Source organism: Streptococcus oralis (genome assembly GCF_001578705.1).
GTDB classification, from domain to species: Bacteria; Bacillota; Bacilli; order Lactobacillales; family Streptococcaceae; genus Streptococcus; species Streptococcus oralis_J.
Window position 1 is genome coordinate 54590 of record NZ_KQ969039.1, and the last position, 57671, is coordinate 112260.

General features: G+C 39.2%; 54 protein-coding genes and 1 pseudogene (1 of these 55 cut by a window edge). 5 read left to right on the forward strand and 50 right to left on the reverse strand.

The genetic code is table 11. The features are described 5' to 3' along the window. Positions 1-44: 44 nt before the first annotated feature. From SORDD05_RS08340 to hisS, 9 genes are all read right to left on the reverse strand, one after another. Positions 45-986 (reverse strand): YitT family protein, encoded by a 942-nt coding sequence (locus tag SORDD05_RS08340; RefSeq protein WP_061418929.1) that lies wholly within the window; start codon positions 984-986, stop codon positions 45-47. Then, positions 964-2727 (reverse strand): aspartate--tRNA ligase, encoded by a 1764-nt coding sequence (gene aspS, locus SORDD05_RS08345; protein ID WP_061418932.1) that lies wholly within the window; start codon positions 2725-2727, stop codon positions 964-966. Before aspS ends, SORDD05_RS08340 begins: the two co-directional genes overlap by 23 nt. A 151-nt stretch (positions 2728-2878) precedes the next feature. After that, positions 2879-3097: a hypothetical protein gene (locus SORDD05_RS08350; protein WP_038804236.1), complete on the reverse strand. Its 219-nt coding sequence runs from the start codon at positions 3095-3097 to the stop codon at positions 2879-2881. 17 nt (positions 3098-3114) lie between these two features. Then, the gene (locus SORDD05_RS08355; RefSeq protein WP_061418935.1) at positions 3115-3756 is read right to left on the reverse strand and encodes a CPBP family intramembrane glutamic endopeptidase; all 642 of its coding nucleotides are present in this window, start codon (positions 3754-3756) and stop codon (positions 3115-3117) included. Between the two features lie 9 nt (positions 3757-3765). Beyond that, entirely contained in the window at positions 3766-4500 is a 735-nt protein-coding gene (locus SORDD05_RS08360) for a DUF3169 family protein (protein ID WP_061418938.1), read from the reverse strand. An 11-nt stretch (positions 4501-4511) separates the two neighbouring features. After that, the gene (locus tag SORDD05_RS08365) at positions 4512-4700 is read right to left on the reverse strand and encodes a hypothetical protein (RefSeq protein WP_061418941.1); all 189 of its coding nucleotides are present in this window, start codon (positions 4698-4700) and stop codon (positions 4512-4514) included. Beyond that, entirely contained in the window at positions 4697-4906 is a 210-nt protein-coding gene (locus tag SORDD05_RS08370) for a helix-turn-helix transcriptional regulator (RefSeq protein ID WP_061418944.1), read from the reverse strand. Before SORDD05_RS08370 ends, SORDD05_RS08365 begins: the two co-directional genes overlap by 4 nt. Before the next feature lie 9 nt (positions 4907-4915). Next, complete coding sequence (locus tag SORDD05_RS08375) at positions 4916-5383, reverse strand: hypothetical protein (protein ID WP_081109479.1); 468 nt, start codon at positions 5381-5383, stop codon at positions 4916-4918. Next, positions 5383-6663: a histidine--tRNA ligase gene (gene hisS / locus SORDD05_RS08380; RefSeq protein WP_061418950.1), complete on the reverse strand. Its 1281-nt coding sequence runs from the start codon at positions 6661-6663 to the stop codon at positions 5383-5385. The genes SORDD05_RS08375 and hisS overlap by 1 nt, the downstream gene beginning before the upstream one ends. A gap of 167 nt (positions 6664-6830) precedes the next feature. Between hisS and SORDD05_RS08385 the strand changes: the two genes are divergently transcribed. Continuing rightward, the gene (locus tag SORDD05_RS08385; RefSeq protein WP_001204052.1) at positions 6831-7172 is read left to right on the forward strand and encodes a metal-sulfur cluster assembly factor; all 342 of its coding nucleotides are present in this window, start codon (positions 6831-6833) and stop codon (positions 7170-7172) included. Positions 7173-7232: 60 nt separating this feature from the next. Here SORDD05_RS08385 and ilvD read toward each other — a convergent pair whose 3' ends face one another. After that, complete coding sequence (gene ilvD, locus SORDD05_RS08390) at positions 7233-8936, reverse strand: dihydroxy-acid dehydratase (RefSeq protein WP_061418953.1); 1704 nt, start codon at positions 8934-8936, stop codon at positions 7233-7235. Between the two features lie 221 nt (positions 8937-9157). On the opposite strand from ilvD, the gene rpmF reads away from it, so the two are divergent. The 3 genes from rpmF to SORDD05_RS08405 all read left to right on the forward strand — a co-directional run bounded on the left by rpmF (position 9158) and on the right by SORDD05_RS08405 (position 10102). Continuing rightward, positions 9158-9340, forward strand: a complete 183-nt coding sequence (gene rpmF, locus SORDD05_RS08395) for a 50S ribosomal protein L32 (RefSeq protein ID WP_000290417.1) — start codon at positions 9158-9160, stop codon at positions 9338-9340. A 15-nt stretch (positions 9341-9355) separates the two neighbouring features. Then, positions 9356-9505 (forward strand): 50S ribosomal protein L33, encoded by a 150-nt coding sequence (gene rpmG / locus SORDD05_RS08400; protein ID WP_001265622.1) that lies wholly within the window; start codon positions 9356-9358, stop codon positions 9503-9505. A 78-nt stretch (positions 9506-9583) separates the two neighbouring features. Further along, positions 9584-10102, forward strand: a complete 519-nt coding sequence (locus tag SORDD05_RS08405; protein WP_061418956.1) for an HXXEE domain-containing protein — start codon at positions 9584-9586, stop codon at positions 10100-10102. 132 nt (positions 10103-10234) lie between these two features. On the opposite strand, the gene rpsD is transcribed toward SORDD05_RS08405, so the two are convergent. From rpsD to SORDD05_RS08600, 39 genes are all read right to left on the reverse strand, one after another. Beyond that, a complete protein-coding gene (gene rpsD, locus SORDD05_RS08410; protein WP_000092756.1) occupies positions 10235-10846 on the reverse strand; it encodes a 30S ribosomal protein S4 in 612 nt (203 codons plus the stop codon). Between the two features lie 454 nt (positions 10847-11300). After that, positions 11301-12668, reverse strand: a complete 1368-nt coding sequence (locus SORDD05_RS08415; protein ID WP_061418959.1) for an ISLre2 family transposase — start codon at positions 12666-12668, stop codon at positions 11301-11303. A 144-nt stretch (positions 12669-12812) separates the two neighbouring features. Continuing rightward, positions 12813-13040: a hypothetical protein gene (locus tag SORDD05_RS08420; protein ID WP_061418962.1), complete on the reverse strand. Its 228-nt coding sequence runs from the start codon at positions 13038-13040 to the stop codon at positions 12813-12815. Between the two features lie 52 nt (positions 13041-13092). Continuing rightward, positions 13093-13899: a ParA family protein gene (locus SORDD05_RS08425; RefSeq protein ID WP_033680408.1), complete on the reverse strand. Its 807-nt coding sequence runs from the start codon at positions 13897-13899 to the stop codon at positions 13093-13095. A 90-nt stretch (positions 13900-13989) separates the two neighbouring features. Further along, on the reverse strand, positions 13990-15666 hold the full coding sequence (locus SORDD05_RS08430; protein WP_061418965.1) for a helical hairpin domain-containing protein: 1677 nt from the start codon (positions 15664-15666) through the stop codon (positions 13990-13992). Then, positions 15657-16025, reverse strand: coding sequence for a plasmid mobilization protein (locus SORDD05_RS08435; protein ID WP_061418968.1), 369 nt, complete (start codon positions 16023-16025; stop codon positions 15657-15659). Before SORDD05_RS08435 ends, SORDD05_RS08430 begins: the two co-directional genes overlap by 10 nt. Before the next feature lie 219 nt (positions 16026-16244). Beyond that, a complete protein-coding gene (locus SORDD05_RS08440; protein ID WP_061418971.1) occupies positions 16245-16553 on the reverse strand; it encodes a hypothetical protein in 309 nt (102 codons plus the stop codon). 48 nt (positions 16554-16601) lie between these two features. Then, on the reverse strand, positions 16602-21206 hold the full coding sequence (locus SORDD05_RS08445; protein ID WP_061418974.1) for a PBECR4 domain-containing protein: 4605 nt from the start codon (positions 21204-21206) through the stop codon (positions 16602-16604). Between the two features lie 11 nt (positions 21207-21217). Next, positions 21218-22567 (reverse strand): hypothetical protein, encoded by a 1350-nt coding sequence (locus SORDD05_RS08450; RefSeq protein ID WP_061418977.1) that lies wholly within the window; start codon positions 22565-22567, stop codon positions 21218-21220. A gap of 12 nt (positions 22568-22579) precedes the next feature. Further along, the gene (locus SORDD05_RS08455; RefSeq protein WP_061418980.1) at positions 22580-24415 is read right to left on the reverse strand and encodes a VirD4-like conjugal transfer protein, CD1115 family; all 1836 of its coding nucleotides are present in this window, start codon (positions 24413-24415) and stop codon (positions 22580-22582) included. Beyond that, on the reverse strand, positions 24412-24960 hold the full coding sequence (locus tag SORDD05_RS08460) for a DUF3801 domain-containing protein (RefSeq protein WP_061418983.1): 549 nt from the start codon (positions 24958-24960) through the stop codon (positions 24412-24414). The genes SORDD05_RS08455 and SORDD05_RS08460 overlap by 4 nt, the downstream gene beginning before the upstream one ends. 1 nt (position 24961) lies before the next feature. Next, positions 24962-25864 carry a hypothetical protein gene (locus SORDD05_RS08465; RefSeq protein WP_061418986.1) on the reverse strand — a complete coding sequence of 301 codons (903 nt, stop codon included), beginning with the start codon at positions 25862-25864 and terminating at the stop codon, positions 24962-24964. After that, positions 25857-26096 carry a hypothetical protein gene (locus SORDD05_RS08470; RefSeq protein WP_061418989.1) on the reverse strand — a complete coding sequence of 80 codons (240 nt, stop codon included), beginning with the start codon at positions 26094-26096 and terminating at the stop codon, positions 25857-25859. Before SORDD05_RS08470 ends, SORDD05_RS08465 begins: the two co-directional genes overlap by 8 nt. Before the next feature lie 10 nt (positions 26097-26106). Then, complete coding sequence (locus SORDD05_RS08475) at positions 26107-26763, reverse strand: hypothetical protein (protein ID WP_231077330.1); 657 nt, start codon at positions 26761-26763, stop codon at positions 26107-26109. 36 nt (positions 26764-26799) lie between these two features. After that, a complete protein-coding gene (locus SORDD05_RS08480) occupies positions 26800-29568 on the reverse strand; it encodes a phage tail tip lysozyme (protein WP_061418995.1) in 2769 nt (922 codons plus the stop codon). A 10-nt stretch (positions 29569-29578) separates the two neighbouring features. Next, complete coding sequence (locus tag SORDD05_RS08485) at positions 29579-31942, reverse strand: VirB4-like conjugal transfer ATPase, CD1110 family (protein WP_061418998.1); 2364 nt, start codon at positions 31940-31942, stop codon at positions 29579-29581. Then, entirely contained in the window at positions 31884-32258 is a 375-nt protein-coding gene (locus SORDD05_RS08490; RefSeq protein ID WP_061419001.1) for a hypothetical protein, read from the reverse strand. The genes SORDD05_RS08485 and SORDD05_RS08490 overlap by 59 nt, the downstream gene beginning before the upstream one ends. Positions 32259-32314: 56 nt before the next feature. Further along, positions 32315-33064 carry a hypothetical protein gene (locus SORDD05_RS08495; protein WP_061419009.1) on the reverse strand — a complete coding sequence of 250 codons (750 nt, stop codon included), beginning with the start codon at positions 33062-33064 and terminating at the stop codon, positions 32315-32317. A gap of 9 nt (positions 33065-33073) precedes the next feature. Continuing rightward, positions 33074-33301 (reverse strand): hypothetical protein, encoded by a 228-nt coding sequence (locus SORDD05_RS08500; RefSeq protein ID WP_000402890.1) that lies wholly within the window; start codon positions 33299-33301, stop codon positions 33074-33076. 82 nt (positions 33302-33383) lie between these two features. Next, entirely contained in the window at positions 33384-33803 is a 420-nt protein-coding gene (locus tag SORDD05_RS08505; RefSeq protein WP_061419012.1) for a hypothetical protein, read from the reverse strand. A 71-nt stretch (positions 33804-33874) separates the two neighbouring features. Further along, positions 33875-37876 carry an SspB-related isopeptide-forming adhesin gene (locus SORDD05_RS08510; protein ID WP_061419015.1) on the reverse strand — a complete coding sequence of 1334 codons (4002 nt, stop codon included), beginning with the start codon at positions 37874-37876 and terminating at the stop codon, positions 33875-33877. A gap of 16 nt (positions 37877-37892) precedes the next feature. Continuing rightward, the gene (locus tag SORDD05_RS08515; RefSeq protein ID WP_061419018.1) at positions 37893-40121 is read right to left on the reverse strand and encodes a MucBP domain-containing protein; all 2229 of its coding nucleotides are present in this window, start codon (positions 40119-40121) and stop codon (positions 37893-37895) included. A gap of 135 nt (positions 40122-40256) precedes the next feature. Next, on the reverse strand, positions 40257-42854 hold the full coding sequence (locus SORDD05_RS08520; RefSeq protein ID WP_061419021.1) for an SEC10/PgrA surface exclusion domain-containing protein: 2598 nt from the start codon (positions 42852-42854) through the stop codon (positions 40257-40259). A 253-nt stretch (positions 42855-43107) separates the two neighbouring features. Continuing rightward, positions 43108-43425 (reverse strand): hypothetical protein, encoded by a 318-nt coding sequence (locus SORDD05_RS08525; RefSeq protein WP_061419024.1) that lies wholly within the window; start codon positions 43423-43425, stop codon positions 43108-43110. 438 nt (positions 43426-43863) lie between these two features. Further along, positions 43864-44130 carry a hypothetical protein gene (locus tag SORDD05_RS08530; protein WP_061419027.1) on the reverse strand — a complete coding sequence of 89 codons (267 nt, stop codon included), beginning with the start codon at positions 44128-44130 and terminating at the stop codon, positions 43864-43866. 4 nt (positions 44131-44134) lie between these two features. Next, complete coding sequence (locus SORDD05_RS10165) at positions 44135-44302, reverse strand: hypothetical protein (protein ID WP_164496991.1); 168 nt, start codon at positions 44300-44302, stop codon at positions 44135-44137. After that, positions 44296-45438 carry a replication initiator protein A gene (locus tag SORDD05_RS08535; RefSeq protein WP_061419030.1) on the reverse strand — a complete coding sequence of 381 codons (1143 nt, stop codon included), beginning with the start codon at positions 45436-45438 and terminating at the stop codon, positions 44296-44298. The genes SORDD05_RS10165 and SORDD05_RS08535 overlap by 7 nt, the downstream gene beginning before the upstream one ends. Next, positions 45438-45620: a hypothetical protein gene (locus SORDD05_RS08540; protein ID WP_061419033.1), complete on the reverse strand. Its 183-nt coding sequence runs from the start codon at positions 45618-45620 to the stop codon at positions 45438-45440. Before SORDD05_RS08540 ends, SORDD05_RS08535 begins: the two co-directional genes overlap by 1 nt. A 34-nt stretch (positions 45621-45654) precedes the next feature. Beyond that, positions 45655-46326, reverse strand: a complete 672-nt coding sequence (locus SORDD05_RS08545) for a DUF2786 domain-containing protein (protein WP_061419181.1) — start codon at positions 46324-46326, stop codon at positions 45655-45657. A gap of 1 nt (position 46327) precedes the next feature. After that, positions 46328-46789, reverse strand: a complete 462-nt coding sequence (locus SORDD05_RS08550; RefSeq protein ID WP_081102480.1) for a hypothetical protein — start codon at positions 46787-46789, stop codon at positions 46328-46330. A 148-nt stretch (positions 46790-46937) separates the two neighbouring features. Further along, positions 46938-47972, reverse strand: a complete 1035-nt coding sequence (locus tag SORDD05_RS08555; RefSeq protein WP_000769389.1) for a sensor histidine kinase — start codon at positions 47970-47972, stop codon at positions 46938-46940. Beyond that, positions 47969-48667, reverse strand: coding sequence for a response regulator transcription factor (locus tag SORDD05_RS08560; protein WP_049506218.1), 699 nt, complete (start codon positions 48665-48667; stop codon positions 47969-47971). Before SORDD05_RS08560 ends, SORDD05_RS08555 begins: the two co-directional genes overlap by 4 nt. An 80-nt stretch (positions 48668-48747) precedes the next feature. Beyond that, on the reverse strand, positions 48748-50835 hold the full coding sequence (locus tag SORDD05_RS08565) for an SSURE domain-containing protein (RefSeq protein WP_061419036.1): 2088 nt from the start codon (positions 50833-50835) through the stop codon (positions 48748-48750). Between the two features lie 155 nt (positions 50836-50990). Next, entirely contained in the window at positions 50991-51656 is a 666-nt protein-coding gene (locus SORDD05_RS08570; protein ID WP_001283884.1) for a potassium channel family protein, read from the reverse strand. 13 nt (positions 51657-51669) lie between these two features. Next, entirely contained in the window at positions 51670-53049 is a 1380-nt protein-coding gene (locus SORDD05_RS08575) for a TrkH family potassium uptake protein (RefSeq protein ID WP_061419039.1), read from the reverse strand. 33 nt (positions 53050-53082) lie between these two features. Further along, entirely contained in the window at positions 53083-53847 is a 765-nt protein-coding gene (locus SORDD05_RS08580; RefSeq protein ID WP_061419042.1) for a nucleoside phosphorylase, read from the reverse strand. Positions 53848-54119: 272 nt separating this feature from the next. Beyond that, on the reverse strand, positions 54120-54743 hold the full coding sequence (locus SORDD05_RS08590; protein WP_061419048.1) for a TetR/AcrR family transcriptional regulator: 624 nt from the start codon (positions 54741-54743) through the stop codon (positions 54120-54122). Positions 54744-54782: 39 nt separating this feature from the next. Beyond that, positions 54783-55865 carry an ABC transporter permease gene (locus SORDD05_RS08595; RefSeq protein WP_061419050.1) on the reverse strand — a complete coding sequence of 361 codons (1083 nt, stop codon included), beginning with the start codon at positions 55863-55865 and terminating at the stop codon, positions 54783-54785. A gap of 1 nt (position 55866) precedes the next feature. Next, positions 55867-56583, reverse strand: a complete 717-nt coding sequence (locus SORDD05_RS08600) for an ABC transporter ATP-binding protein (protein WP_061419053.1) — start codon at positions 56581-56583, stop codon at positions 55867-55869. A gap of 229 nt (positions 56584-56812) precedes the next feature. Between SORDD05_RS08600 and SORDD05_RS10380 the strand changes: the two are divergent. Next, positions 56813-56947: pseudogene (locus SORDD05_RS10380) on the forward strand (low temperature requirement protein A); the annotation flags it as partial. 60 nt (positions 56948-57007) lie between these two features. Here the strand turns inward: SORDD05_RS10380 and SORDD05_RS08605 are convergent. Further along, a protein-coding gene (locus SORDD05_RS08605) for a carbohydrate-binding domain-containing protein (RefSeq protein WP_061419056.1) crosses the window boundary here: on the reverse strand, positions 57008-57671 show its 3' portion. Its footprint extends 572 nt past the window's final position; only the last 664 of its 1236 coding nucleotides appear in the window; its start codon lies off the right edge, out of view; the stop codon is at positions 57008-57010.

Consider the following 57671-nt stretch of genomic DNA (forward strand, 5'->3'; position numbering starts at 1 on the left):
ATCTAACTTTTTGGGGTCAGTACACAGAGCTGGTTTTTGCATGTCTAATTGTCCGTTTCTACGAATCGTCCTAGGATGTGGACATTTTCAGATACAGAGACAAAGGCTGTCGGATCAACCTGTTTCATGATGTGTTTAAAATCATTAAACTCTGCTCGTGTGATAACAGTAATCAAGACTGCTTTTCTCTCATGATTATAGGTTCCTTCTGCATCGTGGATCATGGTTGCTCCGCGGTGCAATTTTTTATGGATTTTTTCAATTACCTTGTCTGGATGATTGGTCACAATCATAGCCTGCATGCGTTTTTGCTTGGTAAAGACCGCATCTGTCACACGACTGGATACAAAAATAGTAATCATGGAGTAGAGGGCGTATTTCCAACCAAAGGTCAAACCTGCTATCAGCATGATGGTTCCATTTACCAGGAAAGAAATACTACCGACATTCTTCCCCGTTTTCTTGCGAATGGTCAGACTGACGATATCTGTACCTCCGCTAGAAATATTGTTACGGAGCGCAAAACCAATCCCCAAGCCCATGACAACACCCCCAAAGAGAGCATTGATAATGGGATCCTCTGTCAGCGTCACAACGGGCACAAACTGGATAAAGAGGGAACTCATGGATACCGTGATAAAGGTAAAGACCGTAAACTTATGTCCAATCTGATACCAAGCCAAAATCATCAACGGAAAATTGATGGCATAAAAGGTCAGCGATATCGGAATGTAAAAACCAAACCAGTGATGACTCAAGGCAGAGATAATCTGTGCCAGACCCGTCGCACCACTCGAATAAACGTGTCCTGGTTGAAAAAAGAAATTGACCGCTACTGCTGACAAAAAGCCATAAACCAGAGAAGCCGAGATTTTCTCATCATATTTTTCCCGAGAGATACTTTGTAAAACTCGTAAGATTTTTATCTGATAAGCAAAGCGGCGCAGATAATAGCGCCACCGCTTAGTTCGTTTCGCTTGTTTCATCTTGTTCTACTTGTAGACTGAGTTCTTCTAGTTGTTTGAGAGCGACTGTTGATGGGGCTTGTGTCATTGGATCCGTCGCCTTGTTGTTCTTAGGAAAAGCAATGACTTCACGGATGTTTTCTTCTCCTGCTAAGAGCATGACAAAGCGGTCAAGTCCGATAGCCAAACCTCCGTGTGGTGGGAATCCATAGTCCATGGCTTCCAGAAGGAATCCAAACTGATCATTAGCTTCCTCAGCTGAGAAACCAAGCGCCTTGAACATGCGTTCTTGAAGGTCTTTTTGGTTGATACGAAGGCTACCACCACCAAGCTCATAACCGTTCAAGACGATATCGTAAGCAATGGCACGAACTTTAGCCAAATCACCTTCTAATTCGTGAGCTGTTTCTTCCTGTGGAAGGGTAAATGGATGGTGGGCGCTCATGTAGCGGCCTTCTTCTTCAGACCATTCAAACATTGGCCAGTCAACTACCCAAAGGAAGTTGAATTTATCGTTATCAATCAAGCCAAGCTCTTTAGCAATACGTCCACGAAGAGCACCAAGGGTTGCATTAGCCACTTCAAGCGTATCTGCCACAAAGAGAACCAAGTCCTTGTCTTCAAGAGCAAGCGCTGCTGTCAATTCTGCTTGGATACCAGTCAAGAACTTGGCAACTGGTCCGTTTAATTCTCCATCCACAACCTTGACCCAAGTAAGACCTTTGGCCCCGTACTGCTTGGCTACTTCGGTCATCTTGTCGATGTCTTTACGTGAGTAGTTATCCGCAGCGCCTTTGACCACAATGGCTTTAACGGCAGCTGCTTCTGAGAAGACTTTGAAATCAACACCCTTGACAACTTCTGTCAAGTCCTGAAGCAACATGTCAAAACGGGTATCAGGTTTGTCAGAACCATAAAGAGCCATCGCATCATCGTACTTCATACGAGGAAATGGAAGCGTTACTTCGATGCCTTTGGTTTCTTTCATCACGCGCGCAATCAATCCTTCTGTGATATCTTGGATCTCTTGCTCCGTAAGGAAAGACGTTTCCAAGTCGACCTGGGTGAACTCAGGCTGACGATCCCCACGCAAGTCCTCGTCACGGAAGCATTTAACGATTTGGTAATAGCGGTCAAATCCAGCATTCATCAAGAGCTGTTTCGTGATTTGTGGACTTTGAGGAAGCGCGTAGAAATGCCCTTTATTGACACGAGATGGTACCAAATAGTCACGCGCCCCTTCTGGCGTTGACTTAGAAAGGAATGGCGTCTCCACATCGATAAATTCCAACTCATCCAAGTAGTTGCGGATAGAGTGGGTCACCTTAGCACGAAGCTTAAGGTTTTCTAGCATTTCTGGACGACGAAGGTCAAGGTAACGGTAACGCAAACGTGTATCGTCATTGGCCTCAATCCCATCTTTAATCTCAAAAGGTGTTGTTTTAGCTGTATTAAGCACCGTCAAAGCTGTCACGTTCAACTCAACCGCACCAGTCGGCAACTTATCATTGGCTTGTTCACGCGCAACGACTTGTCCAGTCACCTCGATGACAAATTCGCTACGAAGGCTTTCAGCTGTTACCATGACTTCTGCAGATACTTTTTCAGGGTTGATAACCAACTGCATGATCCCTTCACGGTCACGAAGGTCGATGAAGATCAAACCACCAAGGTCACGACGACGGCCAACCCATCCTTTCAAGGTCATTTCTTGTCCGATGTGTTCCTCACGAACACGACCAGCATACATACTACGTTTCATGTTTTCTCTCCTCTTTTATTCTGTTACTATTTTACCATAAAAGCGCAGGCTCTTCATGAAAATCAGCAGAAAAGTTTGATTGTCCTTAGAAATCAAAACGAACAGACAAAAAATCCGATGAAAACGTCATCGGATTCTCTGATTATGATTCTTAACCTTTTTTACGCTTTTCAGCAATCTCAGCTGCCTTTTTAGGTAGAACAATCTCCGTCGCATAAGCTGTCGCAAAACGTAAGATTCCTGCAATAGGCGCAAAGACAACTGCTAGATAGTTGTAAAAGAAGTCGCCTTTAAAGGCATAGGCAAGTGCCCCGATGATAAAGAAGAGAACGACCGCCTGTATCACTGCTAATAAAATTACTCGTTTCATGTGACCTCCTGACTCTATTATAGCATGAGTATCATCAAAAAGCCGATTAAATTATTCAAAGCGTGTAAAGAAATGCTATAAAGAAGACCTTTTCGGTTCACATAAGCCAGTCCCAAACTCAATCCCAGACTGGCATAAACTAAAAACTGTTGCAAAGTTCCTGGAAAATGAATCAAGGCAAAAAGCACACTTGATACGAGGAGAAACAGAGCTGTCTGTTTGCTGTTGTTCTGTTTAGGAAAGAGATAGCGCGCTAACATCCCTCTAAAAATGAGTTCTTCTGTCAGAGGAGCAAAGACCACCACCATAAAGAAACCAAAGACAGGCTGAGCCAATGTCAATTGTGATACAGTCTGTTGATTAGCCGACGGATCATCTGGCAAAAAGAACTGGGCTGTAATCGCCACTAGCAAAACCAGAGTAGGCAACCAGATATAACGATTAAAAGCAGTCGTCTGGATGCTAACCTTTTCTGTCTGATACCACTTGTAAACTCCATAAACATAGGCTCCTGACAGGGCGATATAAAGTGGCAAGACTCCATAGATCGAAGCCCCTAGTCCAAGAGCTGACAGTGCCATACTCTGAACTAGACCATAACCAAAGAAAAAGGATAGAACAGCTAGAAGAAACCAGCCAAGATTTTTAAGTATTTTCATAAAGATCTCCTATTTGAAATAACGTTTCACCATAGGTAACTGCATCACATTGATATAAACATGGATAGCTCCGACAAGAAAGAAGGCTAGTAGCTGAATCTCTCCTGTCAATAAAGAAAAGAGATCAATCAGAAAGTAGAGACCTGGCAAGACATAGTTATTTAATTGGAATAAAATCCGAAAACTCTGTTCCAAATTAGCCTTGCGCTCCCCTTCATCGTAAGAATTGAAATAGTCTAAGGCGTCCTTTGGTGTAGAGAAAAATGCCAAATCAAACTGACGAACAATCGCAATGGTCTTATAAAGATATTTTTGAACATTGAAAACCAACACTAATAGCAAAAAAGAAAGAGATAAGGTTAGAAAGCTTCCATTTAGTATAATCACTTCACTTCCTGCAATGAAGAGAGCCAATAAAATTGCTACGTTTGCAATATTAAAAGCAATGGTTCCAAACTCGAGATTCCGATACATTTGCACATAATAGGTTTTATTCAGATCATCATCCATTTCCTCTTGATACAAGGAGTGAAATTTTCTGCTTTTCTTTAAGAAATTGAAAGTCAAAAGAATGCTAATGAAACCTATCAGTAAACAAATAGCTGATATCCATGGCACCAAGACTTTTACATCTAAAATAATTTCATGGGATTCGGCACGTGCCTTAAACATCCCTACAAACACGCCCAAGAAAGCTCCCAAGACAACAGACATTAAAAATAACAATCCACGTTTCTTTTTCATATTCATTCCCCTTATTCACTTGCTAGATTTTTTGATTTCTTTTCAATCCATTCAATTACTGGTATGAGGGCAAAATAGGCCCAAATAAATTGGTCACTTTGATAGGGATTAAACCAGCCTAAGTCTATTCCAATCAATAGAAACACGCTGACTACTAGAGCTATGGCAACTACATAATAGATCACTTTATACTTGTTCATTCCTCATCCTCCTCTATACGAAATACCGACTCGACTGGTTCATTGAATATCTGTGAAATCTTCAGAGCTATTACTACTGACGGGGTGTACTCATCCCGTTCTAGCAAACTGATGGTTTGTCTGGACACGCCAGCTAGCTTGGCCAGTTCCGTTTGATTCAAACCATCGCGAGCCCGAAGCTCTTTTAGACGGTTTTTTAGTTGCATGCTACACACCTACTCTCCGTCAAATTCAACGGCTTGGATATCCTCAATGCGTTGCAACTTGAATTTTTCTTTCCCCTTTTTATCAACGCTACGTAGTTTGACCCATTCCTCGTCAACATCCACAACTTCCCAGTTATCTGGTCCAATATACACTCCCGTTATAATTGGTTTCTTTCCAATCATTTCTTGCAATAATCTCGACATATCTATATCTCCTTTCTCTTTTCTTTCGATTACCTTTAACCTCTTCTCTAACCGCTTGATTTTTTTAGATTGACTACTATAAATCAAGACGAGAAAAGGTAAAAAAATCCATACCCACATGTGATTCCCTCCTATTTCTTTATTTCTTAACTTACTTACATTGTAACACATCTTTTTCTTTTTGACAATTATATTTGTCAAAAAGCTTATGATTTTTGTCATTTTGCAAAAGAAAAAGGTCAGGAGTAGGTTCCTGACCGGTTTATCTGTTATTAAAACCCTAGTTTTTCAAAGACTTCTGAGAAGTTTTGGCTGATTGTATCAAGCGTAACTTCCACCTCTTCTCGAGTTTGGTTGTTCTTGACTGTCACTTGTCCGCTTTCGACTTCACTCTCTCCTAGGGTGATAAGGGTCTTAGCCGCAAAGACATCGGCTGACTTGAACTGAGCTTTGAGTTTACGGTTGAGGTAATCACGCTCTGCTTTGAAACCTTGTTGGCGAAGGGCTTGTACCAACTCTAAAGCTTTGATATTGGCTCCTTCACCCAAGACTGCGATATAGACATCTAGAGCGTTTTCGATAGGGAGGGTCACCCCTTGCTTTTCAAGGATGAGAAGCAGGCGTTCTACACCAAGTCCAAAACCAAATCCAGCAGTTTCTGGGCCTCCAAAGTAAACAACCAAGCCATCGTAGCGACCACCCGCACAGACCGTCAAGTCATTGCCCTCAATTTCTGTGATAAATTCAAAAATCGTGTGGTTGTAATAGTCCAAACCACGCACCATATTGGTATCGATGATGTAGTCTACTCCGAGAGTTTCAAGCATCTGCCGAACAGCATCAAAGTGAGCTTGGCTTTCTTCATCAAGGAAGTCCAAGATAGACGGTGCATTCTCTACTGCCACCTTGTCTTCTTTTTCCTTAGAGTCCAAGACACGGAGAGGATTTTCCTCCAAGCGACGTTGGCTATCCTTAGACAAGGTTTCCTTGAGCGGTGTCAAATAGTCGATCAAGGCTTGGCGATAGGCTACACGGCTCTCAGGATTGCCAAGAGTGTTGAGGTGCAATTTCACACCTTGGATACCGATTTCTTTCAAGAAATGGGCTGCCATCGCGATAGTTTCTACATCGGTAGCTGGATTGCTAGAACCAAAGCACTCAACACCAATCTGGTGGAACTGGCGCAAACGCCCTGCTTGCGGACGCTCATAACGAAACATTGGACCCATGTAGTAGAACTTACTTGGCTTTTGCACTTCTGGGGCGAAGAGTTTATTTTCCACATAGGAACGGACAACGGGTGCTGTTCCTTCTGGACGGAGAGTGATGTGACGGTCACCCTTGTCATAGAAATCATACATTTCCTTGGTTACGATATCAGTCGTGTCTCCGACAGAACGGCTGATGACCTCGTAATGCTCAAAAATAGGCGTGCGCACTTCTGCATAGTTATAGCGCTTGAAAATCTCACGCGCAAATCCTTCAACGTACTGCCACTTGGCAGACTCAGCGGGTAAAATATCCTGCGTTCCTTTTGGTTTTTGTAATTTCATAGGGAATCCTCTTTAAACTTAATAGTCTTATTTTACCATAAATAGAGGGATTAAAACAGTGAGAGTAGGAATTCTCAAGAGAGTCTTTTCAGAAAATTCATCAAAAACTTGCCAAATTGTCAGAATTATGAGAAAATAGAGGATATTTATCAGGTGGAGGGACTGTTATGAGAGACGATATCAAAATCAATGACCGCGCTTTGGCCTTACAAGACCAAATTATCGAAAAACTAGAGAAGGTTTTTGATACAGATGTGGAATTGGATGTGTACAATCTGGGCTTGATTTATGAAATTAATCTGGATGAAACAGGTCTCTGCAAGATTGTCATGACCTTCACCGATACTGCCTGTGATTGCGCCGAAAGCTTGCCTATCGAAATCGTCGCAGGACTGAAACAAATCGAGGGTATCGAAGATGTCAAGGTTGAAGTTACCTGGTCGCCTGCTTGGAAAATCACACGAATCAGTCGCTACGGCCGTATTGCCCTTGGACTGCCACCTCGTTAAGCAGGCAAATCACTTTTGAAGATAAAAAGAAGCAAGCCGAAGATGGCTTGCTTTTTGAGTTTATTTTTTACCTGACTTGTCCATATTCCAGAAGTCTGTCACAGCTCCGCGTGAAGCAGATGATACGATATGGGCATATTTACCGAGGACACCACGGCTGTAGAGTGGTGGCAAGGTTGTTTCTGCCTTGCGTTTTTCAAGTTCTTCTTCCGATACGGCCATGGAAATTTCTTTAGTATCTTGATCAACTGTAACGATATCGCCTGTACGGAGGTAGGCAATCGGTCCACCATCCTGAGCTTCAGGGGCGATATGTCCAACAACCAGACCATAAGTACCACCAGAGAAGCGTCCGTCTGTCAAGAGGGCAACCTTGTCTCCTTGACCTTTACCAACGATCATGGATGAAAGTGAGAGCATCTCAGGCATACCAGGACCTCCCTTAGGTCCCACGAAACGAACAACGACAACATCGCCATCAACGATTTCATCTGTCAAGACAGCCTTGATAGCATCTTCTTCTGAGTCAAAGACCTTAGCCGGTCCAACGTGACGACGAACTTTAACACCTGATACCTTGGCAACTGCTCCATCAGGGGCAAGATTCCCGTTCAAGATAATCAATGGACCATCTGCACGTTTTGGATTTTCCAGTGGCATGATAACTTTTTGACCTGGTGTGAGGTCTGCAAAATCAGCCAAGTTTTCAGCAACGGTCTTACCAGTACATGTGATACGGTCTCCGTGAAGGAAGCCATTCGCTAAGAGATATTTCATAACCGCAGGGACACCACCGACTTCGTAGAGGTCTTGGAAGACATACTGACCAGATGGTTTCAAATCAGCCAAGTGAGGCACACGCTCTTGGATCGTATTGAAGTCCTCAAGTGACAAGTCAACATTAGCCGCATGGGCAATGGCAAGCAAGTGAAGAGTGGCATTGGTTGACCCACCGAGAGCCATGGTTACAGTGATGGCATCTTCAAAAGCTTCACGAGTCAAGATATCTGATGGTTTGAGACCAAGTTCCAGCATCTTAACAACAGCACGTCCTGCTGCTTCGATATCTTCTTTCTTGTCAGCTGATTCAGCTGGGTGAGATGAAGATCCTGGCAAACTCATACCGAGAACTTCGATAGCAGTCGCCATGGTATTAGCTGTATACATACCACCACAGCCACCAGGGCCAGGGCAAGCATTACATTCGAGACGCTTCACGTCCTCAGCTGTCATGTCACCGTGGTTCCATTTTCCGATACCCTCAAAGACAGAAACCAAGTCAATGTCTTTGCCATCAAGATTACCCGGTGCAATAGTCCCACCATAGGCGAAAATAGCTGGGATATTCATGTTGGCAATGGCAATCATGGAACCAGGCATGTTCTTGTCACAGCCACCGATAGCGACGAAGGCATCAACATTGTGACCACCCATAGCTGCCTCGATTGAGTCCGCGATGATATCACGAGATGTTAGGGAGAAACGCATACCAGGCGTTCCCATAGCAATCCCGTCCGCTACCGTGATGGTTCCAAACTGAACAGGCCAAGCACCTGCCGATTTGACACCTTCTTTGGCCAATTTCCCAAAATCATGCAAATGAATGTTACATGGGGTATTTTCCGCCCAAGTTGAAATCACTCCTACAATCGGTGTCTCAAAGTCCTTATCTGTCATACCAGTCGCACGAAGCATAGCACGGTTTGGTGATTTTACCATACTGTCATAAATGCTACTGCGGTGACGTTTATCTAATTCAGTCATCTTATCCCTCCCGTTTCAGTTTTTACTATTATAGCACAATTTCCGCATGAAGAACAGAATAAAATTCTTGAATTTTCAGAAAATTTCGATTAATAGCCTTCTAATTTTTTCATCTTTTTTTGTCAAGTAACTTTACTTTACAAAAAAAATGTGTTATCCTAGTATGGTTGATGAAAATCAGTAGATTGAATCGAATTTAAATACCTAAAGGAGAAATCAAAATGGCAGTACCTGCACGTCGCACTTCAAAAGCGAAGAAAAACAAACGTCGTACACACTACAAAGTAACAGCTCCATCTGTAAACTTTGACGAAACTACTGGAGATTACTCACGTTCTCACCGTGTATCACTTAAAGGATACTACAAAGGACGTAAAATCGCTAAAGCTGCATCAGCTGAATAATAGAAGGGAGATACCATGCGCGTAAATATTACACTTGAACACAAAGAATCTGGTGAACGCTTGTACCTTACTTCTAAAAACAAACGTAACACTCCAGACCGTCTTCAATTGAAGAAATACTCACCAAAACTTCGCAAACACGTTGTGTTTACAGAAGTTAAGTAAGCATACCTAACTCAAAACGCCTTACTGGGCGTTTTTTGCTTTATTGGCTGGCAGTCTATAGCTTTTGAGGAGAGATTTATGGCATTTTATCTTTGGATGTTTCCTCTACTTTTTGTCTTTCACGATATGGAAGAAATTATCGGTCTTGTCCCTTGGATTCATCTCAACGAAACCTTACTGACCCAAAAGGCTCCAACTATTCTCAAGATCCACAAAGAAATGACAACAGAGGGATTTGCCCTTGCCGCTTTTGAAGAATTTTTCCTTGTCTTATCCATCACTTTATTAGCGTATTTTACTCAATCTAGAGTTCTCAAATTAGTTTGGTTAGGAGGATTTGTAGCCTTTGCACTTCATCTCTTGCTCCATATCGGACAATCAATCCTTCTTCACAAGTATAGCCCTGCTCTGATTACTTCTATCCTCTGTTTTCCTGTCAGTGCTTATTTGATTACAGACATCGTGCATTTGTGGCAGGTTTCGACTAGCGAATTTTTCCTATTTTCACTAGTTGGCTCAGGCATCGTCGTCATCAATCTCCTCTTTGCTCTCTGGCTCGGGAAAAAATATTCCGTCTGGCTCATCCATTACCATTAACAAAAGTTCCTTGCAATTTCAATTTGCAGGGAACTTTTTTATCCTCCTTCACAGTTAAGAAGTGTTCTATAGTTTTTAAAGACAAAGCAAAAAGCCCACTGTTGTAGGCTTTCTGTAAGATATTTCTTAAAATTAAAGCATTTTGTTGTAGAATTCAACGACAAGTGCTTCGTTGATTTCTGGGTTGATTTCGTCGCGTTCTGGCAAGCGAGTCAATGAACCTTCCAATTTTTCAGCGTCGAATGATACGAATGCTGGACGTCCAAGAGTAGCTTCTACTGCTTCAAGGATTGCTGGAACTTTCAATGATTTTTCACGAACTGAGATCACTTGACCTGGAGTTACGCGATATGATGGGATATCAACGCGTTTTCCGTCAACAAGGATGTGACCGTGGTTTACGAATTGACGAGCTTGACGACGAGTAGTCGCAAGACCAAGACGGTAAACAACGTTATCCAAACGACGTTCCAAAAGAAGCATAAAGTTGAAACCTAGGATTCCGCCTTTGATTTTTGTAGCTTGTACGAACAAGTTACGGAATTGTTTTTCACCTACACCGTAAGTGAAACGAAGTTTTTGTTTTTCAGCCAATTGCAAACCGTATTCTGATAATTTAGAACGGTTGTTTGGTCCGTGTTGTCCTGGTACGTAGTTACGACGTGCCAATTCTTTACCTGTACCTGTAAGTGAAAGGCCAAGGCGACGAGCTTGTTTCCAAGATGGTCCTGTATAACGTGACATGTGTATGTCCTCCTGATATAAATAATATTTCGGTGGAAATAGTCACTTAGAAAGCCCTGATTCGTGCAGATGCCCTTCGCCTAAACAGCCAAGGTTACTTGTCATAAGACACCTGTTGACGAGCTTCATGCTTTCCTGCTGCTATTTCACACAAAGGCTATTGTACCATGAAAAGCTAGATTTGTAAAGAGATTTTACGGTTTTGTTTGTGTCTATTCTTTTGAGGTAGTAAAAAAATACATCAAAAACGGAAATATCAAAACAAGGCTAAACAATTTTACTTGCTCAGCCTTGACATCTACTAAAATTTCTGATAGTATTAATCTTACTGATAAACAAGCACCAATTGTTTATCTTTATGAGAGGTACGTTGCTGCGTGCCTCTTTTTAATTATAAGAATATTATACACTATTTCTTCCTGTAAGTCAAGAGTTTAAACCGTTTTGAAGCATACTATCTATTTATTTTTTTCCCTACAAAACGTTGTTTATCTCTCTGCTTTCGCCCCTTCCAAGAAGCATTTACAATCGTTCCTAAACTCCTTGGAGCTTGATTAATCTTTTTTCGTACTTTTGCACTGCTCATTCCTCCTGAGTGGTATTTTTCATATTCATTTCTCCAATTACCAAAAAATAAATCTCGGAGTTCTTGATTGTAAGACAGCAAAATAAGATGGGACATCGCATCGGCATGGTTTAATGACCAATACATCCCTCTATTTTTCATCCGATAACTTATTTTGCGATGCTGACTTTCCATGATTCCTAAACTTGCTGTATCTAGATTCCTCTGTTCAGGTGGCTGCGTATATTTAAAATTTCCAAGAATTCTATTCTTAAAAACCGTAAAGGTATCAATCTTTTTTTCGTTCCGATTAAGCAGGACTAATGATTCTAGAGTATCAATAGCTGTTTTCAATTTCTGCTTGCAATGGCTATCTATAGCTTTCATAAATTGATCTAGTAGCTCTTCTGAATACGGCTTGACCAACTTTTTTATTTCTTTGTTTAGATGGTATCTATCCCAAAAATGTTGATGATGCTTAATTCCTAGATCATTTGATATCTCTTTAAATAAATGTGGAGTATATCCATGACCCATATCTGAATTTGTCACAAGTAGAGTATCTGATGTAATTTTAAAGTGATTATAAATATAATCTACTACTTTTTTCCTTGCTATTCGATTATTGGATGACACAATTTCCACCTTATTTTTTAAAATTTTCCTCTTTCCGTACTCCTCCGTTCCAGTATGGATGACAAAATGAGATAATTCTTTATTCTGTTGTTCTTTTTCACGTCCACTGACCTTTATCCAGACACCGTCCCCTTCAAGATAAATAACAGGAGCCTCAATTTTTTTGACAGGTACTTCATCGCTATAGAAACGATAATTTTCTTTTTCATTTAACAATTGACTTGCTAGTTTAATCGCTTTTAACACCGTGTCTTTAGTAATATAAACCTGGTACATCAGTTCAATAACTTCCACTACTTTCCGATACGGTAACATTGTAGCTAGTTTAGTGATTTGATACAGCAGTTCTTTGGAATAGGCAATACGTTTCTCCAAACCTAACTTCTCATCTACTGGAATCCTACATTTCCCATTCTTATACCAGCGCCTTCTTGAAAAAGTTACCTGGCCAAACGTAAAAGTAACGGTTCTCTCAGCATAGTTTACAAATTTGTAGCCTCTAGCTCTCATTGTGGGAGCAATATAGTTGTCATAGTCACTTACAAATTTATGAAATCCTTGTAGATTTTTCTCTTTAAATTTCTCTACAAATTCTCTTTCATCAATAATTTTTGTATCCAAATTAAAAACACTCCCAACTAAAATCATAATAAAAAAGTATAAAGATTTTAGTTCAAGAGTTCAAATGTTTTTTGTCAGCAAAGATAAAAGCCTTCCCTTATTATTGGGAAGGTTTTTTGATCATAATTATAATTATATTTATAATTATATCGATAAACTTTCGATAAGTTTATCAAGGTAATCTGATGCAGATTTTGCGCCGGCTGCTTTAGCAATTTTATCTAATTTTTGGCGATTGCTTGGTTTCAAAGTAAACTGGAATTGCTTTTTGCGTTCAAAGCTTTCAAAGTTGGCTACATCTGAAATCTGCTCAGGTTGATGAGTTGCTTCGATAATCTGTGAAATCTCTTTTTCTTTTGGTGTGAATGCCATAACAATCTCCTTCTAATTATATTTATAATTGTATTTGTGTTTATAAATATAATTATATTGTATCATAAATTTTTGAAAAAGTCTGCTCCAGCTCAGTGAAAAACTTTTTGTGTTTTTGATAAAGCTCTGGATTTTCCTCCATATCTGCAATAGAGATTTTATCAATCGTGGAATGATTGAACAACTCTTTTGCTGGTACAATCCCTAGAAGGTTATCTGTTCCCTTTTCTTTTGCTTCAAGTCCCAAGGCTTCCAGTAATTCTCTTGATGAACCATAGTTTGGTCGGATCATATTTGCTAAGAAATATAACTCAGCAGTAATGTATGATTCTCTGGTACGATAGTCGATCACATCCTTTCTGAATGCTTCTAACCGAGTTGATAAATTGAATTTAGCATTATAACCAAACTCCGAAGGAGTCAAGGGACTAATAATAGCGTGACTGACCGCAACAGCATTTTTAGTAGCTGTCGCAAAGTCTGGCCTACAATCAATCAAGATATAGTCAAACTGATCCAACTTCTTTTTTTCGTAGTTATCCTCTAGCCAAAGATAAAGTAACATATTTTTCTTATCGCTGTTCTCCAGATCTCGTTCCACCGTATCAAGCTGAACTGAACCTGGAATTAGACTGATATTTTCCTTGACTTGCTTAATATCCACATCGCCACCTTTAAAAGCATTAGCAATTGTATTCTTGCTCTCATAAATATTATAACACTGAGTCAAATTACACTGATGGTCTAAGTCTATAAAGAGAACCTTATGACCTTTCTTAGCCAACCATTCCCCATAATTAAAAGTTAAAGTCGTTTTCCCAACACCACCTTTTATAGCGGCAAATGTGATAATCTTCATTCTATTTCTCCATCCATTTTTCTATATTTCTATTATACCATTATAATTATATTTGTCAATATGTTTATAATTATATTTATAATTATTTTTTTACAATGAAGTTTCTCTATCCTTACGCTGCTCCACATTTTTCTCAATGTCTTGATGTAACTTATAATCTTTTGTAATTGCTTCTACTCGTTGATACAAAGCCTGGCGCTCAAAGGTCGCCTCTTTAACAAGTTTATCAATCTCAGCTTTACGAGTGCTAGGATCTACCCTCAAGTCTTTCAGCATAGAAACAGCTAGTTTCACTTCCTGAGGATCGCTTGATTCCAATGCAAGAAATGCAGACTGAATTTTATTAAGCTCACCCAAACGTTGATCTAGTTTATCAAGCAAGTTATCTACTTCTTCCAGTTCCTCTTCAAAACGATTTAACAATTCATCAAATTGCTGTCCTTCTGTCACTCCATGAGCAGATAGATAATTATATTCACGAACAAGCTGATCCAAACTGGAGATTTTCGGATTTTTCCGGACAATCATTTCTCCGTTATCATACGACAACTGAGAAGCGACTGTTTCTCCCTTCATGTACCGATTCTTATCAGCGTGTTCAGGATTAACAAAATAGTATAAGTCATTCTTTCTGATAAAAATTTCATAAGAGCCATCTTCTGCTTTTTCAATCTGATGAGCTGGAATAAGAATGGTTCCCTTATTTCTAATCCCAAATTCCATTTCAAGATAGATTCCATTTTTTGTTTCTTCCATCACCTGCCATTCTTCAACTGTGATTCTCATTTCAAAATCATCTTCTCGTTCTGCTACCATTTTTTCATATTCGGATTTAATTTCATTGACAGAAAAAGTCACCTCGTTAGCAACCACTCTCTCAGAAATTTTCTCTAAAGAATAATTTCCTTTTTTGGACAGTGTACGATCCCTAACATTTCTTGTTTGTTCCTGATCAGTTAAACGATATTTTATTTCCTTTCCTGAAGTATCAACTACAAGATTTAATACTTGAGCCTTCGATTTGAAATCTTCTAATGAGGTTGAATGTTTTAAAAGGAAATCTAAACGAGATTTAATCTCATAGCGAAAAGAATTTTTTTTGCGATAGGCATGATAGGTTTTTCGATTAGTCCATAATCGCTCTTTAAGAATTTTAGCTCCAGCTAAATCCGCATACTTATCTGAAATATTCTCTAAACTTTTTTTCGTTCCTTTCTGCCAGCGAAATTTATTTAAGGTTACAGAATTAGTAGAATTGAAAATGATGTGGTTATGAATGTGCCCCTTATCCATGTGTGTTGCAATGACAAATTCATGTTGACCACCAGTCAATTCTAAAATTGTTTTACGACCAATCTCATGAATTTCTTGTGGAGTCAAGTCATCTTCAGGCGAAAATGATTGGATGATATGATGAGCCAAAACTCGATTCGGATTTTGAATATCCGATAATTCCTTTGTTCCTGCTCGCTGAGCTGCATTCTTTTTGGTCAAAAGAAATTCTTCTGTCGCCGTGCTAGCATCTGTAATTCCATAAGTAGATACAAGTTGCTTGACTACTCGGCCATCTTTAACCACTGCTGGAAATTCTAGCTGTTCATCTTGTCCTAAGAAACTCGTTTTAGATGGATTCTCGATATAGCGTAAAGCATTATTTAAACTTTTTGTATCAGTCAGCTCGACCGTCTTTGCTTCATCCTCAATATATTTTGTAGAGCGACCCAAAGAAGCCACTCCTTTTATCTGCAACACTTTTGTTACAACCATCGCTCTTGTTCCTTTGTTTGATTCTCCTGTTTTTGGATAAATTGATTGACGGTATCTTTCAGATGTTTTTGCAATTCAAGAATCTGACTCAATTCATTGAGACTAGCTTGATTATCTTCGTTTACCTTTTTTGCAACCTGATTAATATTAACCCCTATCCGATTTATTTCTTTACGCAGTTCTCTCAATTCTTCAAAATTTAAGATTTTGACCTCGCCCATAATCAACATAATTCGGGCAAAGGCATTAAAATTTGTCATTCCAGATTCTGCAACTTTAGTTGAAATAAACCGTGCCTCTTCTTCCGTCAAACGAATTTTTTTCTGAATCATTCGTTTTCGTTTTTCTATTTTTTCCAAAAATCATCACCTTTATTCTAGTATTTTTTGACTGAGGGGCTAAGCCCCTTTTCTTCTGGCAAGCATAGCACTTGGGTACCCAAACGCTGTTTTTAAAAAGGTCAAAGATAGTCAGGGTACTACACCTGACTATTCTTGACTTTTTAAATTTTTGGGGAAATCCCCAATCCCCTAATCCCTGCAAGCAGGAATTTATTTATTTCGAGGAGAAAAGTTTGATTAAACTTTTAACGTTTCCAACAGAAAATCCATCCCATCAATCAACTTCATTTTTAAGATTTCATCTCTAAGTTGCTCAAATCTTTCGTCATTCATTTCCTCGATTTCTTTCAGTGCAACTGGATACATTTCTACTTCTTCTAGTTCATAGGTTGTTTTAATTCGCATATCTCTACGAAGAATGTAGAGACATTCTTTGCGTGAAATATGCTGGTTAACTTCATTCACTTTTGGCGAATCTGTAGCCTCATCCTCAAAAAATATCTCCATCAAAATATCAAAAGTTTCTTGTCTTAGATTTTCAATCATCTTCTGTTTCTCCTTTTTTGTTTTTCTTCCGACGAGTTAGTGCCTCCATTATTGAGGGTTGCTCAGGGACTTTTTTTCTTCCACCTGCATTACAGCCTCCGCCTTTTGACTACCTAACTGCTCAGATTTTTCTTTTGCCTGTTTCAGTTTATCTGCAAACTTATCTTTCGTTACAGTTTTATTTTTCACCAGTTCTAACTTAGCATCCATCCGATCAATCAAACTTTTTGCTTCCTTCTGAACAATCTGCAGTTGTTCAACCATATCTTCAAATCCATTTTTATCCTTCGCCCAGATAGCTAAATATCCAAAACTGTAACTACTAGTATCAAAACCAAAATGATTAGCTACGACATAGGCTACACTTTCAGCTTGTAATTCTTGCTTACGATATTGGTCGTCCCCATATTGTGCATTAGTTCCTCTGTGTAAATCTGAGTGAGCCATTTCATGAAAAATTGTTTTTAGAATATGTTCTTGTCCCTTTAATCCCTTTGAAATGACTATTCGATTTTCATTTGGAGAGTAATAACCATTTGCGCCCTCTCTTTTAATTTCTTCAAAATTGATAGAAACCTGATTATCCATCGAAACTGCTTTAGCTGCTCGATATAAATCTTCATAATCTTTGACAGAACCAGTCAATTCATTAATTGCTTTTGGTAATTCTTTTCCTTCTGTTTGAGAAACATCAAAGACATTCCCTAACTTGAATCGAGTAACTGTGACTTCCTTCTCTTCCATTTCATTCTCTGATGGAGAAAAACTCAACTCGTTTTGATTAGCAGAAATTTTAGTTTTCACTTGATACGGAACCCAAATTTTCAGAGCCTTAGAATCCTTTTTGACTGTTCTTTCAAAATCCGTTTTCCATTTATTAAAACTTGCAACATGGGAGACATTGGGATTCTGCATCTTCAGCAAATGAATATTGTTAAGTGAGTAATTGTGAAACTTACTCATCGTATCCAAGAACGATCTAAACTGTTCTGAGTCCAAATAGTTCTTCATTCCCTCTTTCAAGTGTTCAGCTAATGCTTTTGTATCTTTATTTGCGACCAGCTGGGAAATGGTTTGTTCTGAACTTTTAGTAGCAACTGCTTCGGTAATAATAGCCCCTGCAGCCACTTCAACATCTGCCCTTCTTTCTCGATCTTCCTGCTTTTTATGAAGGTTAGAAGCAGCATTGTATGGATCTGTTCCTTGCAACATCTCATCGGAGTTTGAAATGCCATCACCATCCAAATCACGATCCCTCTCATCTTTTCGGTTATACTGATAAATTTTTTCGTATGGATTATCTAGTGTATTTTGCGAATTCTTGACTTGTTTTTTTTCAAATTCATCTCGAATATTTTCGATGGTTTGTTCAACTTTTTCTGATAAATCTTTAATTTCTTTCTGCCATTTTTCTACAAGAGCTATTTGTTCTTGAGGCGAATCTCTAACTCCAAACTTCTCAAACCAAGCAGATAAATTTTCAACCTCAACACTATCCATTCCATCAAAAGAAATAAATCCTAGACGACTATCATGACTACTATCCGAAAAACCAATCGGGCTGTTTTCTAACACTCCATAAGGTACTTGGGATAAAAGTTGATCGGCATAAGGAGTATCTTCCAAAGCGTAACTGAACTGAGAAATATCTAGTTCACTTGCCAATCTCTCCAGATGATACTGATTGAATAATACCCTATCTATCTTCATTAGACCTGGATGCTCTCTCATCTCTCGTGTACCAAGCCGTTCTTTATGAGCGATTGGATTAATCTCCTCACCTATATTGTAACGGATACCATCCTGAATCAATTCACCGTCAGGACTGTATAAAGCAAATTGAACCTTTGTAATAGGTGTATAGGAAGCACCTTCTACTTGGTTAATTTGATTACTTACACTCGCATGATGTTTGTCGTAATAGATATTATTCTGCTTATATAGCTCTGTTGCAAAAGACTGATAATCAATCAACTCGGTTTCGCTAAAAGGTAAAATTGGCCCACCATCATGCTTTTCTGCCCATTGAAGGCGGATATTGTAGGTCGTCTTTTCTTTTGAGAGTTCTTCATACTGCTTATTTTTTAAGACAGATAACATTTTCTTGCCGCCATCTTGAACATATTCCTCATTGATTGAGAGTTGCTCAATGTTTCCATCTCTTTCTCTATAAACACCGAGAATGATCTTTTCATCCAACGATTTAACATTAGTTGCAAGCTCTCCCTTGAGTTTCATAAGAGATGCTGGAATTTTTTCATCTCCAATATCTTTAAACAGTAGTAAGAAATCTTCATCTTTTGCCTTAATAGCTTCACTCATATTGAGATTGTGAAGTTTTTCAACACTTCTCAAATCATCTAAAACAAAAGATTGTGGATCTAAAATATCCCGTAACATAGGAAGAACCTGCAATTTATTCTTAATTGCGTCACTAATCAATATACCGTCATAATGTCCCTGACCATTTGCAATATCATCTAGGAAATCTGCCGCTCCCTTTCCCTCTTCAAAAGGTCTGATCCCTGAAAGATGGATAAAATTATCCTTTTGAAAATTCACCTGAAGTACATTCTCCTCTCCATGATCCGTATAAACAAAGCTGATCTTACTATCAGCCACTTCATTTAAATACCAGAACGCTGTACTTTGGATAGACGGCGCATATTGATTTAAGCGTCTTAAATCCGCTGGTGTAATCGGATGATAATTCGCTATTCTCCGTTGCACTTTATCATAATTTGTGCTAAACTGTAAGTAAGGATAGGATGATGTCGGGTGACTGGTAACAGTTTGCTCAAAGGTACTTGTTTCAAGTACAGGTGAGGTACTGCCTTCAGCTTTAGGCTGTAAAGAACCCGTGCCGCCACTGGTCCTATCATTCATTTGCTCCTGAGAACTCTCAGGAGCTTTTTCTGTGCTCTGATTTTCTTCCAGCGCTCCATAAGCATCTCCACCAGGAGCGGAAGGCTTTTTAAAAATTACCGTTTTATCTCCATCAATGACCATCTGTTTTTTAGGTTCCACTGAAAAGCTAATATTATGCCAGTTCTTCTTCAGCCATTCTGCATCTTCTGGGGATAAATTACTAGTATCTATGTTCAATTCAGAACTCTGATCATCTTCTAGAACTACTTCATCTTGCTTTTTTTGTTTGGACAGTAACTTGTTTACCACCTCTTTTTCCTCCTCCGTTTTAGGGAGATATTGAGATGATTGTTCAAATTTTCCTTCTTCTGTCAGTTCTAGAGCTACAAAACGTAGCCCTTTTACAAAGTAGATATTTGGATGTTTAACCCATTGTTTGACCTCTCCAGAATCAATTATAGCTTGTGTTTCCGGTTGAATAAGGACTCTATCAGCTTGTTTATGACTGTTTACTAAATCATCTTCATGATCACTACTATTCCCATACAATTCTGACATAGTATTTTCTCTTCCTCTCTCTTGATTAATAATTGTTTGATATTCTTGACGGACTTCTTCCCTTGTCAATTGCCTATCTGACACAAAAGCTTTTACATTATCTGCAGTTAGCTCTTGCGCTTTTGTAAGAGCTATTTCCTTCTCAAAAAAGCCCTGGTAATGCCAGGACTTTTCATCTGCTGTGTAAACGTGCGCCAGCTCCGTAGGAGCTTCATTCCCCCTCTTCAGGAAATCATTCCAATCTTCCTTTTCCTGGTTAAGCTGAACGATAGGCGGAATCGCAATCTGGACTGGAATCCCCTTCTCCTGCAATCGAGTGATAAAATTCTGCCCTGCAGCATCATTATCTACCGCTAAGGTAATCATATCTTGATTCTGACCATCTTTAAAATAATTTGTTGTTCTAGCAACAGTTTCTAGTGCTTTTCCAGCCTTCTGATCCACTTGATAGGATTTACTATTCATCTCGGCATATAATTCCATAAATCTTCGACTAATGATACCATCTTTAAGCCCATCCATAGCTACTAAGCGGACATCCTGAAGCCTATCTTTATGAAGCTCATAGTAGCTTATTAGATCGATTGGAGCTTCCGCAAATACCAAACGTTTAGGGGTGCCAATATCAATTGAAAATCCTAATTGTCCGTCTGAATTTCTCATAATTTGTTTTAAGCGACCACGTTCTGGATAGTGCACTCGATTCTCTACTATCCCCTGGAGACTAGCGCCAGCTAAAAAGCCCGTGTTGTCTTTATATTTAAAGACAATCACAGGCTCGAAATAGTCTCCTTTTTTTCGGGTTGCCTCCGCCATACTCCCCTGGCTAATAAAGAAATTAATCGTATCATCTGAAAGGCCTCTCTGAGCCTTCAAATAGCTTCTAGAGGCGCTAAAATCCTGATTCTCATATCTTTCCAAATTATAGTGAAATGGCTCTTTTGGAGCCATCTGAGCTTCTGAATTAACTTGTTTAAATTCTCCAGTTTCCAAAAAATGCATCGCTTCTTTGTAAGAAACTCCTTTTATGGATTGAACTAACTGAATGACATCCCCAAATTCAGTTCTTGAATTCCAGTGAAATTCATTTTTCCTTGTATCGATTACAAATGAATCGTGCTCTGTCCAGGTATAACTATAGCTTCCTGTACGCTTTAACTCTATGCCTAGTTGCTCTGCAACAGAAATAATAGATAATCTTTTGGCTTCCTCTTTGCTTAATGCCATCTGTTACCTCCCTACAATGAAAATTCTGGCCCTTCTTTTTCTGCTACTATATCTTGTGTATGTTCTTTCTCAAGTTCTTCGGCTACTACAAAACGGTTTAAATCAGGAAAATAGAGTTGGGCTTGTTCTAGCTTATCATGAACTAACAAGTTCTCGTCGATATGATAGACGGCTTCCTGATGGCCATTAAATCCTTTCTCTAGATCAATATCATCGAAGCGGATAACAACCAACTCTGTCAAACTTCCCTTATACCAAGCTCCAATCTCGTTTTCAAGATAAAACTGAACGGATTCTTTATCTTCCGTCTTTGTATCCCGTAAATAAGCTAATTCCCAGCTTTCACCCTGAGAATATCCAGTGACTTCTTGAACGATTAACTCCTGATTATTCGTTCCTAAAATCTGGTTAATATCTCCTAAACGTGGTACTAGAATTTCCTGAGCTAGTGAGACGGCTTCTGTACGATAGTTGAAAAACTCATATTGTTCTCTATCTTCTACATAGTTCCTAACGAAATCTGAATAATGAGGGAAACGCTCCTGAAAACTAGGTGAAATCATCCCATAAATATAAGCTTGTTTTAATGTTTCAAACTGAGCTATTTGATAATATGAAGGATCAAGCTTGCCCTCTTGATTTAACAGTTCCTTGATATTTTCTGGAAGTTGAATGGGTTCTGAATCTGGCCAAGTTTTCTTAGAATAGTTGATTACTTCTTCGTAGAGAATCATATCAATCTCTGGATTCTTCATTTCAAGCAAAGTATCTACAATTTGAGCATATTCTGAAAGATTGGAACGATAATCAGTAATCAAGCCATCTTTACGAACCTCCCATTCCTCAACCTGAGCATTTTCTGGAGTTCGTAGTAACAATACCTCCTCAGCTTCCAGATCAACTCCAATGACCTGATCGCCATTCGGTAGCTGATCCATCTCCAATTCCTGGATCTTAGCATCTAATTGATTATTAACCTGAAGCAAGTCTTGTTTCAAGTGAAATAATTCTTCTGCATTGGCCTTTAATTCCTCAAAGTACTCTCTGGAGATCTTCACTGGTCGAACCAATAAATCTTTCTCTCGTTGCTCTCGAGGATATGAAAATAAGTAGGGGGCAACTTCTTTGAAATCTTGATAATTCATCCATTTTATAGATTCTGTAACAATCATATTCTGGACATCGATGACATCTGTATGAGGAGTAATCCAGCCAGCTAAAGCTAACTCTTTTACTGCTTCAGACAGAGGGTAAGAAGGGATATGTTCTAAAATCCCTTCAAAATAACCAATCCCTCGAGCAGTTTCTTCCTCAACTTCACGCTTCATTCGTTTAAATTGTTTTTGTGGTAATGTATTCATTCTTTATCCTTTCTAACTCACTCTGAGAGGAACTTCCTCAACTTCCTTAATCCCAATATGAATAACATTTTCTTCCCCAATCTGGTTTTTCCACTCATCAATATCGCTTAGATATCGCTTGTAACGATACCAGTTTTCATCGTTCGGGCCATTACTTAAGAGGTAGGCTCTTGGATGAGTGTCCAGGTTAAATTTTTGATCTCGGAAAACATTTTGTTTGGATAGGAAGAGTAGGGCTTCTGTTGTTCCAATCGTGGCCACCTCATGCGGTGTCAACAGTTCTCGACCAATTTTGGAGTTCTGCTTAGAACTGCTGGCATTTCTTCCTCTGCTCTCACTATAATTCTGATCATTCAAAGTTTGCTTCCCTGATCGCTCAGATAGGTACTTAAGCGTGTCTAAGTCATTAGAACCTAAATAAAGAATAGCACCACAGTTATTAATAATCGTCTTCGTATTTTCTTTACCGTATAATACTTCGATCTGACTTTGAGATTGTACCATCATCTTGATAGAAATCTCTCGAGAACGAATAACTGAGATAATTGGTGGTAAATTAGGAATCTTCCCAATCTGACCAAACTCATCCGCCCACACCTGTAGATGCAATAAATCTTCCTTGGTCTTTGTTGGATGCTCACCTAATATAACTGCATCTGCAGTTTTTATTAGCACATCAAAAATGGTACTAAAAAGAAGGGCAGATAAGAACTGGTAAGCTGGATCCACTTCTGGAATATGAATAAAAACGGCTGTTTTCTCAATATTCCATTTTTCAATCTCAAGTGTATCCTTTTCAATAATCTTTCTTAGTTGCTCATGATCAAATACTGAGAAGGTTGTTGCAAAGATAGCATAAACAGAAGCCCGTGTTTGACCATCAAAGTTTTTATTGAATAGATCCCACTGCCTACTAGCATAATTCCCTGGGCTTCTTCTCTCCAGGTCTTCAAACATCAATTCAACAGGACTCTCCGCTTCTGGATGATTCCGTCTCAATTCTCGAATCATATCTGTAACCTGCCCTAAATTAGGTAGATAGTGATCAAGCTGACCATCAAAATAGAGATAACCAATTAGAGAACGCATCAAGAGTTTATTGGCTGCTGGCCAAAAAGGATCTCCCTCATGGCCATTTTTATTAAGAGATTCCGTGATCGCTTCAGCTACCCGGTCTATATCCATTTCATTATGAATATATTTAAAAACGTTGAAGCCATCTGAATTTAAAAATGTAATCAGATCAAAAATCTTCATCTTGTAACCTTTTTCTACAAGTGATTTCCCTGTCTCATGAATCAAAATCCCTTTAGTATCTGTGGTCACAAAACTAGAGTTTCCTTGTAAAATATTTGGTTTTACAGCACTACGTGTCTTTGAATCCCCTGTACCACCATACACCAAAATATTTTTATTAATCTGATTTTCAAAGCTCAATCGGTTATTAAACAGTCCCATCTGGCTATTTTGAGTGAAAATCATATTCTTTTCAGGATCTTCATCTCGGAATCTCATCAACTCTTCTTTCGTTGCAAAGCGAGCTGATCCATGTTCCTCTCCATACCTGTACGTACCTGTATCCGTTACTCTCAAATACAGCAAAAAAGCAATCAGAAATCCACTCATACCAATCAATAAAGAAGTTGGTGTGAATTGAAAATCAAACCAAGATTTATCGCTCAAATGGTCGCTCATCCAGTTAAGCTTTCCAAGTCCAAATACATCCGTTACTGAATCGGTATCTGGTGCTAATAGCCACAGTTTAAAGAGCCAATGAAAGAGATAAAATAGGCCTAATCCTAACAACAAATATGGTCTAAGTCTCCGTTTCTTCTTTTCTGTGATCACTTCATTTTCCCTCCAATCTGTGGTTCGATATTTTCCGGAAGAACAAACTCCTTGGTATGAATGTTTACCTGGAGGGAATTGATTTTCTCTTGTTCAACTGCTTTGAAATGTTGCAATTTCTCCTCAAAAGAAGTCGTTTTCCCATGTTTAAGGTTTCGTTCATTGAATCCTTTAGGATCTCTTGTGATGCCTTCTAGGACATCCTTAAAGGCTTGTTCGACAACACCTTTATCTTTTGCATTAAAAGCAAGGGTTGTCTTTCCATCTGGATGAGTATAAAAAGAAAAGCCAATCCCGTATTGGCCCAGTTCTTTTCGAACTGCCTCGAGATTGACTTCATTATGTAGTAATTGCTGGACTTCTTTTGCATCTGCTGTTGCCATGAATTTATTCCAGTCTGTATCACCAGTAAAGACTACATTCTCTCCTCTGGCTTGATACATTTCAACTGCTTTAGAGCTCACCAGGAAGAGTCCTTTTAAGATTACTTCTCCTGTCACAAGAGTTGCCCGTCCTAACTGGGCTACAACTTGTTCTTGTTCCATTTTAGCTCACCTCTTCAATTTTGAAATAAAGATCTTTCAATTGAGTAGCTTGAGAGTCTTTCGCAAGAATCTGTTGTTGCAACTCATCGATCCTATTTTGGCACTGAGCAATTTCCGCATTTGCTTCCTTGATAAAATCTTCGTTAGATTTGATTTTATTTTTAATAGATTGCTTATAAGTAACCGTCTGAGCCTCAAAGCTATCAATAACCTCTGAAGGCATATTTACTGCAGCTGCATGAGAAAGAGAGAAGGAAGATTCAGCCTTTTGATTAGGAAGCGTTTTATTCTCTTTCTGACTAAATGTAGCAACAACTGGTGCCACTTCTTCTGTAGCTACATCCTGTGTATTTTCATCTTGTGAAGGTTCTACTCGTTCTTCCTCATTTTCATCTAATCTACTGAAATGATCTGTAGTCCATTCACTAGAAGAATAGGTAATTTTATCTTCCAAAGGCACTTCCTCTCTAACCCCATCTTTAGGCTTCTGAGAAACTAGCTCAGCAATTCTTTGACGAGCCATATTCGCCTCTTTCTTTACCGTTAGATCTTCTAGTTCAGGATCTGGTTCTGGTTGGAACTCGGGTTGTGGTTGGGGTTCTGGTATGCCTTGTGAGGACTTTTTTTCTTTATGTTTTGCTAAAAAATGAAGAAAACCTTTCTTTTTCTTCCCAACACTCGTACCAAAATTTTCCAGCAACTGATCAATGATTCCAACAAAAGGTATTTCAAGTCTCTCTTCTTGTAGGATTTCACCTTCAGAACTGAGAGAATAAAGCCGATAGGTTCCGGTTATTCTATTACTCTTCATTCGCTCGTTGATGATTTCTAGCCTTGATAACAACTCATCTCGATACTCAAATGTTTCCTCTTGATTAGTCAGTTGATTGATAATTTTATACATGGTTCACTCCTTGGTTACTTGATTGCGCTGGAAGAATGAGCTCCTTCATTTCCTGGTAGGATAAGCCACTTTCTTCTGATAAAGCAACAAAAAGCTGCGCTTCCAAATCTTTTTCTTGATTTATGTAATTCTTGATTTTTTCATCTGCTGCTTCTTTTTGTCGTTGCGCCTTTTCCTTCTCTTTCCTGACTTTCTCAAGCTTACCTTCAAGTTGTACTATTTTTTTATTCATTCAATTCTCCTTATTGGTTACTACTGGTTGCGGTTGTTTGTTCAGAGGATGTAGGTGTTGTGGTTGATGTAGAGGATACTGGAGTCGAGCTTGAACTGCTAGTATCTGAATAGGTACCTATACTTTGCCCCTTTGCTTCAGTCAAGACGATAGGCTCAATTTTATTGACCAATAGTTTACCTGATTGTTCTACATAGGTCAATCGAATGGTAGCCTTAGTGATACCAGTAAGCCCCTTAGAATCTCGATTATCTTTTTCTGCTAAGGTTGTGCTAGAATATTGAATCTGAGCCAACGCAACTTTATGTGTTTTATCAATGTAGATAGAGCCTGATTCATAAGATTGGTCAACCACATACCCCTTATAGGTCTGGTTAACTGGCTTTTGTTCTTCTTGAATGGTTTCCTGATACATAGAATCGGTCATAAAAGGCTTATAACGTGGACGATTCTCTTCTAAATCCTTTTTGGTATAGTAAGCAATTAGAAAGTCCTCTACTTGCTGTTCAGTAAGAGATAGTTGTTCCTGTTGTTTTTCTTCTGGTTTCTGTTTTGCCTCTTCCTGAACTTGACTATTCTGTCTCAAATTCTGTTGTACTTGAGCAATAGAATAGCCCAGGATAATACATAAAACGGCAGCGACTCCGATAAGTAGTCCCTTTACCATTTTGATTAACTTTTGATTATACATTCTTTTCCTTTCTTATTTAGGGGTAACAAAATAGATGCCTGATTGTGGTGTCAAGGTTCGCCAAGTCGTTAGGTATAAACCAGCAAAGTTCATTTCTGACATTAAGAAGCTACCATCACTATTGACATACTCACAGAATCCAACGTGACCATAGATTGGTGATGCTCCAGCTACACCATTCATGAATACAACTGCAGAACCTGGTTTAGGGGTTGTTGAAATTTCATATCCTTGAGCTTGACCACTATCAACCCATTGATTGGCATTTCCTAAATACGGATAAATTCCTGTTCCAATCTGAGCAAAACGGTTATAGACATACCAAGTACAATTTCCTAGTGCATAGGCATTACCTGGATAACCTTGACCCTCTAGAATTGCTTGATCGGTAGGGAGTCCATACGGAAGTTTGTCTTTATACTCTGCTGGAACTTGTTGGCTCGAAACTCCTGTCGAACCTCCTCCTTTATTTTTTAAGAAATTTAGCCATTGACGAGCTGCAGTTTGTCGCTCTAGAAGCTTATTACCTGGTACTCCCAACCAAGAATTCAAGAAGTCCTCCGCAAGAGCTTCTACGGAACCTGTTGAGGTTACAATTCTTTTAAAAGCTTCTCGTCTAAGTGGATCATCTGCTTCTAATAGGAATTTAGTTTGAATTTCCGCAGACCAAATATCTCCATTCATATCTTTTGCAAAATTCCACAATGCAAGAGCACGGGGGCCAGTAAATTGACCAATCCCAATCCCGATATAGTGTAAACCATTGACCAGGTATCCTCCTTTATTTAAACGTAGATTCGGATACATAGCCTGGAAAGCATCCCAGTTACCAACTAGATTTTCTGCAGTTGGCTCTTTAGCAACTTTATCAAACTGATTATTGGTTAGAAAGTCTGTCTCATAACGTTTAAAAGTAATGGAACTCTCAATATCAAATCCACCCAAAACGGCTGCAATCCCTTCATCAGTTGCCTCCGGTATATTCTTTTTAATCGCATCTGCGAAAGCTCTCGCACGTTTTCCTTTCTCTCCAGATGTTTCAATGCTGCTAACGACAGACGTTGCTTGTGTATACTCTACACGCTGGAAGTAAAAACCGACATTGACATAAGTCCAACTATTCTCAACATTACCATCTTTATCTTTCTTATTTGAACGATCAGGTTCTAGTTTTTGATAATAGACCGTTTGATTTCCTTCAGATGCGACCTTTCCAATGATATCTCCAGATTTAACATGATCTCCTGTTTTGTAACGAATCGTATCTACGTTCTTATACAGAAACTTGGAATTCTCATCACTGATTTCTAAATCATTACCATTTACTTCAACTTTCCCATCTAGAACTGCTAATAGAGTTTGCCCACCTGTGGCTTGCAAAACAGAACCATTAAAGATTTCCGTCTTAGTTTTATAACCAAAACGCTCAATAATCTGAAGAGGAGCTTCTGATTCAGGTTGATCTTCTGTATAAAATGGATTATCTAGCTCTTGTAGCAACATATATTTTCCGCTATCTCGAGCAATTTCTAAGAGTTCTTTATACTCTTCTAACTCATCCTCACTCAACTTGTAAAGGTCATTTTTAGTATAAAGATCTTCCATTGTTTTAAGATTATCTTTATCCCCATTCAAATTCTTCCATAAGGTATCTAAGTATAGTTTCCCACGAGTATTTTGAGAAAAATACTTGTTCCCATCTATACGAAGTTTATCTGAAATATCATCATACTTATAATTCAAGTACAAAAGCGGATCATCAATTTTTGTCCAATAATCTACCTTATCATTAGATTTTTCACGATCCAATTTTGAAAGATACAACCAGGTATCATTCATATCAAACTCATCTTGACGGGTAATTCCTGAACTACCAATACCAAGTATTGCCAGAAACAAAAGCAGACCAAAAGCAATCAGATAAGCCTTAAAACCAAACGGATTTTTGATAATAGCTTTAATCGGTTTAGATCCAAAACGATAGACCTTTCTAGCCTTCTTAGCAGCCTTCCCTGTCTTAGATGCAGCTAAGCGTTTTCTATAAGCCTGTATCTGTCGAGATAACTTCCCTTCCCAAGAAAATTCTCTTGGGGTTCGAGTGAAGCCTCTCCCTTTAGCCTTATTGTAGAATCTATTTCCTAGACCATAGCTTGATTTAACTACTCCTTGGCCAAGCTTACCGCTATACTTCCCAATCGTTTTAATACGTTTTCCTTGAATCTGTATATCTTGATACTGATTCTTAGTTCGTGCTATATCTGAAAGGGTATCATCCTGATGAGCTGTAGAACTAGCCTGTTGATTAGCAACTCGTTCTACAGATTGTTTGGCCGCACGAAGAAACTTCTTCTTCCGTGATCCACCGTTAGCCTCTTGAGCGACTTTAAAAGTTCTTTTAGAAGTTTTTTTCTCCAGTTTCGCCTTATCTAATTCCTGCTTAAGGAAGGCTTGTTTTTTATTGTTCTTATCCAATTCCTGCTTAAGAAAAGCCTGCTTCTTGATTTCTTCTGGACGAAGGGCCTTCCCTTCTTTCCGAAGCTCTCTTCCCTGTTTCTGGATATTCTTATACTCTTTTTGGATTTTTTTGACTTTGGCTCTTGAAGCTCTAAATTGTTTATGACTATTCTTAACGATGCGATTCGTAGAACGTGATTGTGACTTTAGCTCTTTCATTCGCATAGCACTATCTTGTTGAACAGTGCGGTAATTCTTCCGGACTTTTTCCAGCTTCTGATCTATCTTATGACCGATTGTTTTTGGTCTGCCTTTCTCCTGATCCATAGTGAGACTCCTAAGCGTCTGTTGCGACTAAGTTATATAACTTAGTATTCTTAGGTATTGGATTTTCAAATGGCACTACAACTGGCCCTGCTACAATTAAGCCAGTACCTTTAGCTTTTGGTCGAGCCAAGTAGCGAATCTGTTTGTCAGTCAAGTTAACAATCTCTTTTAAGATAGCCAAATCCTGGGGTTTTTGTTTAAGTAAAATCATGAACTCGCTATTTGAGAGCAATTTTCGACCTTCTTCAACAGCAGCTAGAGTTTCTACGTTCTGGGTAATTCCTGTTGGAATCGCACCGTATTTCCGAATACGTGAATATAACGTAGTAAAGAAGTCTGCTTGAGCCTTATTTTTAAATAGAATCTGCATCTCATCAAAGTAAACCCATGTAGTACATTTTCCTTGATTCTCTACAATTTGATTCCAGATATAATCCTGAATAACCATCAAAGCGAACGGCTTCAATTTGTGCGACAACTTCTTCAGATTAAAGATAACAAAGCGATGATTAAGATCCACGTTTGTATTGTGAGCAAAAATATCTTGAGAACCATTTGTATAGGTTTCTACCGCCAAAGCTAAATCTTGAGCTTCTGGCTCTGGTTGTTCCTTCAATACCTGATGCCACTCTTTTAACGTTGGAGTGAAATCCTCTGTCAAATAACGCTCGTAAGTCACACCTGTTACCCGGTCAATAATCCCAATCTGTGCATCTGTCACCTCAGATAGAATTGATTCAAACAATCCCATCAACAAGTTTGCCTTATCTCCGATCGGATCGTCATCCTCATCGTCCAAACGATCTAGATCCGGTAGATCTAAGAGATTGATATGTGTTTTAGATCCAATCGAAATATCCACCATCTGAGCACCGAAAGCACGGCCAATATCAGAATATTCATCTTCGGGATCCACAATGATTACTCGATCTTCTGGATATTTCAGCAAAGTTGGAATAACCTCTCCACCCTTAATCGTAGTAGATTTACCAGATCCAGAGGAACCGAGCACAACACCTGAACCCGTATTCAGATCACGTTTTCGATCCAGTGTAATGATATTATTCGATAACTGATTTTGTCCATAGTAGCGAGCAAGTGAGCTGTCAGACTTCAAATCCACGTTAGTAAAAGGGACTTGTGTAGCTATATTAGCTGTAGTCATCTTTCTCATGAAATTCTTCTTCACATTTACGAAGCACTCACCGATAGGTAGAATCGTATTTAAAGCCTCTTCCTGGTAATAATAGAGGTCTTCAAATTCTACCCCTAGCTTCCGTCCAGCACGCTTAATCTTCTGCTCATTACGTTGTAGTTCTTCCTGGCTATCTGCCTTAAAATACACTGCAATTAAGCCAGAAAAGATTTTCTGATCATACTCAGTAATCTCATCTCGCCACTTCTTGGTAGCTTCTGAGATTTCTTGGTCACGACCAGCAACCACCGCATCATCGAAGATTCCAGATTGAGCAGCCTTACGTTTAGAACGTAGCTTCCCAATTTCAGCATCTGTTTCTGCATCGTCAATCTTCTCTAAGATTTCAACATTCTCATAGGGTTCTGCATGAATAGTAATAGCCAATTCAAATCCAAGTGTCGTTAAATCACGAATGAGACGATCAGACATCCAGTTAGGATAGCGGTGAGCATAGAGTACCTTGGCCCAGCTATCATCAATAATCATCCGTTTTTCTTGAAACTCAATTCGGTTTGGAGCAATAAATGATTTCGTTGATAACCCAGATAGGGCAATTTCTCGATAATCAAAGTTGACATACGGGTTTCCTCGTAATAGTTCTGAGAAGACCTTCAGACGATCCAGACCATTCATTTCCTTAAATGTAATATCGGATTCCTGAAATTGTGTTCCCAGGGAAACTCCAATATCTTGTAGTAACAACTGAGCCTGTTTTCGATCATCAGCGTTCGTTGAAATGGTCACATACTTATGTACCTCGAAGTTATTAGCGTGTGTCGTAAATCGCTCCTTGATCATCTCATTTAGCTCTTCACGATAGTCATCGTAGCCATCGTTTGTTTCTTCAAACAAGATATTCTGTAAGGAGTTATCCGATACTCTACGGTTAATTACTAAGAGTTGATAGTTACTGCCCTCATCCAGTGAATTAAGAGCATCCATTGTTGTATCGATGATGCTCTCTTTTTCATCTTGTTGAGCAGTTGAGTAAGAAGCATCCCCCAGCATGAAACTACGAGAATACTTCTCACGTGCAATGTGCATTAATCCATCTTCATGGAGCAGCGTATAATTGATGGTATTTTGTGTCGTAGGTTTCATCTGACGACGCAAGCGCTCAATTCTTTTCTTTTCTGCGTTTTCTAGTTTTTCTCTTTTGCTTTTGAATAAACTCATCTTTCGTATAAATTCCTACCTTTCCAAACTCTGTCTCATAGCTTCTTTGTTGGATTCGGAAAAAGAAATTGATTTTTTCTTTAATCCGCATTCGCTTAGTCATACCCGTACCGTACATTGCACCAGGAACAACAAATAGAGCATCCCAAAGATAAATGTACCAATCAGGTAAACCAAAGAAATAAATAGTAATTGTCCCTGAGACAGCTATTACTAAACACACATATAGAACAATCATTCTAGTAGTTAAGCCAAATAGAATAGGCTTGTCCTCAGTTTCAAATTCTCTTAAAAATTCTGATCCAATTTTTTTCAATTATTTTCCTTTCATATAAAATAAGATCGATCAATTCTAATTATTCTAGACATGGATTACACTCCTAAAAGTTGCTTAGCTTTTCGACTAGATCCAACCATTACAAAGATATAGATAACCCCCTTAGCAATTGAAGCAAAGGCTGTTCCCCATGAATCACTGGAACCAGTCGTAACCTTAAGGATATCTGCTGCAACAATCGAATCATATACAACAGAAACAATAATTAGGATGACACCAATAAGGGCAGAGGCCGCAAAGTATTTCAAGAAATTAATCGTAACAGATCGTAACGAGTCCATCATAAAGAACGCTACTAACAATGGAGCTATAGCTTTAAGCATATACAAATCCAGGTAACGTAGGAAAACAATAATCCCTAAAATTATGTTAGCCACTCCACTTACAGCTTTTCCGACTAAGGTAATGATAGTTTTTTCAATCATTCCTTTCCCACCAGAAATATTAGAATCAATGGTTGTTTTAACGGTAGGTGTTACATGAGCAATCACTTTCACAACAATATTAAGTAATTCCAGAATGGCATCACAAATCTGAGATGAAGCAGAGATCATAATGAAAGCAAATAAATATTTCATTAAAGCCTCTAACCAAATCTTCTGTGTTAATGCACCTCCCCTCGACTTGACCATTTGTGACCACGATGCCATTTCAAACCAGAAAAAAAGACCTAAAAGGATATACCCAATAGGTCGGACTGCATCAGCCATTATGTTTACAGCTTGGTTTGTCGCAGAGCTATAACTAGAAAGAGAGCTTGTTAGCTCTCTAATATCTAAATTCATAGGCTACTCCTAAAATTTTAGTTGGGATAGCGATGCGACGACTGCTGCGGCAATTCCTGCAGAAGCTACGGCCAAAAATGCACCATTAATCATAGAATCAGACCCATCATCTTGCCTTTGCTTATCTTTGTTCTTTCTTCCTTGAATATAATCGACCGCACCATTCCAGATCCAGATAAGACCTGTGATTGTTCCAACTACACCAAGACCTGTAATAATTTTTGTAATGATTTCCATTTTGTTTTACCTCTTTTAATTTCATTTTTTTATAACAAAAGGCACTGCAGAGATTTCTACAGTGCCAAACACAATACTATTTTTATAATTCTTCAAATTCTTCACGATAAATCGTCCGAACAGTAGCTACTAGAATACTGAGGCCAATAATAATTGGAACTTCAAAATTCGGATATGGGAAAAATAACCCTCCTCCTTTTGGTGCATCAACCACTTGACCAGCAGTAATAAGTGAATCATGGGACATTCCTAAAATATGCGGTGTATACCATCCAAAAATATTATCAATTATGTTTTCGCTTGGGAAATTGAATAGATGATGAATGATTGCCATTCCCCCAATCAATACGATTGTTATACATATTTTAGCTATAACCCACAGAATAAACATACCAATAGTGGATTTTACAACATTAATACACCAAAGAACGATATAAAAGGGAGCTGTAAAAATTCTAATGATAGCTACCCATAACCAGGAAAGATCATTCCCAAATTTCATAATCCTACTCCTCCACGATTTACCGTTATTATATCATAAAAATAGCTTATTTCAAAGGTTCCTAGAGTATTCTAAGCCTCTTTTTTCTTGCGCTTGCTGTAGAGCAAGCCTGTAGCAATACTTCCCATTGCTAGAGCAGCCAATAGTAAATCTGCAGAATCCTTCTCCCCTGTTGAAGGCAAGCTTCGTTCTGGTTGAGTTACTGGTTGCTGCGGATGTTCTTCAGGAGTTTTTGGCTCTGGTTTTGGTTCCGGTTTTGGTTCCGGTTTTGGTTCTGGCTTTGGTTCTTCCTTTTTCGGTTGCTCTGGTTTTGGTTCTTCTGGAGTATGAGTCACAACCGTATTGGAAACAACTTCCACACCGTTAACAGTATGATAGTAAGTATTTTCTACTGTTCCTGATTGAATGCGTGTCATTTGTAGATATACTTCGGCTTGAAACTCTGATGTCTCTAAAATTGACTTCAAGAAAGTATCATCAAAACTAATATCTACTTTACCTTTAGCCTTGTCTACTACTTGACTTGTGAACTTAGTTAATTCATCACCAGCTTTGAATTTTTGACCGTCACTTGTTTCAAAATCTACAGCAGCAAACACTTGATAAACACTCTTATAATCATCATGTGTTTCATCGTAATCATCGCTAAATTTATACTCAAACAACTGTTCTGAGCGAACTTTTGGAATCAAGGAACCAACTAATTTATAATTAAATGTTTGATTCATCTTGACCTCTTTTCCATCTAAACTTTCCTTGCTTAAATGGTCGATCACTACATCTTTCTTCGGTTCAATCTTTGGAACATTATTGACTACTGTTTCAGTTACATAGGCCATCCCAAAATCAATTTGGTAGGCTGTATTTTCATACTTACCACCTGTTTGACCCAATTCCTTCTTAACAGTCATTGGATTAGTAATCGTCAAAACTTCACCAGTTTGAACGTAGGTCTTGTAGAATTCCTCTGGATTCTCTGCCTCAAATACTTGAATCGCTCCTTTCGGAGTGAAATTGCTAGACTTCAAGGCTTCTTGTACACCTGATGGAGCTTTTTCTAGACTTTCATAAAGAGCCATTTTCAAACCTTTAACCACTTGACCTTTAGAATCAGTTACTTGAACACCATCTTGATTGATCGTAACAGCTCCTTCTGGATAATCATCAACGATGTAGAAGCCTTTACCAATACGATCTTTATCTACTTCAATACCCTTGTATTGGCTATAATCTGCAGTTACCTTGTAGTAGTTTACAGATCCTGCCAAGACTTGTTTCCCATCGATGTCGACACCCGCCTTGTTCAGATTCTTCTTGGTTGGTTTAACAGTAGGAACATTATTGACAACTGTATCAGTTTGATATCCGTTACCGAAATCAACTTGGTAAGCCGTATTCTCAAATGATTTTCCTGTATTTCGCAGTTCTTCCTTAGTTACCATTGGATCAATAATTGTAACGGATTTTCCTGTTTTGATATATTGGTTAAAATAGGCTTCTGGATCATCCACTAAAAATACTTGGAAAGCTCCCTTAGGCTTAATTTCAGAACTATCTAGAAAGGCTTTAACCTTATCATTATCAACAGATTCAATAGAATCGTACTGATACACTGAAATACCAGAAACTTCTTTTCCTTCACTATCAATATAACGAATATCTGATTGATTAATAGTCACTGCTTCTTCTGGATAATCATCAATTGCTCCAAAGCCTTTTAGAATAGCATTTGGATCTGCCTTTATTCCCTTATACTGATCATAATCCAAGGTTATATGATAGTAATTTGTTGAACCAGCTAGAACTGTTTTACCATCAATGATAACACCATCCTTATTATGATTGTGTTTGAGAGGCTTGATTAAGTTGTTATTTGGATTGTCAGGATCATTCGGTTTACCAGGTGTTGAAACCTGAACAATATTTGAATAACTTTCGTACTTATTGTTGATCTTTAATTGGAAGTTATTCTTATAAGTTGCACCATCATTCGTAACCTTACCTACTAAAATTGGAGCTGGAACTAGCACTTCTTTACTTAAATCTTGATTAAGCTTAGATTTCAAACTTTCTAAGCCTTTCATGCGAACAACATGGCTCGATTCGTCATAAGTTAATTCAAAATCTGAGCTAGCCTTCTTTGAAGCTTCTACATCTAGTACAAAACCTGAAGGCAATGCATCTACAATTTCAAAGTCTGTAATAGCTTCACGATTAGCTGGAAGAGGCTTAGTTGTTAATTCCCACTGAACTGTTGAAAGCTTAGGTACATAGCTTTTATCGATAGATTCTCCTGCAGAATTCTTTACAAACTTTTCTAGGTTAGGTACTGCCTGTAAACGAGCATATCTAACTCTAACAGTTGGAGCTGGCAACGAAGACGGGAGCTCTTTTTCCTTTGGCTCCTCAGGTTTTGGTGGTAGTGCTTCCTCTACTTTCCCTTTTGGGGAACTTGGTAGAGGAGTTTCCTTCTCGTATGTTACGGCAGCAGGTTTTGGTAATAGAGAAATCTTTTTTAACTCTGTTCCTTCTCCCAGAATAGTAAAAACAACACTCTGATTATTTCCACTTGCATTCACCTGATCCCATTCGTATGGTGTTCTTCCCTCTGTTGAGCCCGGAGAAGAAGTATGGAGGTAGGTCATACTAGAGCCATATCCTACTGAAGCAAAAGATCCTCTTGGAATATCTGACGAAGCATCAACTGCATCTTCTACTCCTTTCATAACTCGACCATCAGAATTAAGCCCAGAATCTCTTGAATTAATGACTACCCCTCGACCAGATGAACCATAACTAAGATTTGAACCTTGTCCCCAATCTACATCTGTAATAACTGTTCCGATTAAGAGAGAAATCGGAGTTGATGTTCCCTCTACATAAAAATCATAAGTCAACCCCAGACGGGTATGATTGTTATATTTTACATAAAAACTGCCACCATCTCCACTCTTAAGGTAGATATTTGGATCTGTTACAGGAATACCATTTCGCACCTCACCTTGGTAATCGCCTAAATCAGAAACCCTAACTTTTGCCATAATTTTTCTACCATCTGTGAGTGTGCCAATATTATGAATATAAAATGTAGCTCCAACAGTAGGATTTTGGATCACATCAAACTCTCCTGCACCATCTTTAGTAACTCGAGTTCCAGTATCTCCTGTTACATAAGTATCTGCATGATATCCTAAAAATCCTTCCATATTTTCTACCCTGAGATCATCATCTGGTACTACTGTAAAGTCATTATAATATGCCAAGCTACCACGACCAGATGGGTTAAAGCCTCCATAGACTTTAAAACCTGTATCAGAACCGAATAAAGGTTTGCTTGATTGAATTGCCTCTTTCTCAGCTTTAACAGTTGCTAGCTTATTTTTATACTCTGTCAAAGAAGTTTCATAAGCTTCTTTCTTAGCTGTGTTTCGTTTTCGGATTTCTGCATTTTCTTTACTGATACGATCAATTTCTGCCTGATTAGCCTGCTGATTTTTTTCATTCTCTTCACGTATTTTCGAATTATTCTGATTGATACGCTCAACTTCAGATTGATAAGAAGCTAAATCCTTTTGATATTGATCTTTCTTTGCAGCATTTTCTTCTTGGATTTTCTTTCGTTCCGCTTGATTCTGTTTTTTATCTTCGAGATATTTTTCAGTAGTTTCCGCAATACTATCCGCTTGTGTTCGATAATCGCTTTCGACTTCCTTTTGCTTTTGATCCAACTCAGAAGCCGAACTCGCTGTACCTTTGTCCACTACAGAATCGAATTCTACATTCACCCCAGCTTCCTGTGCCCTTTTAACAGATTCATCTAAACCTGAATGTGAAATAGAAACTTCTAATGAACCTGTTTTTTCTTCACTCTTTCCTTGGTTATCTGTAGAAATACTACTTGGATTCGTCTGTGCATAGGGAGCATTTGTGGCTGGATTTTCAGTTCGTTCATTTGCTCCAACTGGACTAGTCATCAAACCTAAGGCAGCTAGACCAAGAATTACTCCACACGTTCCCCATCGTCTTGTTTTTCGGATTGAACCGAAAGCTCGTGTCTCATTATTAAATTTCATTTATTCTCCTTTTTTATTATCCATTCAATACATCCTTTACAGCACTAGTTTTAGGAAGTTTTTTAGGCTCTTCCTTCTTTGGTTCAGCAGCTTTTTCTTCCGTTTTCTTTGGTTCAACCGGTTTCTCTTCCGTTTTCTTTGGTTCAACCGGTTTCTCTTTTTCCTTATAAACAAACTTAAGTGTCTGTTTATCTGAAGAAACCTTACCTTCCAATTCTTCCGGAACTGCCTTCAAAACATAAGTTGTATCTTTAACTGTGATTTCTGTTTCAACATCACGATCAAATTTCCAGTCTTTACCTACAAGCTCTCCAGTTTTAGAAATAACTTCAGGGTTCTTGATTTCCTCGCCCTTTTCGTTGACAAAGATAGCTTTAACTTCCTCACCCTTTTCATGTGCCAAGTAAGTCAGCAAAAGGTCATTTTCAGCAAACTTCCCTTTCTCTTCGCCTTCTTTAAGGGTGACTTCAAATCCATCTACAGTCGGAGCTTTGATATCATAATCATCCCCCGAGAACCCTTTAGCTACAAGAATATCCTGATCAATCTGCTCATTCGTTAAAGCATTCAGAACCTTGAAAGTTAAAGAATAAACCTTTTTATCTGCTGGTTTCTTTTCATACAGATAATGTAGTTTAACAGTATCCTTAGTAACTTTTCCAGAAGATTCTTTAGGTTCTCCAGTCAATACATAGGTTTCACCATCAACAGTCAATTCCTTCTTAACTTCAGTTGCCTTCCATTCACTACCAATCTCCTTACCAGCTTCGATAATTGTGATATCGCTTTGTCCAGGAATTTCTTTTCCATCCGCTGTTCGGAAATCAGCAGTAACAGCTCCACCTTTGTTTTTGATAGAGTCAGATTTCTTAGCAACTTCTTTTCCATCTAGGGACACTGAACCAGTTGCAGTACCTTCTCCAGTAAAGCTATAAACGATTGTGTAATCACCATCAGGTAGTTTTTCTGAAAAATCAACCTTCCCATCTTTGATCGGTAATTCTTTATTGACTTTTCCACCTTTTAACAAAGCCTTAGTGATTTTTATTCCATCTCCACCAATGGCAACTTGAGCTGTTTGATCTGCACCCTTAGAGGTTTGTACCTTAACAGTAGCAGTTTCCATAAACTGTTTAACCACTTCAGCATCTACGACTGACTTTTCTTTACCAGTCATGTCGTAAATATTGGGATGACCTAATTCTTTCATTTGCTCAATTGAACGCATAGAGTTAGTGTCATTTTCGGTTACTTGATTCCGGTTTACAACAGACATGAAAGTCTTAGCACGTCTTTTTGCCCACTCAGCAAATGACTTATCCATCTCCTCTGGTTTACCTTGATCCAACCAACCATCAGTGTATTGAATAACTGAAATTGTATCAGAAGGTTTTGTAATTTTTTCAACAATATCTTCAAATGGAACAACAACATCTACAGATTCATCTAGGTAACGATGCGTACCTAGAGCCTCTGCCAATCCTCTGAAATAAGCACCGTAATTTTGGTAAACCGGAGCGTTATCTGTTAGAGAGTTAATTTTTAATAAGTTATCAATAATTTCAAGAGCCTCTTGTTTCGTTAGAAGAGTTGAAGAAATACCTTTAACGTCATTTAGCACCTTTTTAGTACTTGCATGGTAAGATGTTTGACTGTAGTTATCTGGGTAAAGTTGAAGAATATGACGACTATTTGGGTTTTTGTTTGCTTCAATAATTTTCTTACTTAGACGTAAGGAATCCTTTACTTTACCTGCATAAGAACTCGAATAGTCATACACGTGAACTGTTGTAAGTGGAGCAATTTCATTTATTGTGCTCGTATTTGTAGGAGCTTTTGTCTTAAACTGAAGCTCATTAGATCCTGCTTTATCTTCACCAGTTACTACTGTATTTTCAGTAGTTTTTAGTTCTGGAGAAAAATCAGGTTGTTTAGGATCAACTGGTTCTGGATTAGGATTTTTAACCTTAGGCGCATCTTTCTTGATCTTTTCAATTTCGATTTTGGTCTTTTCCAAATCCTTGAATTTGTCGGATTTATTATTGTTAACCTGTTTTTCGTCCACCCCAGAGGATTCTGGATCCTTCTGCTCTGTTTTTTCAGTTACAGCTGATTTAACTGAAGAATCATTTTTAGATTCATCTGCTTGAGCTATTGCCGAACCGACAACCCCAACTGCAACTAGTCCTAGTGCTACAGAACATAGACGTTTTCCATATTTTCTATAGCTAAATGTTTTTTTCATAGTATCGCCTTTCTAATTGTTCATTGGAATATTTTCTTTCGGATATAGTTGATGGATCTCTTGCTCTAAAATATACAATTATCATTTTTCCTCCAATCAAAAAGTCACCAAGAAATCTTGATGACTTTAATTAATTTAGTTTTCCTTAGATTCTCGTTTGATTTTCAACAAACTTAAAAGTGAAATAGTTACCATCCCCAAGAACCAAAGACTAGAAGTTTTTTCCCCTGTTTTAGGTAATTCGTATGTTGCAGCAGGTGCTTGATAGACTGGATTTTTCACTTCTGATGCTTGGTTTTCAACTTGATCTTGCACATACTTCACAATCTTACCATTTTGAAATACTGGAATCGGATGACCTCCAGCTAGTTCAATACTAGCTTTCTGAGCAGCCAATTTTTCTTGACGATCGATTTCCAGTTGTGCTTCCAGATAATCACGATAAGCCGACAACAACTCTTTATGAGCCTCCAATACCTTTCTTTGGTCTGCTTTCGCAGTTTCTAGTTTTGCCAGTGCTAACTCAAGAACTGATTTCTTTTCTTTCAAAACTTCTTGAGCAGATTCAAGATTCACTTTTGCCTTTTCTAAGAGTTGTGGGGCATTTTGCAAAACTTCCACTCGCTCTTTTGATGCTTTCAAGGCTTCAGTTGATTCTGAAAGTAAGGCTTGACGACTGAGGACAAGTTCTTTAATTCGAGTAAGTTCACCTTGTTTAGCAAACAATGCCTCTTTCTCAGCAGTCAAAGCTTCATTCAGTGATTCCCATTCAGTTTGTTTTTCAGCTAGTTTAGCTTTAGCTAACGCAAGTACTTCACGTTTGTTTTGTACGTCCGCATTCAACTGTTCCAAAGCCTCTTGCGCTTGTTTATTTTCTAAACTAGCTTTTTCAAGGTTTGCTTCTGCCTGCTTCAACTTAGCGTCTGCTTCAGGAGTTTTTAAAGCAATATTCTGAATGGCTTTACGATTAGTCACCGCATTTTGCGCAGCAACTTCTGCTTGAGTATATTCTGTCTGTGCTTGTTCTTTTCTAGCTTGTGCATTCTTATGATTCGTTTTCGCAGTATCATAGGTATCCTGAGCCTGTGCCACAGAATTTCTAGCTACTTGAATTCTTTCCCGAAGACTAGCAAGATTGTTCTTCGTATCAATTTTAACATTTTGATGGAAACCATTTTTCAGCAAATCAATTGTTTTAGAATCTGTTCCAACATAATGCATCGCAATCAAACCAAGGTCTGTCTTTCGGGTTGCTACACCGATATATTGTAGCGTGACTGACTTACGATCCAGTCCTGCAAAGTTTAAAGCATGACCCCAATCAGCATGTTTATCATAAAACAGCATCATAATCATGTTGTTGTATGCCTGTTGTTTCAGATCAGCTAATGTTACTACATCATCTGCATTTTGAAAGCCTATGTTTTCAGCAAGCAGACCTTGATTACCTTGATTCAAACCAACTTCTTTCGCAACAGTATTCAAAGCATCTAGGTCATGGCCGTACTGATTAGTAGATAGTTGAGTTGCTTTCTGTGCCACTTTCTGCATATCACGATTCACTAAAACTGGAATATCATCTGTTCCCATCAATCTACGAAAATCATTGATCAGATGCGCATTGAAAGCAGCAAGTTCATCTTGAACTTCAGCAGATAAATGATTGACATCAGTAATCACAGTCTTTTTATCTGCTTCACTCTGCTTAAATGGAGAAGTTGGATTGCCGTAATAAGTCTCACCACCATCTGGCGAACTAAATCCAGCAGCAGTCATTCCTTTCTTGGCAATTTCTTGTAACTTATTTGAATTTTCTTCAGTGGGGTTATTGAAGTAAGCCTTTAAAGCTTCTACATAGCCAGCAGGATAAGTGATAGAGGTCGTTGTCAAACTATCCAGGATACTTTGAGCCTTAGATAGATTCTCTTTAGCTACTCGATACTGATTTTCAACGTTAGTAGCGTGAGTGGTTGCTTGATCTAGTTCCTCCGCTTTCACTAATCTAGTTGCTTCTGTAGTCGTTACTTCATCTTCTGCCTGTTTCAGTTTAGAAGCACGTTGATCATCTGCTTCTTTAGCGAGTAGCAAATCTTGTCGAGCTTGTGATTCAGCTTTTTCGCTCCTTTCTAAGTTTCGCTCAGCTGCTTCAGCGTTGGCAACAATGCCTGCAACTCCAGTTCCGTCTAAAATAGCCTGTTTTTCAGCTACAATTTGTTCTGCATTTGTAACTTCTTTTGTTTTGTCAGCAAGCTTTCTCGTAGCTTCTGTAACATTTGCTTCCTGATCAGTAACATTCTTTTTAGCTAGCTTTTGTTCCTCTTCAGCAGAGGACAGTTCTTCTTGAGCCTTCTTCTCAGCAGCCTCTTTTGCAGAGACATCTTCTTTTGCATCCTGGATATTTTTAGGAGTAGCTTCGTGGACAGCTTTCTCCGCTTGAGTAACAGCTTCTGTAGCTTCTTCTACTACTTTCTCTGCATCGTTGACCTCGTTTTGATTAGAGTTTACAATCTCCTCCTGGTTTTGTACGACTAAGTTTGCCTGTTCCACATTTGCTTTGGAGATAACGATATCGGTTTCTGTAATTGTTTTTTGAGTTGCTGTCTTCTGTTGGCTCCCTGAAATTGGCTCTGCAGGCTTTACTTCTTCTGCGGAAGCCTGAGTCGTTACTCCAACCGCTACGGTTGCAATTGCGCTAGCCAACATAAATTTCTTAACTTCGTTCATCATTTCCATTTGATTTCTCCTTTTTGATATTACTTAAAATAATGCTTATTTGAATAGTCTTTTAGTTCTCGTGAGATTTTATCAGACAATTTATTTGGGATAAAAGTCATAAATACTAGAATCCCTGAGGCTAAAAGAATAACTGTAAATATTATCTGTATAATACTCATTTCTTCACCTGTTCATAACATCACCTATCTGCTTTCAGCAACAAAGAAACAGTTCCTTGCTCCCCAAAACAGATAGATGAGGACTCTATCTGTTAAATTTTACCGCTAGGTCGGTGATAACCTTTACCGGTTAGCTGTAAGATTGATTTATTTCCTTGTTTAATTCGTCTGGCAACTAAAATATCTCCACGTTTAATGGTGCGTATATCTCTATAGATTTTAGAGTATTCTGCAATCATTTCAACGGTTTGAAGTTTTCCTGCCACATATCCTTTTTTAGGAATAAGACCATACTTACTAGTTAATTTCAGTTCTTCACCACTTGCAAGCCGTGCGGTTGCATCACCTTGCAAACCTAGTCGTCTTAAGTCAGTGAGTGTAACCTCACTAGTCGATTTTATTTGATTCATATTGTCCTCCTTTTTGAATCAAAGGCTGATTTACAGCCATGCCGAGTCGATGCTGTACATCTCTACTGTGTTTTTTACGCACGATTTATAGTTTAGAAATCGCAAACTCTTTCGTCTTACGGGACAAGTCAACCGTGACTTTACATAATGCAGTCAGCACTAGATATACTTTCTAGCTACACACCGCCCCTATTCTTCTTTTTATGCCTAGACTGCGCTAATCGGGACAGTGGGGATATTCAATTTTCAAAGGTCAAAAGTAGTTTTATGACTTGCTCAGGTCAAGTATTTTAGAAATATGGAGCTATCTTAATTCCAGTCTTCACCTACTAAAGAATCGTAATCTTCTCCACAACACGGACAGAATCCGCACTCCTCAGCAGAATCGAACTCTGTATCACACATTGGACAATCTACTAGCATGGTAATCTCCTATCCTTATTTTGTCCGATAAGTTACCTTCTTCACCCATCGAGGGTTGATAGAAAACGGTGGAGTCGCTGATGGAAAATTCATACTCGCTCCTGTTCCAAATGAACTTGATACCAATTTTTCTAGTTCCTCTAAGTTGGAAGTGACAGAAATACTGTCTACCGTTTTATCAAAATACTCTACAATCATTTCGATTTCTTGAACTGATTGGGAAGATCTAGCTTTCATAGCTTGCCCTCCGTTAATTCTCTCTTGGTTATTAAACAATCCCATAAAATCAATCCTCTTTCTGTTGCCATGATGAGAAAATTTGGTTGAGTTTCTCAGCTCTTTCTTTTTTCGGTAAATCAAAAACAGCTTTAGGAATCGTGTAGATTTTCTCCTTCGGGCTACGACCTATCGTTAGCACTTTACCATCAATTGGTCTAAATTCATCTTTTAACATGTTTCAACTCCCTTAGACAATTCTGATAAATAGCTATTCAGTTTCGTCTCTGATAGTTTATCTGGATAATAGTATGTAATAAGACTAGGACACTCAGCAGGGGATTTTCTAGCATACTCACTTTGTCCTGATACCTCCATAAAGCCCTGTTCTTTTTCAATGAGTAAAGCCATCTTCCAAAAACGAATCATCATTTTGTAGAAATAGGCTGGGATATTCTGGATTGGTTTTCCTTCAGCCTCTCCTGTTTTAATTTTGAAAATCAATTTATCAAGCTCACGTTCAAGATCCTGTAACCAAATCTCTCCATAAATTTCCTGATTAGCTAAGAGGTTGTTGTAATTCTTCTCAACTTGACGTTTTGATTGATAGATTTTATTTTCAAGAATTTTTGCATCTTTTCCAAACAAACTGAGTTTCTGAACTAGTTGAGGAGAAAGAAAACCATGTTGCCCCATTTTAAATGCTTCAGAAATTGATAAACCAGATAAAGATGACTCGCCCTCGTATCGATTAGTATCGTATGAGGACTCTGTCTGACTCCTCTCTGTATTTATTCCGTCCGTTTTATGGACGTTTTGAAGTCCATTTTGTGGACGTCCGTTTTGTGGACTTCCGCTATTACCGAGGGGTTTTGGTGTTTTTTCTATATCACACTCTTTTTCATAGAGAACTTTACCAAAAGCATCTATCCTCTTTAACAACTCACCATCGATTGAATAGTGCTCCACTATTTCTAAATTAGCATCCACTAGCTGAAGATAAAGTCTATTTGGCTTATTGAGTCCCTGCCTAACCTCTCGTAAGAGACCATGTTCTTGTAGCTCTTTCTTAATTTTAGTAACTTTCATCTTTCCCTTATCAAGTAGTAACATCAGATCAGAAACTGTAAAAATTAGAAAAACCGCTCCATTTTCATCAACGTAATCTCTATTCCCCTTCTGGAATGAACTGATACTTAATTTACAACGATTATAAAGAGCGCCATAAGCTAACTTAGCATCAGATGAAAGACTCGTATAGGAACTAGTCAATTTGACATAGCCTTTCTCATTGTGTTGAATACGAGTAAAAAATATTTCTGGAATTTGATAAAAGGTTAGAGTAGCTAGTTGATCAATCGTGATATCCGCCATTAGTAGCCTCCTACAACTTGTAATCTCAAGCCTCCAGCTTCAGGAAAATAGACAAGATGAGTTTGTTCTAACTCTTCAATAGCTGCAATAGCACGACTTCTAGTCCATCCCATTGTATTCATCAAATCGAAAATCATTACGTCTCTAGTCAACTTGGAGACCTTTGTTTGGTGTTGCTTCATATGTGATCCTTTCTTTAAGTAAGCCACTTTATATTCATACTTGTAGTAATTCTTCTGATAGCAAGCTAGTCTCTTTTGCGTTTTCAAAACCAGCAATATAGGCCTCATAATCAACGTCAACTTTAACATTAATGGTTCTATTATTTAAACTTCCCATGCGACGATGTTGTTCTTCCAAAACTTCTGCTGGGATTTTTACCATCAAACCAAATTCTTCTGATGATTGAGCCTGGTCCTGAAAACGTTGATCTATTCCGTTTAAGAAACCTAGTAAGTACGATTTCTTATAGTCTTTCCATCTTGCTCTTGATACTGTAGGGAAAAGTCGTTTCAGCCGATATTTAAGGTATAAGAGCGCACCTTCGTAAACCTTGCTACAAAATTCAGCATCAGATTGATATCCAAAGAAAATTATCTGTGTGATGCCGTCTTCAGGAAGTCGTCTTCTTATCGTTTTACATCTAAAATTTTCACCTAAAATACCTGCCAACTTTTCTTGCCACCATGGAAGTCTATATTCCCATGTTCCTATTGTTTCACCAATATCTTTCTGAGTTTTACTATTCGTTAAATCATTCATAGAAAGATTATGCTTCACCATAAGTCTTTGAGCCATCAGAAGTGCAGTCTGCCCCTCTTCATCGTTTGGTGCATCGTAAGCTAATTCTAAAAGATTTTGTATCTTCTCAATAATTTTATTATCCATATCAATCCACATGTTTATATTTTCTAGGTAAAGAACTAGCGTAATGTTCTGAATCATTGACCTTTGCATTATAAAAAATCATATTATTCCCAATAATGTCTTGCCATTTAGGAATCTCCTCACGATAAATACGATTAAGTCCATAAAAATTCCTTACAATAAATCTAACGGCTCCAATATGATCTCCTAAACCAACCACACACAACACATCATGTTCCATATCATATACCCAATGACTTTTTGAATTTGTCAGTATTTCCCAAGCAAATTCCCAATCTCTCTCAAGCCAATCATGCCCTGGTCTGTAATAAACTTTTGTCTGACAAGAGTCATCATTAAATCCATAAAAACAGTGACTACACAGCGTTCTATTTTTATCTACCCACCAGCAAGTACCATACTTTTCATTGATGCAAGGTGTAACCCAGTTGCAAGAACATCGTCTACAAATTCCAGTTTCCACGCTTTACTCCTTCCTACCTAGACATATCCATTACAATTTCAATATTATCTGACATTTTTTCTCCCAAAACACAAAAAAGAGCTAACGGAATTTTCCGTTAACTCAATATTTTCTATTTACCTCAAAACACTAGACACTTACTACGGTTTTATTTCAAATTGAGGCTGAATGTAAACTTACTTCCTAAGCCATACTGACTTTCTGCTGTGATTTCACCACCAAGCTGATGGGCTAGTTCGCGTGCAATCGCAAGTCCTAATCCATGTCCACCCGTCTTCATATTGCGCGAAGTTTCCACACGATAAAGTCGTTTAAAGATCTTTTCCAAATCTTCAGGAAGGATCCCCTGCCCCTCGTCTTTCACACTGATTGTTAGCTCTTGTTCTGTTAATTGGGCAAGAACCTCGATTCTGGTTCCTGGTTCTGAATATTTAAAGGCATTGTTTAACAAATTGACCAGAATGCGAGAAAGTTTGTCAGAATGGCTCTTGATTTTCGCCGACTCAGGTGACACTTGAATGTAAACATCCCGCTCCTCTTGTTCAATCTGGAGTTGAAATTCACTCATTGACTCAATCAACAGCTGATCCAAAAAGACCTCTTCGACTTCTTCATCAGCAGTATCTTGAGGTTGTGTGTTCAGAGTCAAAACATCCAATTCCTCCACTAGCTTGTTTAGACGCTCAGTTTGACGACCAATCGTGGCTAAGTAGTGGAGTCGCTCCTCTTCCTTGATCACTCCATCTAGAATTCCCTCAACAGTAACCTGAATGGAGGTAATGGGAGTTTTAATATCGTGAGAGAGCTGCGCAATCATCATTCTCTTTTCTTGCTCGCTCTCATCAAGTGATTGAAAGGTAGCTTGCAAATTGTGGGACATGTCATTAAAAGCCTGGCCCAGCTCTTGAAATTCTAATGGGCCTTTGGTTTCAATTTCTGTGCTGAAATCCTTGCTTGCTATATCCTGAGCTTGTTTTTTCAAATGTTTCAGAGAAGAGAAAACAGGCGACAAAAGAAAGATGCTCACTGCAGCGCCAATGAAACTAGCAATCAAGGTCATTCCAACTAGAAAGTAAACTTCACTTTTCTCGATCAACATTCGTTGGACTGCCCAGAAAACGACCAAAATAGTTAGTAGAGTCGACACTAGATACCCCACTAGAATATAGTTTTTTAATTTCATTTTCTACCTCTTGGTCTTTCCATCTTATAGCCCAAACCCCAGACAGTTTTGATAGCAGGAGCATTGGAATTCGTATACTTGGTCAACTCTTGCCTCAAAGCATGGATATGAACATTGAGTGTATTGGTATCATCCACATAGTCCTCTTGCCATACCTTCTCGTAAAGTTCCGTCTTTGAAAAGACTCTCTCGGGATTGCTGGCTAATATCCATAGAAGTTCAAAGGATTTTACTGTCAATTCCAAAGGTTGATCCCCAATGCGAACCTCATGAGTCACATGGTTGATTACCAAGTCACCAAACTCGATCTGTTCTGTCTCTCCTCCACGGCTAAGGCGACGCAAGATATTATTCACTCTTAAAACCAATTCGCGTGGACTAAAGGGTTTGACTATAAAATCATCTGCCCCCAAACTTAATCCATAAATCTTATCCTGTTCGCTTGTCTTAGCAGTTGTAAAGAGGAAGGGTTGATCCGGAGCGATATACTGAACTTCACTGATAAAATCATAGCCATCCATATTGGGCATCATGATATCTGTGATAATGAGGTCGATAGATTTTTTTCTGAAAAGTTCTAATCCCTCCTTACCATCATGGGCGACCAAAACATCGTAACCTGCCTGTATAAGATAGCGGTTTTGAATATCTAGAATATCTATCTCATCATCAACCAGCAAAATTGTCTTTTTCATCTGACACTCCTTCGATAAAAACAGTGTTATACTTGCTTTAGTATAACACTATTTTCTCTAATGTTTAAGTGATTTGAATCTTAATCTTCTCGTTTGCTTGTCAAACCCAAAAGTCCAACAAGCCCTGCCAAGGCTAGACCAAAGATACCAAGGCCAGCTGTAGCCGTTTTAGCTTCCCCAGTATTTGGTAACATCGCTTTATCATCTTTTTTCATCATATTAGCCATTGGGCTAGAAGCTGGTTGATCTACTTTCATATCTGACATATGGTGATTTGTACCCATCATACCCTCAGTCGTACCTGTAGAGCCTGTTTCAGAAGGCTTCGTATTCATCTGACCTTGTTGAGATGGTATTGTCGCCATTTCTTTTCCACGAATCTGAATCGTTACTTGACGAGTAGCAATCAGATTGGTCAAATCAGGTTTGCCATCTTTAGCACCGTACACCTTTATGGTAGCTAGGTATGTTTGGCTTCCGTTAGCTCGAAGTTGATCCAGCAAGGCCTGACCATCTTTGCCAACCGTATTGCCATTCAAATCCACTTCGTAGAAATATTGGCCTTTAGCCAAGCCTTCAAGCGGCAATAGAGCGGGATTTTTAGCCGTTCCATTGTCTGACCATGGGGCTTTGTCTGAGGCTTTTAACAAGAGGCGAGTCAACATACCATCTCCACCAAAAGCTTCGTATGGAATAACTTGGTTGACACCAGCCAAGAAAGGTCCAGGAACCTTAGCCTTATCAAGGTAGCTAGCTGGAACATCAATCATGTCTTTGACATTGTTAACAACAGACTCTTTGACCTGATTTGGAGTGGTCAAGCCATTCAAATTAACAGTCAAATCTTTAGTCGCTACCAGATTAGTCAAGTCAGGTTTGCCGTCTTTCGCACCGTACACTTTGATGGTTGCCTTATAGCTTTGTGTACCGTTTTGTTTCAAGAGGTCAAGCAACTCTTTATCTGATTTGCCTTGGGTGCCAGCCAAGTCCACTTCGTAGAAGTAAAGGCCTTTGCCCAATTTTTCTACTGGTGGAAGAGCTGGATTTTTAGCTGTTCCGTTGTCTGACCATGGAGCCTTATCAGATGCTTTCAAGATCAGACGAGTTAACATACCATCTCCAGCGAAGAATTCATATGGAATAACTTGATTAACACCAGCTGTGAATGGACCTGGGAAATTAGCTCTATCCAAATAAGAAGCTGGGACATCTACTGTGTCTTTGGTGTTGTCAGCCACACCTTTTTGCACTTCAGCTGGTGTGGTCAAACCATTCAAGTTGACATTTAAATCCTTAGTCGCTACGAGGTTAGTTAAGTCAGGCTTGCCGTCTTTTGCACCGTACACTTTGATGGTTGCCTTATAACTTTGAGTGCCGTTTTGCTTCAAAAGGTCAAGCAACTCTTTGTCAGATTTGCCTTGGGTTCCAGCCAAGTCTACTTCGTAGAAGTAAAGACCTTTGCCCAATTTCTCTACTGGTGGGAGAGCTGGATTTTTAGCTGAACCATTGTCTGACCATGGAGCCTTATCAGAGGCTTTCAAGATCAGACGAGTCAACATGCCATCTCCAGCGAAGAATTCGTATGGAATGACTTGGTTGACACCAGCTGTAAATGGGCCTGGGAAGTTAGCCTTGTCCAAGTAAGTGGCTGGGACATCTACTGTATCTTTGGTGTTGTCAGCTACACCTTTTTGCACTTCAGCTGGAGTAGTCGCTGGTTGCGCTTCACTGGCTTCACGGTCTTGTCCAGAAACTGTAGACGCAGGACTTTCCACAGGTTTAACTGCATCTTCTGTTTGTTTCTTAGAGTCAGGTTGTGCTTGCACTTCTTTTTTTGGCGCTACTGCCGGCTCTTTAGCAGTTGCGTCCGCTTTTTCTGAAGAGCTTGTCGTATCCACACTTACTTTAGGTGTTGGAACAGACTGTTCTGAAGGAAGAGCTACATCGACTGCTTTTTTGAGAGCCTCTGCTGGTAAGTCGCTCTTTTCACTCACCGAAGTTGCGTCTGGCACGACTTGGGCAGGAGTCGGATTGACGATATCAGCACGTGCAGAACTTGGTTGACCGACTAGGACAAAGAAGCCACTAGCTACAACAACTGAAGCAACACCGACACTGAGACGGCGAATAGACCAACGAGTATATCTCTGATTTGGATTGAATTTCATAGGATTCTCCTTAGAGTTTTCTTTTTTTGATGACTCTAGTATAATCTCCTAAAATTAAAAAGGATTAAGAAAAAGTTAAAATTTTTCTTAAATCCCTCTTATAAAATACTTATATTGACTCGTTAATTATTGGGATAGAGAGTATCCTTCCTCTCCTACTCACTCAGTTCAGCTAGGGTGTCCAAATGTTGGTTATTAATGACGGCCATGATGTAGGCATCTGCCTGCAAGAGGTCATTGGGTCCGAATTGGACATCCAGAGGAGCATTTTCGTAGGAACGAAAGCCAAGTACGTTGAGGTTGTATCGCCCACGTAAATCTAACTGACTGAGGCTTTTACCTACCCATGATTGAGGGATTTTCATCTCGACAATCGATACATTCTTATCCAGCTGAAAGACGTCTACGCTGTTATGAAAGAGGATGGTCTGTGCCAATGAGCGCCCCATTTCAAACTCTGGTGAGATGACTGCGTCTGCCCCGATTTTTTCTAGAACCTTTTTAGCTGTATGGCTTTTGACTTTGGCAATGACGGTCGGCACTCCTAGACTCTTGCAGTGCATAACCGCGAGAACACTGGACTCCAGATTTTCCCCCGTTGCGACAACTACGGTATCGCAGGTGTCAATCCCCGCTGATAGAAGGAGCTCTTCATCCGTGATATCTCCAACTACCCCTCGCGCCAGCACAGGTTCAAATTGATTAATGCGTTCCTCGTGGTCATCAATAGCAATGATATTCATGTCATGCTTGGCTAGGGCAGCCAAAACACTGCTCCCAAAAATTCCCAAGCCTAAAATTCCAATTGTCCGATCTGACATCGTTTTTCCTTTCTTATCCGATAGTGATATCTGCTTTCATATAGTGAATCGTGTCTTTCTTGTCTGGCTGGTATTCCGCTACACTGACCAGTAGTGTCAAGGGACCAATACGGCCGATAAACATCAACAACATAACGATGCTGAGGGCTAACTTACCTAACTCTGGCGTTAAATTTGCCGTTACTCCAACAGTTGCAAGGGCTGAAATGGTCTCAAACATGAGGTAGATAAAGCGCGGATTACCCTCTGCTGTTATTCCTAGCAGGATCAAGCCCAGCAAGAAAGTTAGCAAGAAGATAATAAAGACACTGAAAGATTTTTGCACGGTTCGGGGTTCAATGGTCCTCCGAGCCACATTGGCATGAGGCAAGCCCAATAATTCACTGCGAGCAAAGACCAACAAGACAAAGAAGGTCGTAATCTTGAGCCCCCCTGCTGTCCCTCCAGGTGCCCCTCCCAGAAACATCTGCAGGATATAGATGAACAAGGTCACCGGTCGAGCCTGAGTGTAGTCAATTGAAGCAAAGCCTGCCGTTCTCATGCTGACGGTCTGGAAGAAACTAACCAGTAGTTTCTCTGGAGCGCTGAGATTTCCAATCGTCCCAGTATTGTTCCACTCAATTAAGAGAGTCGATACTGTTCCAAAGAGCAAAATTCCCACCGTTAAAAAGAGAACCAGCTTGGTATGAAAGCGAAGGCGTCGTTTTTTCTTCTTCCCAAACTGGGTCGCTAGGTCAAACCAGACCATAAATCCTAGACCACCTGTGATAATCAATCCTGCAATCACTAGATTGATTAAGGGATCCGTTTGAAAGGCTACCAAACTCGTACTTCCAAAATTATCAAATCCAGCATTACAGAAGGCTGAAACAGCCAAAAAGATAGAGGTTAATATCCCTCGCCCCCAGCCAAATTCCGGAATAAAGCGAAAACTCAAGAGAAAGGCACCAATCCCTTCCACCAGAAAAGTCGTCAGAAAGATTGAGCGGATGAAGTCCTTTAGAGACTGGGTTTCCCCATAACTAAAACTTTCTTGAATAGTCTCACGGCTACGAAGACTGAGCTTTTGTTTCCCTTGGATATAAAAGATTCCGATAAAGGTCATAAGCCCCAAACCACCGATCTGGATTAACAGCATGCAAATCAACTGGCCCCAGATATTGTAAGTAGAGGCCACCGGCTGGGTGAAGAGCCCTGTCACACAGACCATGGACACAGTCGTAAAGAGATGGTCAAAGTAGGTCGCTTGTGACGTTGCTGCTTGAACCCAGGGTAGGCTTAAAAGGAGCGAGCCCAAGAAGATAACTAAGGCAAAACTTAAAAAGATGCGACGAGCTGGCGATAATCGAACCAGCGTCGTCTTGATTTTTTCCAAAAAAGATTTGAATAACATAGCTACATTGTACCATAAAAACAGTAAGAGCACTCACATGTAGTGCACAATGGCAAGACAGAGTTCGAGTGCCTTATCAAAAGCTTCAGAACCCCAGTCGCGACTGTCGTAGTTGTCCAGATCTGCCAAGGAATCTGCGGTAAAGAGCAGTTCTCCCCAGACAACCCCACGTAGTTGAGCTACTGCCGCAAGAGCAGAGCACTCCATCTCCACAACAGCACAGCCTTCTTCCTTACGATAGGCAACCTTTTCAGCTGTCTCTCGGTAAAAACCATCTGTCGTCCAGGTCATAACTTCCTCATAGGGAATGCCTCTTTGCTCAAAGACTTGCTCAATGGCAGAAACAGCCTCAATCTGCATCTCCATATAACGAGAAGGTGCTACATAATGGTAGCTAGTCCCCTCATCTCGCAGAGCCCGAACAGGGACGAGAAAGGCATTTTCCTCTATATCGGCTAGGACGCCACAGGTTCCAGTGGATATGATTTGCTCCACACCATAGCCAATCAACCAATCCATAAACTGGGCCGCTGGGGCAGACCCCACGGGCGCCTGGGCCAGACAAATCTTCTCACCCTTGTAGTTGATGACGTACACTGGATAAGTTTTAGTGGCAGAAACGAACTCACCAACACAGTCCGCCCCTACTTCCTGAGCATAACGGTCAATCTCCTCCTCCAAAAATGCATAGATACACTTCTTTGGCAACTTTAAGTCTAAACCCTCGTGATTGGGCATAAGGACCGCTTGGGGATTGTCGTCAAACTCTAAAATGGGAATCGCATGCTTCTGAATCATAGCCCACCTCCTCTAATTTTGTACTATTGTATCAAAAGCTGACGAAGTGTCAAGGAGTTGTCTTTAGCAAGCCAGAAATCTCCTCTTCCATACACTTGAGAAATCGTTGCACCGCTGGAGAAGTCGGTTTCTGTTTTGGCAAAGTCATTGAGGACTTATGAAGAATACCAAATCCAACAACAAAAAAGACATGAATCTGAAATAAGCAGAACATGTCTTTTTTAGCTTGTTTGAAAGTCAAGTAAATAAATCTTAGCTCTTCTAGAACTCCCTTATTTCCACAAACCACCTAAAATCTGTTTTTCTAATAAGTCTAGGTCCTCTTCCTTTATTTCTCCGTTGTCGCTAACGATATAAAGTTGAGCGAAGTAAGCCAACAATGGACCAACACAAATACGAACCATTTGAGGAATCGTTAACTCTGGATTTACACGTGGATTTGCTAGCAATTCTTTATGAAGCACTCGAAGTTTATCTTGAATAGCATTCCAGATAAAAATCTGTTCATTTTTTAGTTTCTTATTTGAAAAACTCTCCTGCAGAATGATTTTCATCAAAGCACGATTTTTTTTGAGATAGCTCATACGATCGTGGACGAGATAACGAACCCTCTCTTCTGTCGTTTCAAAAGCTAAGAGTTCCTCAAAAAAACTACCGAAAATGCCTGGGACTACAGGATGTAAAATAGCCGTCAGTAGATCATCCTTCGTCTTAAAATACTTAAACAAAGTTGCCTGGCTTAGTCCAGCACGCTCAGCTATGTGAAGAGTTGAGGTCCCATGGTAACTCCTAGTTGATATGAGATTCACTGCTGCCTGCATGATTTTTTTCTTTCCTTGAGGGTAATTCGCTTCTTCTAAGTAATCTTCAAACGATTCAAAAACAGTCTTATCCATCTAATCTTCACACCTTTTTAGCATTATTTATGTTGATTTCTAAACTTTACGATAACGACGCAATCCAACAATATTGAGAATTGTTAAAATGATCAAGAAAATCATTAAAACACCAAGATTTGGCAAAATATCACCAAGATTGTGTCCGTAAAGAATAATCTGGCTTATTGCATCACCAGAATAGGTTAATGGCAAAAATTTCCCCACAGTTGGAGCCCATTCTCCCATGGATGACAATGGAATAATCCCTGAGAAAAAGAGTTGAGGCATAATCACGAGAGGAATAAATTGCATCATTTGGAATTCTGATTTTGCTAGAGTAGACAAGAGAATTCCAAAAGCTAGTGCTACAAGAGCCAGTACCACATTAACTATTATAACATTTAAAATATTTCCTACAACTTCTACATCTAGTAGCCAAATTGCTGCTAAGACGACAACTGCCGTTTGAAAAATCGCAATAATACCGTAAGACAACATATAGCCATAGACAATTTCAGAACGTTTCACTGGGGTTGCTAACAAGCGATCCAAGGTTCCACTTGTGCGCTCTTTCAAAAGTGCCATACCAGAAATCAAAAAGACAAAGAAGAAGACCACAAAGCCAATTAAAATTGGAATCATACGTGCAAAGAATCCAGTATTTTTATCTCCATATTGGTAAGATTCTTTGATTTCAGGCGCCTTTGCATCTAATTTCAATTGTGGAAAAGCTTGTTTGACACGAGATAGTAACTGATCGGTGCCTTCACTGGCGATACTTGTTCGTAACACTTGTCGTATCATAGATGTCTTGGAGGCATCTGTATTTGCGTAGTCGACCTGATACTCACCGTCTTTATAAGAAATCACAGCATCGACTTTTTCATTTGCTAGTGCTTCTTTGGCCTGATCTAAGTCTTGATAAGTCTCGATGTCCACATGATCAAGCTCATCCATTTTCGTTACCAAACCAGTTGGTAGATCTTGTGTCGCTAACTTGACATTCACGGTTGTACTAGCTGAAAACATGAGGTTCATCAGCCACATAATAAATACCGGCGCTACAAACATCATAGCCAAGGTTCGTTTGTCACGAAGCAATTCTTTGATAACTTTTTTAGCAATAGCAATGGTTCTCATCTTACTCTCCTTCTGCTTTCAAAAATACTTCTTCAATACTTGAAACTTGATAACTTTCTTTTAAGTGTTGCGGTGTATCAAAAGCAATGATTTTTCCACCTAATAATAAGCCGACCTTATCCGTTAACTCTGCTTCATCCATAACATGGGTAGTAACTAATATCCCAACCCCATTGTCTCTAAGCGCGAATAATTCTTTCCAGATTTTCTTCCGAAGAGAAGGGTCGATTCCAACTGTCGGTTCGTCCAAAATCAAGAGCTGAGGATTCCCCAGAAGCGCGATGGCTAAAGACAAGCGTCGCTTCATTCCTCCAGAATAACCGGATACCGTTTTATTCAAATGCTCTGCCAGTTCCACAACTTGAGCCACATGGGCAATTTCAGCTGTCAGATCTCTTTTGGATAGCCCTTTTAGCTGACCAAAAAATTCCAGATTTTCTTGGCCTGACAAGGACTCGTATAAAGCATCTGATTGGGCCATATAGCCAATATCTCCTAAAATATGGCGATTGGGCATAGTGTGATTTAACACTAAAGCTACGCCTCCATCAGCCTTTTCCATTCCTAACGTAGTCTTAATCATAGTTGATTTACCAGCACCAGACGGACCAATTAATCCTATAATTTCTCCTGTCTGCAATTCAAAGCTGACATGATTCAGAACTATTTGATTGTCAAAAGATTTTACTAAATCTTGTAAATGTAGTAATGTTTTCATTTACTTCCTCCTTGGTAAGTGATTACTCACTTTTTAAATCACAGAGCTATTATAGTGAGTAATCACTCACTTGTCAAGAGAAAGGGTTAAATTCTTTAAAAAAATAAAACACCAGATTCGTATCTGATGCTTATAATGGATAGCTATTGCTTTTAGAGCTGTTTCTAAATCTCTTCGCGATACTCTGAAATGGTCTTTCCTGTCCACTTTTTAAAGGCCTATTCTTCCTCTACTTTTCTCAGCCAATCCTACCATCGTCATTGCTATCGCAACTCTAATGACCTTGGCGATGGAAATTCATTTTACTCATTTTTATATGAAACAGACTAAGAAATTTTCAAGACCTAATTGGGAGTTATTTTAGCTACAATCCACCTCTCAAACACAAAAGCCTCCCTTCTCTTTCGAGAAAGGAGATTCTTTTTTATCCTTGTCCGCCAGGGGCTGGACCTCCGCCTTGAGGGCCTCCATTTGGTCCACCGCCTCCAGGCATAGAATTGACGATTTCCGTTTGTTTTTCACCGTTTAGGTAGATATCTCCACCTGTGTAGGTCGCTGTTCCATCAAAGTCAAAACCTGTTTGACCGATCATTTTAATGGTTCCGCCTGTGACTGTGATATTGCCGTTTGAGTCGATTGGGTCTGTGTCCCCTTGACCGACTTCTACTGTCAGGTTCCCACCGTTCATAGTGAAGAAAATTTCACTCTGTTGGGCGTTTTTATTAGCTGCATTGACTCCATCATCTGTCGAATAGATGCTAATGTCCCCACCGTTGATAGTGATGGATTTGCCTTCTATCCCTTCTGTTGAATTCTTGACGGTATAGGTACCACTATCGATAACCAAATCACCTGATGCGTGGATGCCATCATCTCCTGCTGTAACGGTGATATTGTTGTTGGATAGGTACATGGTTCCGACTGAAGTATCCTCATCATTGTCCACCTTGACTCCATCTTCTTTGGCATCGATAGTCATGGTCGTTCCAGTGATGTTGAGTTCATCATTGACATTAAAGGCATCGCCAACTGCTGTGATGTTATAGGTTCCACCCGTGATGTGGAGGGTGTCGTTGGTCTTGATCCCG

Excerpts from the sequence above, each read along its gene's own strand:
- SORDD05_RS08340 (WP_061418929.1), bottom strand. The coding sequence starts at position 986 with ATGAAACAAGCGAAACGAACTAAGCGGTGGCGCTATTATCTGCGCCGC.
- aspS (WP_061418932.1), bottom strand. The coding sequence starts at position 2,727 with ATGAAACGTAGTATGTATGCTGGTCGTGTTCGTGAGGAACACATCGGA.
- SORDD05_RS08350 (WP_038804236.1), bottom strand. The coding sequence starts at position 3,097 with ATGAAACGAGTAATTTTATTAGCAGTGATACAGGCGGTCGTTCTCTTC.
- SORDD05_RS08355 (WP_061418935.1), bottom strand. The coding sequence starts at position 3,756 with ATGAAAATACTTAAAAATCTTGGCTGGTTTCTTCTAGCTGTTCTATCC.
- SORDD05_RS08360 (WP_061418938.1), bottom strand. The coding sequence starts at position 4,500 with ATGAAAAAGAAACGTGGATTGTTATTTTTAATGTCTGTTGTCTTGGGA.
- SORDD05_RS08365 (WP_061418941.1), bottom strand. The coding sequence starts at position 4,700 with ATGAACAAGTATAAAGTGATCTATTATGTAGTTGCCATAGCTCTAGTA.
- SORDD05_RS08370 (WP_061418944.1), bottom strand. The coding sequence starts at position 4,906 with ATGCAACTAAAAAACCGTCTAAAAGAGCTTCGGGCTCGCGATGGTTTG.
- hisS (WP_061418950.1), bottom strand. The coding sequence starts at position 6,663 with ATGAAATTACAAAAACCAAAAGGAACGCAGGATATTTTACCCGCTGAG.
- SORDD05_RS08385 (WP_001204052.1), top strand. The coding sequence starts at position 6,831 with ATGAGAGACGATATCAAAATCAATGACCGCGCTTTGGCCTTACAAGAC.
- ilvD (WP_061418953.1), bottom strand. The coding sequence starts at position 8,936 with ATGACTGAATTAGATAAACGTCACCGCAGTAGCATTTATGACAGTATG.
- rpmF (WP_000290417.1), top strand. The coding sequence starts at position 9,158 with ATGGCAGTACCTGCACGTCGCACTTCAAAAGCGAAGAAAAACAAACGT.
- rpmG (WP_001265622.1), top strand. The coding sequence starts at position 9,356 with ATGCGCGTAAATATTACACTTGAACACAAAGAATCTGGTGAACGCTTG.
- SORDD05_RS08405 (WP_061418956.1), top strand. The coding sequence starts at position 9,584 with ATGGCATTTTATCTTTGGATGTTTCCTCTACTTTTTGTCTTTCACGAT.
- rpsD (WP_000092756.1), bottom strand. The coding sequence starts at position 10,846 with ATGTCACGTTATACAGGACCATCTTGGAAACAAGCTCGTCGCCTTGGC.
- SORDD05_RS08420 (WP_061418962.1), bottom strand. The coding sequence starts at position 13,040 with ATGGCATTCACACCAAAAGAAAAAGAGATTTCACAGATTATCGAAGCA.
- SORDD05_RS08425 (WP_033680408.1), bottom strand. The coding sequence starts at position 13,899 with ATGAAGATTATCACATTTGCCGCTATAAAAGGTGGTGTTGGGAAAACG.
- SORDD05_RS08430 (WP_061418965.1), bottom strand. The coding sequence starts at position 15,666 with ATGGTTGTAACAAAAGTGTTGCAGATAAAAGGAGTGGCTTCTTTGGGT.
- SORDD05_RS08440 (WP_061418971.1), bottom strand. The coding sequence starts at position 16,553 with ATGATTGAAAATCTAAGACAAGAAACTTTTGATATTTTGATGGAGATA.
- SORDD05_RS08445 (WP_061418974.1), bottom strand. The coding sequence starts at position 21,206 with ATGGCATTAAGCAAAGAGGAAGCCAAAAGATTATCTATTATTTCTGTT.
- SORDD05_RS08450 (WP_061418977.1), bottom strand. The coding sequence starts at position 22,567 with ATGAATACATTACCACAAAAACAATTTAAACGAATGAAGCGTGAAGTT.
- SORDD05_RS08460 (WP_061418983.1), bottom strand. The coding sequence starts at position 24,960 with ATGGAACAAGAACAAGTTGTAGCCCAGTTAGGACGGGCAACTCTTGTG.
- SORDD05_RS08465 (WP_061418986.1), bottom strand. The coding sequence starts at position 25,864 with ATGTATAAAATTATCAATCAACTGACTAATCAAGAGGAAACATTTGAG.
- SORDD05_RS08470 (WP_061418989.1), bottom strand. The coding sequence starts at position 26,096 with ATGAATAAAAAAATAGTACAACTTGAAGGTAAGCTTGAGAAAGTCAGG.
- SORDD05_RS08475 (WP_231077330.1), bottom strand. The coding sequence starts at position 26,763 with ATGGTAAAGGGACTACTTATCGGAGTCGCTGCCGTTTTATGTATTATC.
- SORDD05_RS08480 (WP_061418995.1), bottom strand. The coding sequence starts at position 29,568 with ATGGATCAGGAGAAAGGCAGACCAAAAACAATCGGTCATAAGATAGAT.
- SORDD05_RS08485 (WP_061418998.1), bottom strand. The coding sequence starts at position 31,942 with ATGAGTTTATTCAAAAGCAAAAGAGAAAAACTAGAAAACGCAGAAAAG.
- SORDD05_RS08495 (WP_061419009.1), bottom strand. The coding sequence starts at position 33,064 with ATGAATTTAGATATTAGAGAGCTAACAAGCTCTCTTTCTAGTTATAGC.
- SORDD05_RS08500 (WP_000402890.1), bottom strand. The coding sequence starts at position 33,301 with ATGGAAATCATTACAAAAATTATTACAGGTCTTGGTGTAGTTGGAACA.
- SORDD05_RS08505 (WP_061419012.1), bottom strand. The coding sequence starts at position 33,803 with ATGAAATTTGGGAATGATCTTTCCTGGTTATGGGTAGCTATCATTAGA.
- SORDD05_RS08510 (WP_061419015.1), bottom strand. The coding sequence starts at position 37,876 with ATGAAATTTAATAATGAGACACGAGCTTTCGGTTCAATCCGAAAAACA.
- SORDD05_RS08515 (WP_061419018.1), bottom strand. The coding sequence starts at position 40,121 with ATGAAAAAAACATTTAGCTATAGAAAATATGGAAAACGTCTATGTTCT.
- SORDD05_RS08520 (WP_061419021.1), bottom strand. The coding sequence starts at position 42,854 with ATGGAAATGATGAACGAAGTTAAGAAATTTATGTTGGCTAGCGCAATT.
- SORDD05_RS08525 (WP_061419024.1), bottom strand. The coding sequence starts at position 43,425 with ATGAATCAAATAAAATCGACTAGTGAGGTTACACTCACTGACTTAAGA.
- SORDD05_RS08530 (WP_061419027.1), bottom strand. The coding sequence starts at position 44,130 with ATGGGATTGTTTAATAACCAAGAGAGAATTAACGGAGGGCAAGCTATG.
- SORDD05_RS10165 (WP_164496991.1), bottom strand. The coding sequence starts at position 44,302 with ATGTTAAAAGATGAATTTAGACCAATTGATGGTAAAGTGCTAACGATA.
- SORDD05_RS08535 (WP_061419030.1), bottom strand. The coding sequence starts at position 45,438 with ATGGCGGATATCACGATTGATCAACTAGCTACTCTAACCTTTTATCAA.
- SORDD05_RS08540 (WP_061419033.1), bottom strand. The coding sequence starts at position 45,620 with ATGAAGCAACACCAAACAAAGGTCTCCAAGTTGACTAGAGACGTAATG.
- SORDD05_RS08545 (WP_061419181.1), bottom strand. The coding sequence starts at position 46,326 with ATGGATAATAAAATTATTGAGAAGATACAAAATCTTTTAGAATTAGCT.
- SORDD05_RS08555 (WP_000769389.1), bottom strand. The coding sequence starts at position 47,972 with ATGAAATTAAAAAACTATATTCTAGTGGGGTATCTAGTGTCGACTCTA.
- SORDD05_RS08560 (WP_049506218.1), bottom strand. The coding sequence starts at position 48,667 with ATGAAAAAGACAATTTTGCTGGTTGATGATGAGATAGATATTCTAGAT.
- SORDD05_RS08565 (WP_061419036.1), bottom strand. The coding sequence starts at position 50,835 with ATGAAATTCAATCCAAATCAGAGATATACTCGTTGGTCTATTCGCCGT.
- SORDD05_RS08570 (WP_001283884.1), bottom strand. The coding sequence starts at position 51,656 with ATGTCAGATCGGACAATTGGAATTTTAGGCTTGGGAATTTTTGGGAGC.
- SORDD05_RS08575 (WP_061419039.1), bottom strand. The coding sequence starts at position 53,049 with ATGTTATTCAAATCTTTTTTGGAAAAAATCAAGACGACGCTGGTTCGA.
- SORDD05_RS08580 (WP_061419042.1), bottom strand. The coding sequence starts at position 53,847 with ATGATTCAGAAGCATGCGATTCCCATTTTAGAGTTTGACGACAATCCC.
- SORDD05_RS08590 (WP_061419048.1), bottom strand. The coding sequence starts at position 54,743 with ATGGATAAGACTGTTTTTGAATCGTTTGAAGATTACTTAGAAGAAGCG.
- SORDD05_RS08595 (WP_061419050.1), bottom strand. The coding sequence starts at position 55,865 with ATGAGAACCATTGCTATTGCTAAAAAAGTTATCAAAGAATTGCTTCGT.
- SORDD05_RS08600 (WP_061419053.1), bottom strand. The coding sequence starts at position 56,583 with ATGAAAACATTACTACATTTACAAGATTTAGTAAAATCTTTTGACAAT.